Source organism: Microcella sp. (assembly GCF_046293215.1).
Lineage (GTDB): Bacteria > Actinomycetota > Actinomycetes > Actinomycetales > Microbacteriaceae > Microcella.
This window is the reverse complement of sequence record NZ_JBKBPI010000005.1, coordinates 57387-115057: the sequence shown is the minus strand read 5'-3', so window position 1 is coordinate 115057 and position 57671 is coordinate 57387. Positions and strand designations below refer to the sequence as shown.

Genomic DNA, 57671 nt, shown 5'->3' with positions numbered 1-57671 from the left:
GCTGACTAAACGCGCTCGGGAAGGCCTGTTGTGAGATCAGGATGCCGTCGCCCAGCTCGGCGATTCGCCACTCGCCCCCCTCGCGGGTGAAGCGGAACTCGGGGAGGGTCTGCTGGGTGGCTTCCGGTGCGATCCGGTAGCGGCCGACCGCGTCGACCTCGGCGACCACCTGCACCGAGTACTCGAGCGTGGTCTCGTCGATGCGGTCGACCGACCCCTCCTCCGACCGCACGAGGGTCGACTGGTAGGGGTTCCAGGCGGAGGAGATCGTGTCGCTGAGGTACGAGCGAGCAATGCGGTAGTTCTCTTGCGACGCCGTCGTTGCGGCAAAGAAGCCCTGCAGAATCTCCTCCTGGCTGGCCCCCGGGGTCGGGCCCGCCGGCAAAAACTCGAAGTCGGTGTCGACAGCGTCGATCACCGGATCTCCCTGCTCGACCGGACCGGCGATCGGCACGCTCACGCACCCGGCAACGAGGAGCAGCGGCGCGAGCACGAGGGCGGCGCGACGGCGCCAGCGATTACGCATCGTTCCCCCCCTCGGTGAGGACAGCATCCACCGGATCGCTGGGCGGCAGCTCCAGTGGCGAATGTCGAACGATACCGCCGGGTCGTCTGGGCAGCGTCAAACGGAAGCAACTGCCCTGAAGCGGCTCACTCCAGACGTCGAGAACACCGCCGTGCAGGTGCGCGTCCTCCGTCGCGATCGCGAGCCCCAGTCCCGTTCCACCGGTGGTGCGCTGGCGGGAGGGGTCGGCCCGCCAGAAGCGGTCAAAGACGCGCTCGAGCTGGTCGGCGTCCATGCCAATACCGAAGTCGCGCACGGCGATCGCGACGGCGCGCGAGTCGGAGTCGACGTAGGTCACCACTGGCCGGCCTTCCCCGTGGTCGACGGCGTTGCCGAGGAGGTTCTGCAGGATGCGACGAATCCGGCGCGCGTCGACATCGGCCTCGAAGTAGCCGCCCGGCGCCACGAGGCGCAGCTCGGAACCCTTCTGCTCGGCGAGCGGGCGGATGCTCTCGATCGACTCCTCGACGAGGCGCACGAGATTGGTCGGTTCCGTCTCCAACTGCACCGCTCCCGCGTCGAAGCGACTCATCTCGAGCAGGTCGGCCAGCATCGTCTCGAAGCGTTGAACCTGGGTGTGCAAGAGTTCGGCCGTGCGCGCCGTGGTCGGGTCGAACGTCTCGCGCTGGTCGTAGATGACGTCTCCGGCAAGGCGAATGGTGGTGAGCGGCGTGCGTAGCTCGTGGCTCACGTCGCTGACGAAGCGCTGTTGCACGCGGGAGAGGTCGGCGAGCTGGGTGATCTGCCGCTGCAGGCTGTCGGCCATGCGGTTGAAGGAGCGGGCGAGGGTCGCCACCACGTCTTGACCGCGCTCGGGGATACGTTCTTCCAGCTGACCCTCGGCAAGTTTTTCGGCCGTCTGCGCGGCAAGACGCACGGGACGTATCGCGAATCGCACGACGACGAAGGTGACGAGCCCGATCGTCAGCACAAGCAACAGCGAGCCGATCAGCAGCGTTTGCTGAACGAAGTCGAGGGTGCGCTGAACGTCACTGACCCCGAACACCAGGTAGAGCTCGTACTGCCCGGCGGTGGGAACCTCGATGGTCGAGCCGACGATCACTGCTGGCTCCACGGTGGCCCCCGAGTTGAGCCCGATCGGTTGCGAGTACACGGCGTCGCCCCCGGCCGACACGGCGGCCTGCAGTTCGGGGGAGATGACGCCGAGGTCGAAGCCGGGACTCTGGCGCTGCTGCATGATCTGCGACGTCGACTGGCCGGGGGTGCGCAGCAGCGCGAACTGGGTGGGCGTGCTCGTGGACAAGCCGATCGTGCGGCTCGCGGCCTCGGCCGCCGTCTCGACGTCGATCGCGCCGGTCTGCGTCACCGAGGAATCGAACAGCAGTTGTGCGCTCGCGGTCGCCTGACGCGCCTCGGCCAGCACCTGGTCTTTGCGCGACTCGTAGAGGTTCGTGGCGATCGTGACGGCCATGTAGCCGCTAATGACCGTGACCGCGGCGAGGGTGGCGAGCACCGTGATCGCCACCGTGCGCAGCTGCAGGGAGCTTCGCCACAGCCTCAGCAGCCTCAGCAACAGCCGGCGAAGGCTGAACGGGGTCATCGCCTCAACGCGGTGCGCCCGCGCGGTAGCCGACGCCGCGCACGGTCATGACGATGCTGGGGTTGTCGGGGTCGGTCTCGACCTTCGCGCGCAGGCGTTGCACGTGCACGTTCACCAGCCGAGTGTCGGCCTTGTATTGGTAGCCCCACACCTGCTCAAGCAGCATCTCGCGGGTGAACACCTGGTTGGGCTTCATCGCCAGCGCCAACAGCAGGTCAAACTCGAGCGGTGTGAGGTTGATCACCTGGCCGCCGCGACGCACTTCGTGGCCCGTGACGTCGATCGTGATGTCACCGATCTGCAACCGCTCGATCGCGGCCTCGGGGGTAGGTCGCAGGCGCGTCTTGATGCGCGCCACCAGCTCCTTCGGGTTGAAAGGCTTGACGATGTAGTCGTCGGCACCCGACTCGAGACCCTCAACGACGTCGTTCGTGTCACCCTTCGCCGTCAGCATGATGATCGGCGTTCCCGAGGTTTCGCGCAGGCGTCGACAGACCTCGATACCGTCCATTCCGGGAAGCATGACGTCGAGCAGCACGAGGTCGGGCGCGACGGAGGCAAAGGCGTCAACGGCATCGGCACCGTCGTGCACGAGGTGGGGCTCGAAGCCCTCCCCGGTGAGAACGATGCTGATCATCTCGGCGAGCGCCGTGTCGTCGTCGACGACGAGGATGCGCGCGGTCATTACCAGCCTCCGCTCACTGACCCGGGCACCGTCGCCCGAGGATGCGATCATTGTTCGCTCCAGCCTAGACGAGTGTGAAACCATACGGCCTGTGAGCAACGACTCCCCTTGGACCTCGCCCGGCTGGACCCCACCCGGCGGCACGCCCGACGGTGAGCAGCCGACACCGCCGCCCGCCGCGCCGGTGTACGGCCCCGCGGCGACCGGGGGCTGGGCTCCCCCGCCAAAACCCGGGCTCATTCCGCTTCGACCCATCGACTTCGGCACGCTGTTCGGCGCGACCTTCCAGGTGCTGAAGCGCAACCCGCGACCCACCTTCGGCGCCGCGCTGCTCCTCAACGCGCTCGTCACGATTCTCGCCTTCGGACTGGTCTTCGGGCTGTCGATCGCGAGCCTCGACCGGCTCGAACGCGCGGGAGGTAGCGACGCCGACGCGATCGTCGCGGGAACCTTTGGGCTCATCCTGCTCGCCGGTGTGGTCGCCACCGCGGTCGCGCTCGTTGCTCAGGCGCTGCTGCAGGGCCTCATCACGATCGAGGCGTCGCGCCAGATTCTTGGCGAGAAGAACACCCTGAAGCAGCTGTTCGCACGGGGCAAGGGTCGTTGGGGAGCGTTGATCGGCTGGACGGTGTTGCTGTCGACCGCCCTGACCGTCGCGATCGCGGTCCTGGTCGGTCTCATCGCCCTCATGGTCACCCTCGGCGGCCCGGCGGGGGTCGCGGTGGGCGTCACCATTGGCGTTCTCGGCGGTCTGGGCCTCGCGGTGCTCGGCGTCTGGCTGTGGATCAAGCTCGCCCTCGTGCCGGCGGCCCTCATGATTGAGCGCCTCACCCTCGGCGCTGCGATCGCGCGCGCGTGGCGCCTCATCCGCGGCTCGTTCTGGCGCACCCTCGGAATCCTGCTGCTGTTCACCGTGATCGTGCAGGTCGCCGCGAGTGTCGTGTCGGCCCCGTTCAGCATCGCCGCCACCTTCGGCGGCGCGCTGTTCAACCCGGCGAACGACGAGCTATCGGCCGTCATCGTTCTCATCGGAGCGAACCTTCTGAGCATCGCGGTCACCGTCATCGTGGGTGCGATCGGCGCCGTTTTGACGACGTCGGCGGTCGCCCTGATCTACACCGACATCCGGATGCGCACAGAAGGGCTCGACATCGACCTCCAGCAGGCTGTCGAGCAGACCGCCGTGGGCCACACCGTCGACGACCCGTACACGCGCGGCCTCGGCGGCGCCGCCCGTTCCGCCTGACCCCCCGTGATCGCCGCGCAGACGACCGCACCGCGCGACGGTGGTGCGGTCGTGCGCGCTCCCCTGGAGCCCGACGCGCCGGGTGCGCGCGATCTGCTGAGCGACGAGCTATCTGACCCGCGCTACGCCGAAGCGCTGCCCAACTGGTTCGACCTGCTGTCGCAGCGGGTGCTCGACTGGTTTCTGTCGCTGTTCGATCGAGGCGTAGCGGGCCCTCCCGGCCTGGGCCTCGTGGTCGTCCTGCTCATCATTGCGGCCCTCATCGCCGTCGCGGTCGCCGTGTACGGGGTGCCCGCTCGTCGGCGCCGCAGCGAGCTCACGGAGGAGCTGTTCGGAGCCCGCGATCGCCGCACCGCGCGCGAACTGCGTCGCGACGCCGCCAGCGCCGCATCCCGCGGCGACTGGGCTGCCGCCATCGCCGATCGATTCCGCGCCATCGCGCGAGCCCTCGATGAGCGCACTATCGTCAGCGTGCATCCCGGAACAACGGGGCACGGTTTCGCGGTCATGGCAGGGCGGGCATTCCCCGACCAGGCACCCGCACTCGCCGAGGCGGCCACCACCTTCGATGGTGTGCGCTACCTCGGCCGCTCGGGCGACGAAGCGCAGTACCGGGCGGTCGCCGACCTCGATGAGACTCTGGCCGCGTCCCCCTCACCCGTGGGGCGCGCGCGATGACGGCGACGATCGTCACTCCCACCGCCGGCCGCGCCATCAAGCGCAGCCTGTTTTGGGTCGGGGTCGTCGGCGTCGCCCTCACGGTCGCCGTGCTGATGACGGCGCTGAACGGCACCGTGACGGGTAGCGAGCGGTGGGACACGACGGCCGCCGCCCCGACGGGCAGCCGCGCACTCGTGACGGTGCTGAATGAGCAGGGCATCGCCGTCACGGTGGCGTCGTCGCGCGCCGCGGTCGACTCCGCGCTGTCCGATGCGCGAGAGGCCGGCGAGCAGGTCACGCTGCTCGTCGCCGACGGCCGCGGCATTCTCGACGCCGACCGGGTGGCCGGTCTCACCGGGCTCGCCGACCGACTGGTGCTGGTCGAGCCCGGCATCGACACGCTCGACGCGCTCGAGTTTCCTTTCGCGACGTCCCGCACCGTCTCCGGGCCGATCGACAGCAGCGGATGCGCGCTCGCGGCAGCCACGCGGGCCGGCTCCATCGACGGTGACGCGATCGTCGTCTACGACACCGAGGTCGACGATGCGTGCTTCAGCACCGAGGGGGGCGCGGCACTTCTGACGACCACCCTCGACGGCGCCCTCGTCACAGTGCTCGGCGCCGGCGAGGTGCTCGAGAACGGGGCGATCGAGCGCGCCGGAAACGCAGCGCTGGCGCTGGGGCTTGCAGGCGAGCATCCCCGACTCGTCTGGTACTCGCCGGGGCCCGCCGATTCCGACGCGGCGAGCCTTGCCGAGCTCACGCCCGGTTGGGTGAACCCGATCGCGTGGCTCGCCGCGCTGACACTGCTCGTCGCGGCGTTCTGGCGCGGCCGGAGGCTGGGACCCGTCGTCATCGAGAACCTGCCCGTCGTCGTCAAGACCACCGAAACGATGGAGGGCCGCGCCCGGCTGTACGCCCGCGGCGGCGCCCGACTGCGCGCCCTCGACGCGCTGCGCGTCGGAACCCTGCGGCGAATCGCGCGCACCCTCGCGCTCGGCAACGGATCGGGAGTCGACGACATCATCACGCAGGCTGCGGCGACCGTCGACCGCCCCGAGCGCGAACTGCGTGCTCTGCTCGTCGATAGCGAGCCGCGCGACGACGCGGAACTCGTGCGACTCAGCGACCGGCTCACCGAACTTGAGCGCGCAATCGCGCGCCGCGTGGCGCAGGGCGCCGATACAGACAGCACCGGAAGGATGAACGCATGACCGACACGGCACTCCGAGACAAGTTTCTGGCTGTTCGCGGCGAGGTCGGAAAGGCCGTCGTCGGCCAGGACGGCGCCGTCAGCGGACTCATCGTCGCTCTGCTGTCGGGCGGCCACGTGCTGCTCGAGGGGGTGCCCGGCGTTGCCAAGACGCTGCTCGTGCGCACGCTCAGCGCGGCACTCGACCTGCGCACCGCGCGCGTGCAGTTCACGCCCGACCTCATGCCGGGCGACGTGACCGGATCGGTCGTCTACGACGCCAAGGACGGCGACTTCGAGTTTCGCCCGGGGCCGGTGTTCACGAACATCCTGCTCGCCGACGAGATCAACCGCACACCGCCCAAGACGCAGTCGTCACTGCTCGAGGCCATGGAGGAGCGGCAGGTCACCGTCGATGGCGAGACGCACCTGCTGCCGAAGCCGTTCCTGGTCGCCGCGACCCAGAACCCCGTGGAGTACGAAGGCACGTACACCCTGCCCGAGGCGCAGCTCGACCGATTCCTGCTGAAGCTCGTGCTCGACCTGCCGCCCCGCGACAGCGAGATCGAGGTGCTCAACCGGCACGCGGCCGGTTTCGACCCGCGCGACCTCGCCGCCGCCGGGGTGACGGCCGTCGTCGGGGGCGACGACATCGCTGCCGCGCGCACGGCCGTCGGCACGGTCGACGCCTCCAGCGACCTGGTCGCCTACATCGTCGACCTTGCCCGTGCGACGCGCCAAAGCCCCTCCGTGAAGCTCGGCGTCAGCCCCCGAGGCACCACCGCGCTCCTCGCCGCGGCCAAGGCCTGGGCGTGGCTCTCGGGCGCCGACGGCGTCACCCCCGATCACGTGCAGGCCATGCTCTTGCCCGTCTGGCGGCACCGCCTGGCGCTCCGGCCCGAAGCCGAGCTCGAGGGCGTCACCGCCGACACGATCCTGCGGTCGATCGTGCAGCAGGTGCAGGTTCCGCTCTAGTGGCCGCCAGGGTCTAGGCATGGCTGTCACCGGCTGGTTCGTGCTACTCGTCGCCGCAGGCGTCGTGCCCGTCGTGCTGCTTGACGAGAGCATCGGCGCCGGCTGGGCGCTGCTCGGCTGGCTCGTGCTGTGCCTGCTGCTCGCCCTCGTCGACCTCGTACTCGCGGCCTCACCGCGGGCGGCACGGCTCGAACGCTCGACCGCCGAACGCGTGCGGCTCACCGAGAGCGCCGATGCCGTGCTGTACCTCACGAACCCCACCACGAAACGGATGCGCGGCATCGTTCGCGACGCCTGGGAGCCGTCCGCGGGCGCCCGCCCGGCCCGGCAACGCCTCGACGTGCCCGCCGGGGAACGGCGGGCGGTGCGCACGACGCTGACACCCTGGCGCCGGGGGGAACGCCGGGCGGCAATGGTGACGATCCGCGCGATCGGGCCGATGCGGCTTGCGGGGCGCCAGGCGAGCATCCAGTTGCCGGGCGCGATCACCGTGCTGCCCGAATTCGCCGCGCGCAAGCACCTGCCCTCGAGGCTCGCACGCCTACGCGAGCTCGACGGTCGCACGAGCGTCATGGTGCGCGGACAGGGCACCGAGTTCGACAGCCTGCGCGAGTACGTGCGCGGCGACGACGTGCGCTCGATCGACTGGCGAGCCACCGCCCGACGCGGCGGCGACCCCGGCGGAGCGGGCGCGATGGGCCCCGCCCAGACCCTCATGGTGCGCACGTGGCGTCCCGAGCGCGACCGCCGCGTCATCATGGTCGTCGACTCGGGGCGCACCGCCGCGGCCCGCATCGCCAACGAGACGCGCCTCGATACCGCGTTCGAGTCGACCCTGCTGCTCGCCGCCCTCGCCGACCGCGCCGGCGACCGCGTCGACGTGGCCGTGTACGACCGGCGCGTGCGCGGGCGCGTGCAGGGGGCCCGCGGCGCCGACCTGCTGTCGAAACTCACCGAGACGATGGCGCCCATCGACCCCGAACTGCTCGAGACCGACTGGAGTAGCGTGCCCGCACTCGTGCGCTCGATGACGGCGCAGCGGTCGCTCGTCGTGCTGGCGACGCCGCTCGAGTCGCCCGGGGCGACGCGGTCGCTGCTCACGATGCTGCCCCAGCTGACCCGCACCCACCTCGTGCTCGTCGCCGCCGTCACCGACCCCGAGCTCGTGGCGGCCGCCGCCTCGCGGGGAGACCGGCCGGCCGTGTACCGGGCGGCGGCCGCCGAGCGGGCGCTGCTCGACGCCGAGCGGGTCGCCGCCGCCGTGAAGCGCCTCGGCGGTGACGTCGTCTCGGCCCCGCCGCTCGAGCTGCCGCCCGCCGTCGCCGACCGGTACCTCGCCTACAAGGCGGCCGGCCGCCTGTAACGCCGAGAGGGGCCGAGCCCTGCGGCTCAGCCCCTCGTCGGTGGATGCGTGTCCTACTTGGCCGCGGTCGGCTCGGGCACCAGGGTCTCCTGCGCCTCGAGGATCGGGTCGAGCTTCGCCGCGACCGCCTCGCCGAGCCAGGCGTCGACGTTCGTCCAGTACTGGATGACCCGCTCGCGCAGTTCGGGGATCGTCACGTTCGAGACGTGGCCCGCGATGTTCGCGACGAGGCGCTCGCGCTGGGCGTCATCCATCACCTGGTTGACGAGGGTGCGGGCCTGACCGAAGTCGTCATCCTCCGGGTGCAGCGTCGCCGACGCGCGCACGAGCTCCGTGTCGTTCTCCCAGCCACCCTCGTCGCCGTACCGCTCGACGTCGGCGTGCGGGCCGCCGAACGAGTTCGGCGCGTACACCGGCTGCGAGGCGGGAGGGAAGGAGTACGCCATCGCGCCCTCCTTCGAGTAGTGGCCCACCGGGCTCTTCGGCGCGTTCACCGGCAGCTGGTTGTGGTTCGTGCCCACGCGGTAGCGGTGCGCGTCGGCGTAGCTGAAGATGCGGGCCTGCAGCATCTTGTCGGGGCTCGCCGCGATGCCCGGCACGAAGTTCGACGGCGCGAAAGCGGCCTGCTCGATCTCGGCGAAGAAGTTCTCGGGGTTGCGGGTGAGCGTCAGGCGACCCACGGGGATCAGCGGGTAGTCGCTCTTCGGCCACACCTTCGTCAGGTCAAACGGGTTGAAGCGGTAGCTCTTCGCGTCGTCGTAGGGCATGACCTGCACCGAGAGATCCCAGCTGGGGTGGTCGCCGCGCTCGATCGCGTCAAACAGGTCGCGGCGGTGGAAGTCGGCGTCCTCGCCGGCGATCTGGTCGGCCTGCGCCTGCGTGAGCGTCTCGTGGCCCTGGTTCGTGCGGAAGTGGTACTTCACCCAGAAGCGCTCTCCTGCCGCGTTGATCCACTGGAAGGTGTGCGAGCCGAAGCCGTCCATGTGGCGCCACGAGCTCGGAACGCCCCGGTCACCCATGAGCCACGTCACCTGGTGGGCACTCTCGGGCTTCAGGGTCCAGAAGTCCCACTGCATGTTGTGGTCGCGCAGCCCCGAGCCGGGCAGGCGCTTCTGCGAGCGGATGAAGTCGGGGAACGAGATGCCGTCGCGGATGAAGAAGACAGGCGTGTTGTTGCCGACGAGGTCGTAGTTTCCTTGCGAGGTGTAGAACTTGATCGCGAAACCGCGGGGGTCGCGCCACGTGTCGGGGCTGCCCTGCTCGCCGGCGACCGAGCTGAAGCGCACGAGCGTCTCGGTGGTCACGCCGGGCTGGAAGAGCGCCGCCTTCGTGTACTGCGAAACGTCGTGCGTGGTCTCGAAGACGCCGAACGCGCCTCCGCCCTTCGCGTGCACGACGCGCTCGGGCACCCGCTCGCGGTTGAACTGGGCGAGCTTCTCGACCAGGTAGTGGTCGGTCAGGGCGATGGCTCCGTCGCGACCGGCGCTACGCGACTGCTGGTCGCTCGGGGCCGGGGCACCACTCGTGGTGGTCGTGTGATTCGCGGTCATGCGGATGCTCTCCTTCAGGTGATCGGTGACGTTCGGCATTCGGGGCACAGGCCCCAGAACGTGACCTCGGCCGTCTGGATCGCGTAGCCGCCCGTCTCGGACGGCATCAGGCACGGCGCGTGCCCCACAACGCAGTCGATGTCGGTGACCGCCCCACACCGTGTGCACACGGCGTGGTGGTGGTTGTCACCGATGCGCGTCTCGTAGCGCGCGGGACTGCGGGCCGGCTCGATGCGCCGAACGAGCCCCGCCTCGGTGAGGTCGGTCAGCACGTTGTGCACGGCCTGCAGCGTGAGGTGCCCGCCCGCGGCCGACACCATGCGGTGCACGGTGTCGGCGTCGGAGTGGGGCGCCTCGGCGAGCCGGTCGAGCACCTGGATGCGTCCGGCGGTGACGCGCAGTCCGGCCGCGCGGAGGCGGCCTTCGGCGGTCAAGGTCATGCTGATCACCCTACCCTCTTTATTTGATTGATTCAAAAAAGCGAGCGATTCGCGTAAGGGGATGCGTGCATCCCGTTCGCGGCGGACAATCAGTCGGCGACGACCACCCGCGCTCCCCTGCTAATCGGGTCGAGGTCGCCCGTTTCACCCGCGAGCGCGGCGCGGCGGCCGAGCCCCCACTGCACCCACAGGAACCACGCGAGCGCCACCGTGCCGATGCCGATGCGGATCACGTCGGGCCACTCCTGCCGGGTGACCACGCCCTCGATCACGCCGCTCACGAGCAGCGCCACGACGAGGCCGCCGACCGTCGCGAACAGCGCGCGGCCATCCTCGGCGAGCGCCTGGATGCGCGTGCGGGCCCCCGGCGCCACCCACGCCCAGAAGATGCGCAGCCCCGCGGCACACGCGACGAACACCGCATACAGCTCAAGCTGTCCGTGCGGCAGGATCGAGAGGAAGAACACGTCGAGGCGGTCGAACTCGGCCATGATGCCGGCCGAGATGCCGACGCCCTGCGCGTTCTGGAACAGCACGAACGCGGGCCACAGGCCCGTGATGCCGAACGCCACGCACTGCGCGGCGATCCACGCGTTGTTCGTGAAGACCTGGGTGGCGAAGACGCCCTCGCTCGACTCGCGGTAGTAGTCGACGAACTCTTGCTCGGCGTACACCCGCAGCTGCTCGTAATCGCCGAGCGCCGCAACCACATCGGGGTTCGTCGCGACCCAGATCGCGTACGCGGTGCTGATGGCGATGAAGATCGCCATCACGGCCAGCGTCAGGTAGCGGATGCCGTACAGCGCCGCCGGCACGGCTCGCGTCGCGTAGTGCGACAGCTGGGCGACCGGGTCGGCGGTCGCCCCCGTGAACCGCAGGCGGGCGCGCGAGAGCAGAACGCTGAGGCGCGCTGCCTGCGGCGCCTGACCGGCGGCGGTCGTGATCTGCGACAGCTGGGTGGCGCCCGCCTGGTAGCCGTCGATGAGCTCGTCGGCCTCGCGCCCGTCGAAGCGGCGCTGGCGCGACAACTCGTCGAGCCGGCGCCATTCGGCGTCGTGGGCGTGTGAGTAGGCGTCGAGATCCATCTGTTTAGATGATGGCATGTCGACCGCGGCGGGAACCCAGAGTCTCAGCCGACACGACGACGAGCGCGAGCTGCTGACCGGCGAGGCCGTCGCGCTCGAGCTGCGGGCGACGAACGTGATCCTGCGGGCCGCCGGCGCCATCATCGACTACCTCGTGTACGTGCTCGCCACCGTGGGGCTCGTCTGGGCTGCTCTCGTGCTGGCCGCCGGGGCCGGCCTGCCGGACGCCCTGTACCCCGCACTCGGAATCGCCTGCGCGTTCGTCGGCCTTGTGCTCGCGCCCGCCGTCGTCGAAAGCGCGACGCAGGGCAAATCGCTCGGGCGCTGGGCGCTCGGCTCCCGGATTGTGCGCGATGACGGCGGGGCTATCGGGTTCCGGCACGCGTTCATCCGGTCGTTTGTGGGGTTGTTCGAGATCGTGTTCACCGGCGGCGGGCTCGCCATCGTCGTGGGGCTGTTAAACGCGCGCGCCAAGCGGCTGGGCGACCTCGTCGCGGGCACGTACAGCCAGTACGAGCGGGTGCCAAAGCATGAGCCTGCGGAGTTCGGCGTGCCGGTCGAACTCAGCGAGTGGGCGATCACGGCCGACGTGGCGCGCATCCCCGACTCGCTGTCGCGGCGGATCGCCCAGTTCTTGCGCCAGGCCGACGGGCACACGCCGCTTACGCGGCAGCGGCTGGCCGCGGCACTTGCGACGGAGGTGGCGCCGTTCGTGTCGCCGCTGCCGAGCGTCGAGCCCGAGCTGCTGCTGGCGGGAGTCGCGGTGCTGCGGCGCGAGCGGGAGGCTCGGGCGCTCGAGCTGGAGCGCGCCCGCCTCGCCGACCTCGCCCCGACGCTCGGCGCGCTGCCGCACGGGTTCCCCGACCGCGGCTAGCGCGATCGCGAATCAGCGATCGCGCCGCAGGACGGGCCGACTAGTAGCGGTAGTGGTCGACTTTGTAGGCGCGATCGCGAATCAGCGATCGCGCCACAGGACGGGCCGACTAGTAGCGGTAGTGGTCGACTTTGTAGGGGCCATCGACGCTGACGCCGATGTACTGCGCCTGGCGGTCGCTCAACCGGGTCAACTTCACGCCCAGCGCGTCGAGGTGCAGGCGCGCGACCTTCTCGTCGAGCAGCTTCGGCAGCACGTACACGCCCACGGGGTACTCGGCGATCTTGGTGTGCAGCTCGAGCTGCGCGAGCACCTGGTTCGTGAACGACGCGCTCATCACGAACGACGGATGCCCGGTGGCGTTTCCGAGGTTCATGAGGCGCCCCTCGCTCAGCACGAGGATCGAGCGGCCGTTCGGCAGGCGCCACTCGTGCACCTGCGGCTTGATCTCGATCCGCTCCGCACCGGGGAGCGACTCGAGGCCCGCCATGTCGATCTCGTTGTCGAAGTGGCCGACGTTGGCAACGATCGCGAGGTGCTTGAGGCTCTGCAGGTGCTCGACCGTCACGACGCCCTCGTTGCCCGTCGCGGTGACGAGAATGTCGATCTCGCCGATCACATCGTCGAGCCTTGCCACCTGGTAGCCGTCCATCGCGGCCTGGAGGGCCGTGATCGGGTCGATCTCGGAGACGATGACGCGCGCGCCCTGGCCGCGGAGAGCATCCGCGCTGCCCTTTCCGACGTCGCCGTAGCCGCAGACGAAGACGGTCTTGCCGCCGATGAGCACATCGGTGGCGCGGTTGAGGCCGTCGGGCAGCGAGTGGCGGATGCCGTACTTGTTGTCGAACTTCGACTTCGTGACCGAGTCGTTCACGTTGATCGCGGGGAAGAGCAGCTGGCCGTCGCGGTGCAGCTCATACAGCCGGTGCACGCCGGTCGTCGTCTCTTCGGTGACGCCGATGATCGACTCGGCGGTGCGGGTCCAGCGGGTCGGGTCGACGGCGAGGGATGCGCGCAGCGCCTCCAGGATCACCCGCCACTCAGCGCTGTCGCCCGGCTGGTCAGCGGGCACGGCGCCCGCGAGCTCAAACTCGCGGCCCTTGTGGACGAGCAGGGTCGCGTCGCCGCCGTCGTCGAGGATGAGGGTCGGCCCGACGGGGTTGCCGTCGGCGTCGACGCCGAAGTCGAAGATCTGCTGGGCGGCCCACCAGTACTCGGTCAGCGTCTCGCCCTTCCAGGCGAAGACGGGCGTGCCCTCGGGCGCGTCGACCGTGCCGTGCGGCCCGACCACGACGGCGGCGGCGGCCTCGTCCTGCGTCGAGAAGATGTTGCAGCTCGCCCAGCGCACGTCGGCGCCGAGGGCGACGAGGGTTTCGATGAGCACGGCGGTCTGCACGGTCATGTGCAGGGATCCGGCGATGCGGGCACCGGCCAGCGGCTGGGTGGGGCCGAACTCGTCGCGCAGGGCCATGAGGCCGGGCATCTCGTGCTCAGCGAGGCGGATCTGGTGGCGGCCCGCCTCAGCGAGGGCGAGGTCGCGCACGGCGAAGTCGAGGCCGTTGCGAGTGGTGACGGTGGCGAGCGGGCCGAGGTCGGCGGGGCGCGCGGGCGCGGCAGTGTCGGAAGCCATGCCCACATTCTCGCAGGAGATTTCCGCGGGTGCGCTGGGCGTGCATCCGCGCGTGAGGGCGAGCGCGGGCGGGCACGTGCTGCCGCGCTCGCACGCGCACCTGCCCCACGTGATCGTGCGGGTTTGCGCAGTTCGTGCACGCGCAAACCCGCACGAGTTGCGCACAGCCGCACGGCCGTGGGCACTGGCGTGCGGCGCGAACCCCCGTGCGCCAGGCGCAGCCCGGAACCCCGGGCGCGCCACCTACGCGCGAATGAGCGCGAGCACCTCGTCGCGGACCGCCTCCATGACGGGCTGCGTCGATCCCTCGGCGTTGAGGCGCAGCAGCGGCTCGGTGTTCGAGGGGCGCACGTTGAACCAGTACCACTCGTCGCCGACCACGCCCGTAAAGGTGAGCCCGTCGAGATCGTCGATCTCGGCTCGACCCGTGAACGCCTCGACCACGCGCGTGTAGGCCGCCGGAACATCGTCGACGACCGAGTTGATTTCTCCGCTGGCCGCATACGGCGTGTATTCCGCCGCCAGACGCGACAGCGGCCCGTCGTATGAGCCGAACTGCGCGATGAGGTGCAGCGCGGCGAGCATGCCGTTGTCGGCACCCCAGAAGTCGCGGAAGTAGTAGTGGGCCGAGTGTTCGCCACCGAAGATTGCCCCGGTGTCATGCATGACGTCTTTGATGAGCGAGTGCCCGACGCGCGTGCGCACCGGCTCGGCTCCGACGGCCTCGATCGTCTCGGGCACGATGCGCGACGTGATGAGGTTGTGCACGACGGAGATCGCACCGGTCTCACCGGCGGCACGCACCCTCTCGACCTCGCGGCGCGCAACGATGGCCGCAACTGCGCTCGGAGTCACCGGCTGGCCGAGCTCGTCGACGACGAAGCAGCGGTCGGCGTCGCCGTCGAACGCGAGCCCCAGGTCGGCACCGTGCGCGACGACGGCCTTTTGCAGGTCGACGAGGTTTGCCGGTTCGAGCGGGTTCGCCTCGTGGTTCGGGAAGGTTCCGTCGAGCTCGAAATACAACGGGATGATCGTGAGCGGCAGCGCGGGGAGCCCGGCTGCGGTGCCGAGCACCGCGGGAACGGTCATTCCGCCCATGCCGTTTCCGGCATCGACGACGATCGTCAAGGGGCGCAGTGCGGTCAGGTCGACGAGGTCCCGCAGGTAGGCGGCGTAGTCGGCGAGGACGTCGCGCGTGCTGACCGAGCCCACACGGTCGGCGGGAAGCGTTTCGACGCCGCCCGCATCGAGGTAGGCCTGAGCCCGGTCGCGGATGCCCGCGAGCCCCGTGTCGAGGCTGATGCCTTGGGCGCCGGGTCGGCAGAACTTGATGCCGTTGTAGGTGGCGGGGTTGTGGCTGGCGGTGAACATCGCGGCGGCGACGCCGTCGCGGCCCGAGACGAAGTAGGTCTCGTCGGTCGAGCAGAGCCCCAGATTCTCGACGTGCGCGCCACGCGCGGTCGCCCCGCGGGCGAAGGCCTCGACGAACCGGGGCGACGAGTCGCGCATGTCGTGACCGACCGCGATGCGCGTGCCGGCGGCGCTCAGCTCGTCGACGAAGGCGGCCCCGAGCGCCTCCACCACCTCGTCGGTGAGTTGCGAGCCGACGAGCCCGCGCACGTCGTATGCCTTGATGAATGCAGAGAGGTCGGGGGTGGTGTGCACGGCGTCTACCGTACCGGTGCCACGACCCGTCGACGCGCCTCGCTCAGCCGACCTCGCCGAGCGCCGAGTAGCGCACAATGTGCCAACCCTGCGGCGCCGACAACCGCTGCGAGTGCTTTTCGCACAGGTCGTAGGTGTGCGGCTCGCGCCGTTGCGCGAGCGGCCCGAGCACGGCCATGGAGTCGGCGTAGTCGTACGTCAGCGTCGAGATGGCCGCGTTGTTACACGCCACTTTGCTGCACTGCCGGGAGGTCATCGGGTTCAGCATACGACTGGCCCGCGACTTCCGCGGGTACGCTGACGGCATGCCCTCACCGCGCGCCGGTGGCCCCTCGCCGGGCCGCACTTCGCAGGGGCGTCGTCGCGCCCGCCACGGTCGCGCCGGCCGCTCGCAGCTGCCGGGTGTGCACCTGCGGCCGGTGCACACGCGCCGCGACCTGTTCGAGCAGACCGTGCAGGCGACCGCCGAGTATCTGGTCGACGAGTGGCCCACTGAGTTGTCTGGCCTGCGCATCGACGTCATGCCCATGCCGGAGCAGCCGCCCGGCGTGACCGGTGTTGCCCGCTGGCGCACGATCCCCGCGCAGCAGCGCGTGATCCTGTTCCGCATCCCGATCGAGCGCATGAGTCGCTTGCACCGCGATGACGACTGGCACCGGCGCATGATGATCGAGAACTGTGTGTTCCGCGCGGTCGGTGAGTTGATCGGGAAGGATCCGTGGGATCTCGCCCCCGACCGCTTCCGCCACTGGTGACTACTGCGGCAGGATGACGAGCGGCGGCTGCGCCGCCCGCGGAGCGAGGATGCGCGCGGTCGCGATCGCCGCATCCCCCCGATAGCTGACGGATGCGCTCACGTCTCCCCCGTCGACGGCGATGCGCAGCGGCGTGCTGCCCGCGACGGGCAGCACCACAGAGCCCCCGGCCGGCACGTCGATGAGACGGCCGTCGAGGTCGACCGTCGCGGCCTCGGACGGTGCCGCGAGGTGCAACCGCGCCGTGGTGCCGGCCAGGTCACCGACGACTCCGAGCGCGGTGACGCCCGCGGGGATGATCGGCGATGCGGCGATCCACTGCTGGTCGATGGAGGGCGCGAATCCGCCGACCGGTCCGGGCAGGCTGTCGGGGTCGCCGTCGACGACGCTGACCCGCACACCGGCGACGACGGGTGCGGTGGCGTCCACGAGGAAGGCCCAGTCGCCCGCGGGAAGCTCGGGCAGCGGCAGGTCGAGCACGGTGCCCCCGTCGAGCGAGGCGATAATCGGCGGAAGGGGGGAGGCGTCGGGCTCGGTGTCGCCGGAGCCGGCGCGAACGATGCGCACCGTCACGTCGGCGCCCCCGTCGAGGGGGGCGAGCATCCGCAGGGTCGGCAGCAGGTCGGGTCCGGCCGAGGCGGCCCGCTGTTGGACCGTCTCGGGGTCGATGACCGGCACCGCGGGAAGCACGAGCCGCGTCGTCGCCGTCTCGGCCGCGCTCACGATCGTGAGCCCTCCCGGCTCGAGCCCGCGCACGACGCTCATCTGCAGGGTTGCCGTGACGGAGCCGGCGCGCGCCGTCACACCGACGACCGGCGAGGCCTGGTCGACGGCGAGCCCGTCGAGGGCGACGACGCGCTGGTAGCCACTCGGCACGATGATCCCCGTGCTGCCGGGCGCGGCGATGGGGCCGTCCGCGCCGAACAGCGCGAGGTCGACGGTCGCATCGACCGGGCCCGGGTTCGCCAGCGACACCCAGCTGGTTCGGCCGACCGTGGTGTCCCCACCGACCAGCCATGCGGTGCGGCTCGCGGGCGCGCACTCGGCGGCGGCGAAGCCGAAGACGTCGGCGCTGCGCACGCGGGCGCTGTCGACCGCCGCGACGAGGTCGTCGGGGGCGGTGACCGGCAGGGTGACGACGGCGGGCGGATCGGCGGCCACGACGGGGGTCTCGGCGGGTAGCTCGTCGGGCAGCGCGTCGCTGCCCTCGAGGGTCGCGATCGCTGCGCCCGTGCCGGCCGTGACGAGGCGCGGCATCGCGGCGACCGTGAGTTGCGGATTCTGCCCGGGGGTCAGCCCGAACACGCCGCCGGGGCAGGCGATCGACTGGTCGGCACGGTCGGGGGTGACCGTCACCGCGGCGACCTCCGGGGTGATGCGTGGGCCGGGAACGAGCAGTGCCGCTGCTCCCAGCGCGACGGCCGCCGCCGCGGCGAGCAGGCTGAGGCCTGCTCGGCCGGAGATGAGGGCAATGGAGCGCGCGTTAGTCATCGGTGTCCTCGTCGAAGGTGACGGCGGGGTCGTCGATGGTGCCATCGGCGCTGCGCTCCCGCCGCGGGCGAATGCTCGTCGGCACCGCCAGCAGCAGGGTCAACGCCAGCACACCGAGTTGCACGGCGAGCACGGTGCCAGAGAGGGGGTGCCGCTCGGGCCCCGCCGATCGGTCGTCGTCCTCTGCCGCGACGCGCCACAGTCGACCGGCGTCGGTGTCTCCGACGGGCACGAGCAGGGGCGTGGCGTCGAGCGCCGCCGCCACGTCTCCGAGCCGGTACGCGGCCTCGTCGGTGCCGTCGTCGCTCTCGATCGTCGCGCCGGATGCTCGCAGCAGCACGTAGCGCACGTCGCGGTTGTCGAGGTCGCGCTCGAGGGCACGGCCACTCGGCGCCGCGAGGTTCGCGGCGAGGGTTGCACGGGCGCGCAGTTCGGTGTCGTCGGCGCGGCGGATCGTGCGTTGGTCAATCAGCGTGGGACCCGCCCCGCGGTCGATGCGGGCGGCGAGCCCGTCCGCGCGCGGCGTCAATACGAGCGTGCCGAGACGCGGGTCGTCGCTCGCGTCGGCGGCGACGAGGGCCGGCAGAGTCCGCGGTTCGGTCAGCGGCACCACCGTCGCCGACCCGAGCAGGATGCTCGCAAGTGCCGGCACGGCGATGGCCGTCGCTCCCGTCACGGCAACGATGCCGGGCAGCACGCCAGCCTTGCCCAGTCGGTCGAGCCCGATTCCGGCGGCCAGCACGAGCCCGAACCAGTAGAGGCTGACGGCGGGGCCGACGTCGAGACCAACCGCGCGGCCGTCAGCGGTGGTGAGGGCGATGCCCGACGCGGCGACCGCGGTGACGAGCCCGAGCGCGGCGAGGGCGAGGGGCGCGAGGGCGCGCATCCCGTTCGGAAGTGCCGGGGCGAGCAGCCCGAGAGCGGGGATGGCGACGACGGGCAGACCGACCACGAGCGCGATGAGGATGGGTGAGGGGTCGGCGGGCAGGAAGGTCGTGATCGGCCCCAGCACCGGGGCGAGGTCAGGCCAGCCCAGCAGTATGCCCGTCGGCGATGCAGGGCCGGGGGCGGCCGCGAGCCCAGGGTCGGTGAGCAGCTCGAGAAGCTCTCCGCGCACGAGGCGGTCGGCGACGAGGGGCGCGGCGAGCACCCCGACGGGAACGACGAGGGTGAGCAAGCGGCCGATGGTGCGGGGCCGCAGCACCATCGAGGCGATCCAGACGACCGCGAGCGCGGGCGCGAGACTGGGCGCGGTAGCGACGAGCACCGCGGCGAGCAGGCCGGTGACGGCGGTAGCGCTCCACGACGTCGGCAGTCGCACGGCGGCCGCGACCAGCCACGGCAGCGTCACGTGCGCGATCAGGGCCGTCAGGCGCGCTTCGGTGAGGGCCACGGCGAGGGCGGGGGCGGCGGCCCACATGACGGCGACCGCTGCTGCGGGGCCCGGCCGCTGCACGAGCGGAGCGACGGCCCACCAGGCACCCAGCGCCGCCAACGGGAGGGCCAGCGCCCACACCACGACGAGAGCGAGCGAGGGCTGCCACGCGGTCAGCGACCCGAGCGCGGCCAGCACGAAGGCGAACGGATCGGCGGCGCCGTCCGTTGTGACGCGCAGGCCCTCGCCGATTGCCGCGATGTCGGAGGCGAGCGGCGCGAGCGTGCCACCACCGAGCGCGGCCGCGCCGAGTAGCGGCGCGACGACGAGCAGGCCGATGAGACCAGAACCGGCGACCGCCGCAAGGCCGGCGGGGGCGAAATCGGGACGATCGACGCGCGCGAGCTCTGCCTGGCCGAGCCGAGCATCCCGAGCAATGGCGCGCCGGCGGCGCACCTCCCGCGGGTCGAGGCGCAGCGGTTCGAGCGCGGCCCAGCCGACCTGCCGAGCGCGGGCGAGTCGACGGCGCGCGCGGGGCACGGCTGGCCCGGAGAACGCAACGGTGAACGCCGCCATAATCTCACCCAGCACGAGCGTGGGTCGCTTCGCGATCAGGTGGCCAATCGAGCGCGCAAGCGCGAGCGGAACCAGGCTGAGCCAGTGCAGCGGTACAGCCACCAGAGGGGCGTACACCAGCCGGCGGTGCAACTGCGCTGTCCGGCGCCATCGCGCGATCGTGCGGGTGCTGACGCGTGGCGCGGGGCCTGGCTTGCTGAATTCGGCGCTCGACTCGTGTGCAAACACGCGCGCCAGGGGAACGCCGACGACTCGATGCCCCGCGAGACGGATGCGCACGCACAGGTCGAGGGCCGTGTCGGCGTGCGCGAGCGCCGGGTCGAAGCCGCCCACATCGCGCCACACGCTGCGACGCACCAGCAGGCCCGCCTCGCCGACGGCGAGCACGTCGCTCGTCCGGTCGTGCTGCGCCTGATCGAGTTCACGCTCGGCCAGCGCCACCGCGCCGCCCGTGCGGGTGAGCGTCTCGCCAAACTCACGAATCGTCGTCGGATGCTCGCCGTCCATCACCTTGGGACCGGCGACGGCCACCGACGGGGCCACCTCGACGGCGGCCAGCAGCCGCTCGAGCGCCCGCAGGTCGGGCGCGGTGTCGTGGCGGAGCATCCAGAACCACTCTTCGACGCCGCCATACGGCGACGAGGTCTGTTCGGCGAGGGGAACCTGGTCGGTTCCGGCCATCACGAGCTGGCCGAAGCCCGCTCCCGGGTGGGCGGGAGTGACGTAGTGGGTGGGGGTCGCCGCGGCGAGTTGCGCGGTGACGGCCGCGTCGTCAGCAGCGTCGACGATGACGAGCTGATCGGGGCGCCGCGATTGATGGGTGAGCGCCGTGAGGGTTTGCTCAAGCGCGTCGCCGCCGCGGCGGACGACGAGCACGGCTGTTACGCGGGGCTGCACAGAAGGAGCCTAGGCGCGGACCACGCCGCGCACGCTCAGGCGCGGCGGCGAAGCTTTCGCCGCTCGCGCTCGCTGAGGCCGCCCCAGATGCCGAAGCGCTCGTCGTTCTTCAGGGCGTACTCGAGGCACTCGGTGCGCACTTCGCATGACGTGCAGATCTTCTTGGCGTCGCGCGTTGACCCTCCCTTTTCGGGAAAGAACGCCTCGGGGTCGGTCTGGGCGCACAGTGCGTCGGTCTGCCACGCGAGTTCGGCATCATCGTCGATGTCGGTCGTGCGGCGAACTCCGGGCACTCCCAGTCGAACCGGGTCTACGTACCAATCGGCCGGTACGGTGTTGCGGTATTCGCTCATTAGTGGTGCTCCCCTCCCCCGTCACGACCCCCGGTGCGGCGGGATGCCCCTAATTACACTCGTGTAGTTCACTCGCGTCAAGTCGCGAATCGTAAAAGGGTGAACCCACTCTGGAGGGTTGCGACGCGCCGCGAAGTGTGCGTTACTGCGCCGCCTGGCGGGCCGCCCACGCCGAGGCGACCATCTCGTCGAGCGTGTGGCGCATCCGCCAGTCAAGGTCGCGGGCCGCGCGCTCGCCGCTCGCGACGATGCGCGCGGGGTCGCCGGGGCGGCGCGGGGCGATCTCGGGGTCGAATGCGATGCCGGTGACGCGCGCCATCGCATCCATGATTTGGCGCACCGAGACGCCGTCGCCCGAGCCGAGGTTGTAGGCCGGCTCGATGCTCTCGCCGCGTTCGAGCCGGCGGGCCGCGGCCACGTGGGCGAGCGCGAGATCAGACACGTGAATGTAGTCGCGCACACACGTGCCGTCGGGCGTCGGGTAGTCGTCGCCATTGATGCGCGGGGTGCGGCCGTCAACGAGGGCGTCGAAGACGAGCGGGAAGAGATTGTGCGGGCTCGTGTCGCGCAGGCTCACATCACCCGAGCCGACCACGTTGAAGTAGCGCAGGCTGGTGTGCCGTAGGCCCGCCGCCACGCTCTGGTCGGCAAGCAGCCACTCACCGATGAGCTTCGACTCGCCGTAGGGCGACGCGGGAGCTTTCGGGGTCTCTTCGACGACCAGCTCGACGTCGACATCGCCGTAGACGGCCGCCGATGACGAGAACACGCAGGCATCAACCCCGTGCGCCTGCATCGACTCGAGCAGCGTGACCATGCCCGTCACGTTCTGCTCGTAGGTGTGCAGCGGCCGCTCGACGCTCACGCCGGCGTACTTGAACCCGGCGACGTGGATGACCCCGGTCACCCCGTTCTCGCCGATCGCGCGATCGACGGCGGCGCGGTCCAGGATGCTCGCCTCAATAAACGGAACACCCTCCGGCACGAAGGCGGCATGCCCGCTCGACAGGTCGTCGAGGACGACGGCTCCGAGGCCATCGTCGATGAGCGCGCGGACGACGTGGGCGCCGATATAGCCGGCGCCTCCGGTGACGAGCCAGGTCATGGGGTCAACGCTACCGGTGTGTGTGGGAGGTGACGGCGCCGTCACCATCGTCTGGGGTAGCTCACCCAGTTCGCCAGGTTCGACGAGTGGATGTACACGACTGTGGTGCCGCCGAGGATGACGCGATACCAAAGCCGCGACGAGTAGTCGGCGTGAACTCGGGTGCCCGATGCAACGGTGCGCGTGGTGCCGGAACCCGGGCCGCTATAGGCGGTGACCGTCGCGGTCGTCACGAGGTTGAGCTTCGTGTAGTTGGCGGCCGCGCCGAACGCGCCGTTGAAGTGCTCGTACACGACGCGCGCGATGGCGGCGATCCCCGCCGCGGTCGCGTTGCGGCTGCCGATGACCGCGATCGTGTGGGTGTGCCGGGATCCGATGACGATTCCGGCGTCCGCTTCGATCATGCCCGTGGACACGTGTAGCTGGCCGGTCTTGTTCGCGATGGGAATGCCGGCGGGGGCTCCGTGCGGTATGCGGTCGCGCCAGAGCTGAGTCTCGAGTTGGTCAATGAAGAAGCGGGTCGACGCCGCACTCAGCAGGCTGCCGTTGTGCAGGCGCGCCAGCAGGAGTGCTACGTCACCGGTCGTCGTGTGCTTGCTCGACCACTGCCGCCCATCCGCGCCGCGACCGGCGTACACGGTGCGCGAGAAGCCTTCGGCGGCGAAGAAGTTGTTCAGATTCTGTTCGCCGATGAGGGCCACGAGATCCCAGTGGCAGAGGTTGTCCGAAATGTGGATGGTGACGCGGATGCAGTCACGCACATTCACGCCGGAACGTGTCGGTGTGGTCATCGAGAGTCGACCCTGGTCGACGCGCTTCAGGACGGCGTAGACGGCAAACAACTTCATCACGCTCGCCGGTTCCTGCATGGTGGCTCCGCGCACGTTGACCACGGCCTGCACGCCCGTCGTCTGGCGCACGCTCACCGAATAGTCGCCCGGAAGGCTCGCGAGCCGATTCGTGATCTTGTTCGTGAGCTCTGTTTGCGACGCGGCGCGAGCATCCGCGTTCGAGGTGCACGCCCCGAGTGAGCCGACTGAGCCGCCGAGCACGGCAGATCCGCCAAGTAGGGTCACCCGCGAGGCACCGAGTCGACTGACGATGTCGTCACGAACCGCGGGCGGCAAACACGTCGGCACTGACGAATAGAGCGGGGCGCCGACGCTGCCCGCAAATGCCGCCCCGGCCAATGCGTCGGGGAAGTCGATGCCAGTGGCGATAAACGCGCGCTCGGCCGCCGGAAAGGCATATTGGTTGATCGCGACGGCTGTTCCGTAGCGGTCATCGCCGGCGAGCCGCTGAACGTCTCCTCCGCGAGCACGCAATCCGTCTTCGATACCGACGCTGACGACACCTACGCCCCCGGCGATGAGCACTGAAGAAGCACCGATGCGATTCAGCGTGGTGCGCGATGCCGAGTTGAGCGATCCCGCTAGTCCGTTTACGAGCAAGACGGGACCCCCGACCAACCCTGCCGCGGCCGACGCCGCCAGTGCATCGGGAAAGTTCGCCCCGGTCGCTACCCAGGCCGTTTCGGCGCCTGAGAAGTACCGCTCAACGATCGCGCGCGAGGTCTCATAGCGGTCTGCACCAGAGACGCGTTCGACGCTGACACCCAGAGACCGCAGGGCGGTGACGACGGCCCCGGTGACAACTCCAGTTCCGCCCACAATCACGACCCGCTGGGGCTTCAGCCTGCGGATCTCGTTCGCCGTGGCGGCGGGCAGTGTGCGTGTCGCCGTCAGCAGGAGGGGTCCACCCTGCGCTGCGGCGGCGGGTGCTGCGGACAGGGCGTCCGCGAAGCCGGCGCCCGTCGCCAGAAACACGATCGGCGCTCCTGACGGGTAGGCCTGCTGCGATATCGCAACGGCGGTCGCGTAGCGGTCTGCTCCGTGCAGACGGTCAACATTCGCCGCTGCTGCGGGGGTCGCCGGGCTCACCGCAATCACCGCAGTGAGCGCGATGACGAGCGCGACCGCCATGACGGCCCAACGTGGTCGTGCCGGTTGCTGCATCGCCACCCCCTCCGGCGCGCTCAGGCTAGCGCTCGGAACGCGGTTTGAGGGGATCTCCCCACAGCCGCGCGTGGCATCAATCGTTCGCGCTCGCGACCACAACCCTGCCCGTACCGCCGAGCTCATACGGCCCCGACGACAGGTAGAGAGCGTCGCCCCGGGTCACCGTCTGCCTACCGTCGACACTGACCTGGCCCTCGAGACACAGGAGAACGCTCGGCCCCTCTGCCCCGATCAGGGCCCCGTCGGCGAGCGCCTCCCCCTCGACGACGGTGAGAGCAAAGTCGGGCACGTCGGGCCGGAAAACGCTGAGACCCTGCTGGGGCACCTCAGGCTCGAGGCGCGGGGCTGGCAGCGGCCGCGCGTCGAGCACGGTGAGCAGCTCGTCGACGTCGACGTTCTTCGGGGTGAGCCCGCCGCGGATCACATTGTCGCTCGCTGCCATCACCTCAATGCCGAGGCCCTCTTGGTAGGAGTGCAGATTGCCGGCGGGGAGGTACAGCGCCTCGCCGGGTCGCAGCACCACCGTGTGCAACAGCGTCGAGATGGCGACGCCGGGGTCACCCGGGTAGCGGGCGGCCAGGCGGCGAATCGTCGCCCAGGTGCCGTGCGGGTCGGCGACCTCGTCGACGGAGGCCGCGTGAGCGGTGAGCGCGTCGACGATGGAACGGACCTCTGGGTCGTCGGCGAGCATCCAGGCGACTGTCGCTGCGAGCGCGTCGTCACTCGAGAGGCGATCGCGAAGCGGAGCGACGCGCGGATCGTCGACCGCAGCAAGCTCGGTGCGTGCGTCGGCCGCCGTACGGAAACCGCTGAGGGCGATGAAGGGGTCGCTGAGGGCGTACAGCAGTTCTGGCTTGTGCAGGTCGTCTTTGTAGGAGCGCCGCGGGTCATCGAGCGCAATGCCGGCCGCGTTCTCGCGGGCAAACCCCTCGGCGGCCTGGCCGAGCGTGGGATGAACCTGCAGGCTCAAAGGCTCAGCGGCGGCGAGCACCTTCATGAGGAAGGGAAGGCGGCCGCCGGGAAGGGTCGCCGTGACGTCGGCGAGCGTTCGTCCCACCGCGGGCCGATCGACAACGACAGCCGGGGACGCCGGGTGGTCGCCCAGCCAATACTCGGCCTCGGGCCCCCCGGACGGCTCGGTGCCAAGCAGCTCAGCGATCGCCGTCGTCGAGCCCCAGGCGTAGTCGCGCGGGGTGTTGGCGATGCGGAGGATCACATGCCAGAGCCTATCCATCGTGGACAGCCAACAACGACGGATGCTCGCGCTCGCGCTCCAGGTGCGCTCCGACCACAAAACCTTGGGGCCCGAGGCCGGTAGCGCGCCATAGTGGGGCCATGACCCTCGAGCCCCTCATCAGCGACTTCTACGGATTCGAAGCGCAACTGCGCGATCACGAAAAGGAGGCGCTGGCACGCCTGCGGGCCGATCTCGAACAACACCTGAAGCCGCTCGTCAACGACGCGTGGGAAAAGGCGGAGTTCCCTCGACAGATCATTGAGGTCCTGCACCAGCATCCGACCTTTGGGGAACTGTGGGATGAGACGCGCACCGGCGACTACTCGGCGCTCTACGGCGGCTGGACCGCCCTCGAGCTGGCGCGCATCGACGCGAGCGTTGCGACCTATGTCGGCGTGCAGAACGGCCTCGCGATGGGGTCAATCGGAGTCTGCGGCTCGGCCGAGCAACGCGCCGAGTGGCTGCCGCGCCTGCGCAGCGGCGAGATCATCGGTGCGTTCGGCCTGACCGAGCCTCTGTCGGGCAGCGACAGCGCGCAGGGACTGCGCACGACGGCGACTCCCGACGGCGATGGCTGGGTGATCAACGGTCAGAAGCGCTGGATCGGCAACGCCACCTTCAGCGACATCACCATCATCTGGGCGAAGAGCACGGAAGACGGCCAGGTCAAAGGCTTCATCGTGCCCACCGAGACCCCGGGCTACCTGGCCACAAAGATCGAGCGTAAGCAGGCCCTGCGCATTGTGCAGAACGCCGACATCACCCTGACGGACGTGCGCGTCCCGAACAGCCTCAAACTCGAGAAGGCTGAGTCGTTCAAGAACACCGCGAGCGTCTTGCGACTCACCCGCGCCGAGGTGGCCTGGGCCGCCGTCGGCACCGCGATCGGTGCCTACGAGGCGGCGGTCGCCTACACGAAGGAGCGACACCAGTTCGGCAAGCCGATCGCCCACCACCAGCTGGTGCAAGACCTCCTCGCCCGCTGCCTGGGCAAAATCACCGCGTCAATCGCCCTGTGCACGCGCGTATCGCAGATGCTCGACAACGGAGAACAGCGCGACGAGCACGCGTCGATGGCGAAGGCCTTCGCGACGACGTCAATGCGCGAGGTCGTCGGGCTCTGCCGCGAGGTGCTCGGAGGGAACGGCATCGTTCTCGATTACGACGTGGCACGGTTCTTCGCGGACGCCGAGGCGCTGTACAGCTACGAGGGCACACGCGAGATGAACAGCCTGATCGTCGGTCGCGCCATCACGGGGGTCAGCGCGTTCGTCTGAACCCCTGTGAGCCCGGCTCGGTTCACCCGTGACCCGCGCCAGTAGTCTTGACCGCATGCGGTGGCTGCGAGAGCGTCGCGTCGCGCTCGCGGCGCTGAGTCTTTTCGTGCTTCTCGCGGGCGACGCGGTTCGCTATTCGCTGAGCTGGTGGGGATGGGGCGCCGTCGTCGGTGCGTTGCTCGTCGGGTGGATCGCCGTGGCTGTGCGCCATCGCGTCGACCTCAGAACCCTTCCGTCCGGTGTCGTCTTATTTCTGGCGATCTGCACGGCATCACTGGCCTGGTCGCACTACCCATCGGCCACGATCGCGGGAGTCACCGCAACCGTGTCGACGGCGTTCGCCGCCGCCGTTATGGCAAAGACCATCACGTTCGAGCAGTTCGTTCGCGCACTCGGCGTTGCGGTTCGCTGGATCCTCGGACTTTCACTGCTGTTTGAAGCCGCCGTCGCCCTCATCGTTCGGGGCCCCGTGCTCCCTCTCTGGGTGTCTTACGACGAGCCAATTCCGAACGCGTACTACTGGTCTCAAGGGCACTTGTTCTCCGGAGAGCGCATCCAAGGCATTGTGGGAAATGCCAACCTGCTGGGCGTCGTGGCGCTCATTGGGATGATGGTGTTCGCCGTGCAGGCGCTGGACCACACGGTGACCGCTGTTGCCGGCTGGGGTTGGTTTGCCGCTGCCTCGCTCTGCTTCGTGTTGGCACGCTCCGCCACCATGGTCGTCGCTCTTGGCGTCGTCATCTTTGCGCTCGCCGTCATCCTCATCGCTCGCCGCGTTTCCTCGCGCGTACGGCGCGAAGTGTACGCCGCGGCATTCGTGATCGGCGCCGCTCTCGTCACCCTGTTCTGGACGTTCCGAGGTCAAGCTCTCGGGCTCCTCGAGCGCAGCGATGATCTGACGGGTCGCCTCAGCATTTGGGATGCTGTGTGGCAGTTGGCGTCAGAGCGTCCGGTTCTTGGCTGGGGCTGGGTGAGTTATTGGGCACCCTGGGTGGAGCCGTTCAACGACCTCGTCATCATCGACGGCGTGACCTACCTCCAGGCGCACAACGCCTTCATCGATGTGTGGTTTCAGGTTGGAATCCTGGGTCTCGCCGCGTTCGTGGCTCTGGTGGCGGTGACCTCCCTGCGGTGTGTCTCCTGGTCGATCGACCCTCCGCTAGGCGACGCACCGAGTTCGAGCGCGGCTCGAACGCTACCCACACTATTGATGGTGATGTTGCTCGTTCAATCCCTTGCCGAGTCCCGAATCCTGGTCGAGGCCGGGCTACTGCTTCTTGTGTACTTGGCCACGGCATCCAAGTCACGGAATCAACCGCCGCCCTTCACCGCCTCAATTCCCCTTCCACCGCGACGCTCACGAAGCGTCTCCTAGGACGCTCGATCTCAATGCTCGCGTTGCTTCGTTCGGCCATGGGCTCGAGGCGTATCTCGCAAGCACTCGCCGAGCTCATCATCATCACGGCGCTTATCTTTCCGTCCCTGCGAGCAGCAATCCCCGAAGCCACTCGGGTCGCGATGCTCGTAACCCTTATCGCCGTCACCATTGCCGTGTTTGCGGTCCAGTACGAAGAGGCGAAGTGGTTCGGAGTGCTCCCCCTGTCGCTCGGCGGATTCTTCGCCGCTGTCACCGCCAGTCTCACTTGGACGGCAACGCCCAGCGCTACCCTCCACGGAATCGCCGGAACGCTGAGCTTCGTGGTGATGGGCTTGTACCTTGCGCTGCTCCGTGACGCAGTGCAAGTGGTTCGGGCGATCGGAAACGCATCCCGGGTGGTGCTGGCAGCATCCGCGGGTCTCGAAGTTGTGAACGGGGCAATTCTCCCTGAACCCATCACACTCTTCGGTAATGCAGGGTCGCTCATCGACGGTGGTCCAGCGACCGGGATCATGGGTTCGCCTGAAGGACTCGCCTTCGCATGTCTTCTTGCCCTGATCTCTTGGTGGGTCGAATGGCGCGGGCATATGGCCCCGCATGAGAATCTCGCGGCGTGGGTCGCTCTGAGTCTCGGTCTGCTCAGCCTCACCGGACTCCTCATGGCTGGAGGGGCACTCGCTGTGCTCATCGCTGTGCTCGTCATCACATCACGGTTGCGGCGGCTCGACCCGCGTGCGCGTCTCGTCGGTCAATCCCTGGTATCGATCGGCGTGGGCGCAACCATCGCTGTCGGGCTATCGGCCCCCACATCATGGTTCGCGGGCGGTGCCACGTCGCGTCGCGACACACTGTGGGATGCCGTGCGTGATCTCGGTGAGTCCCGTCTCACGCTGGGGTGGGGTTGGGTGGGGATCTGGCCGACCGATGACGCGACGTACCCATACTCGTACCTGGCGGTCGTCAGCCCCACTGGTGGCGTCCGTTCCGCCGAGTCGTCGTACCTCGATGTTCAGCTGCAACTCGGTATCGCCGGGCTGATCCTCCTTTTGATCGCGCTGGGATTAGCGTTCATGCGCGGCTGGCTGGTCGCCTCCGCGCGTCGAAGCGCGGTACACCACTGGCCCGTCTTGACGATTGCGTTGCTCGCGTGGTGGTCACTCACGTCGAGCATCATGACGAGTGAGCTCGGTGTTCTTCTGCTTGTCGCCGCGGCGATGTCTGCGGCACGAAACCGCTCGTGGCGCAAACTCATATCTGCACCACGCAAGGCGCCGAAGGTCAGGTAACGTCGGCGGCGCAGACGGAGTCGAGGATGTCCCGAAGCGAATGCTTCGCCTGCCACCCCACTTCGTTGAGTATGCGGTCGACGCGAGCGACGACCCGAGGCGGGTCTCCCTCGCGGCGCCCGACGACAATGGGCGGCACTGACAAACCCTGGCGGGACTGTAACCCGTTGACGATCGCGCGCACACTTGTTCCCACCCCAGTACCCACATTGAAAACACGGTGATGAGTCCGTTGCCGGGGAAGCGCATCCAACACCGCTAGGTGTGCGTCTGCGACGTCCGCCACATGGACGAAATCGCGAATACACGTTCCGTCGGGCGTGTCGTAATCGTCGCCGAAGATCTGGGGTGGTTGACCGTCGCGCAGTCGCCCGAGGGCGATCGGAATCAAGTTGAGCCGTGCTGTGTCTGCTAAGTCTGCCCATTGGGCACCAGCGACGTTGAAGTAGCGCAAGCTCACCGTTGTCAATCCGTAGGCCCGCGCCGTCGCCGCGACTAGCCACTCCCCAAGGAGCTTCGTGCGCCCGTACGGATTCGCAGGCATGAGCGCAGAATCCTCGTCCACATCGTCTGTCGCATCGCCGTACACCGCAGCCGACGAGGAGAAAACGATGTGAGCGACCCCCGCGTCGCGTGCCGCTTGCAGCACGGTGACGAGGCCGCGGGTGTTGTCGCGGTAGTACTCGAGCGGGTGCTGTACGGAAGCGCCCGCTTGCTTCCGAGCAGCGAGATGAATGATTGCGGTCACACCGTGATCAACCATGACATTTCGAAGTACGCGACGCGCATCGGGCTGAGCCAGGTCGGTCTCGACTTGCGGGATCCCTGCTATGCGGTCTCGATGCCCGGTGACAAAGTCGTCGACAACCACAGGCGTGTCTCCTCGATCACGGAGCTGACGCACAATGTGCGCCCCGATGTACCCGGAACCGCCGGTGACGAGAACACTCACTCGAAAAGCCTAAGCGCAGGGACGCAGGCGCCCCACATCACTCGAGAGCACTCCGGTGCCCCCGAGCAGGATGACGCGTCCGACACCGAGCGAGCGCATGTGGGTCACCATCTCGCCTGGTACGCAGTTGCTGGGCGCGATGTACATGGGAGCGCCGCGCACCCCGGCCAAGACGCTGCCGGCGAGAGCATCGGGGAAGTTCAACCCGTAGGTGATCAACGCGTCGATCGCGGTCCCGCGAACCGCTTGCTGGTTGATTGCCAGAGAGGTCGCGAAGCGATCAGGGCCCGCGAGGCGGGTAACCGGCGCGACTGTGCGCAGCGATGTCACGACTCCGCTGGATACCACCCCCGTACCGCCGGTCACATAGATTTGCTTGACACGCATGCGGGTGAGCAGGCTGCGCGTCGCGGAGTCGACGCTCGAAGCGGCACCCGGGACGAGCACGACCGGCGCGTCTCGATTCGCACCCGCAGCGCCGGCAGAGAGCGCATCAGCGAACCCGGAACCGGTCGCAATGTACGCCTCGGATGCTCGCGGGAACGCGAATTCAGCGATGGCCCTTGACGTCGCGTAGCGGTCCGCTCCGCCCAGCCGCGTGACCGACCGTGATGAAGCGAATGAGCGCAACTCGCTGGCAACGGCCCCGGAAACGACGCCGGTACCGCCAACCACGATGATGCGCTGAGGTCGCAGACGATTCAGTTCAGCGCGAACAACGGACGGGATACTCGTCGGCCCGACCAGCAGAACTGGGCCACCCAGCTGCACCGCAGCGGGCCCGGCACTCAGTGCGTCGGGAAAGCTCAGTCCGTTCGCGACGACAACCACCGGCGCCCCTGACGGGAAGGCCGCGCGCGAGATCTCTACGGCGGTCGCGAAGCGATCTGGGCCGGCCAGTCGAGCAGCGCTTACGTTCCACCAGCTTCCGGTACGCGCCGCGGAAATCGAGCGCTCCCCCCACCGGGCGCGCACACTGTAGGAGGTTACGCCGTTCGGTAACGTCGGAACGGGCACCTCCCAGGATCCGTCAGACGCCACCGATCCCGTCCGGGTTACTGAGCCATTGAATGTCACCTCGATGCGGTGCCTGAGACCGCCGTGCCGGAGAGTTCCTCGCATCGTAGAGCCGGTGAAGCTGCCTGTCGTAGACGGAGTTGTGACAAGCGGAGTCGAGATGGCGATGGACGGTTCCCACGCACCCTGATACAGAGTCTCTGCGCTTGCCCCATTGGACGCGTAGAGCGGCACAAACACACCAAGGCTTCCTGCGGTGCATCCCTCTGTCGAAGTGCTCGCAGACGTCACCCCGACCGCTGTCGTGCCCGTTAACGCTGCTCCTCCGCTGTCTCCGCCGAGAACACATATCGACGCGACAATTCCGTTCACCCGATATGCCGTCGGATCGCTCGGCAGACCAACGAGAAGGTTTTGATTCACGGCGGTGATCGTGCCGCACGTCCACCCCGTCGTGCCGCCGGACTTGCAAATCGGCGCGCCAACAATGGCCCGCGTCGCATCGCGGACGATCACCGGGGTCGACGACAGCGGGCCTCCCTGGCCCCCGCCCCAGGTGACCACCTCCGGTCGCGAAGTCCAACCCGAGCGAGTCACCGCGACGAGCCCATGGTCCCATCCTCCTGCATCGCCGTTACCGCCGGTCACGTGAGTGCCGGGAACAGGCTCGCCGATAGGGACTGCGGGCGCGACGAAGTTGCCAGGGGAGACAGCCGTGAGGATCGAGCGGGTCCCCGCCAGATCGCCATCGCAATGCCCGGCGGTGAGAAACTGCGGCGCACCAGTGGCCGTTGCAACGCCAGGAAACCCGACAGAACAGCGAAAGTTCCCTCCCTCCCCGGTAGGGAAGACATAAGGCAATCCACCACGGAGGTCATCGGCCGCCAAGAAAATTTCGTCTGAGTAGTCCGGGACATTCGGCTCACCGACGATGCCAACGTAGCCCAGCTCCTCAACGGCTCGCGTGTCGCTCTCACCCCCGACATAAACTACGACGTCCCCACCGCGCAGTTCGACGCCTCGCACATCGATCACCTCATCGATGCTGTCCAGCGCATCCACAGCGAGCCTCGCGTTTTCCGACACCTCGAGGTACTCGTCCAGACTCATCCCGAGGTCTCGCTCCACCGCCTCCGCAAGCTCAGCGGGTGTTTCCTCCACGGCGGCCGCAATCGTGGTCGCTGCGCCGTGGGCGGGAGTGAGTGGAGCGCCAGAGATCACCAGCGCGAGGCTTGCGAGCAGTGCGAACGCCGCGATCACCGACGATGGTTGGCGCGGAACCGAGTGCCGACCCATGGGTGAAACCTAACGACAGGGTTGGAGCGACTGGGGCGGGCTGCCGATGACCGCGGTACCGCCCAACAGCGTTACCTGCACGACCCCGGCTGAGGCGAGGTGGGCGGCCGACCCGACGGGCAGGCATCGTCCGGGACTGAGGTGCAGTGCCGCACCGCGGGCTCCCGCCGCCGCAGCGCCCGACAGAGCGTCTGGAAAGTTCGTACCGCTGGCGATGTAGGCGGTCGTCGTGGTGGGGAATGCATAAGCGTTGATCGCGGCTGCCGTCGCGTACCGATCAGGACCTGACTGCCGGGAAACGGACGTTACCGTGCTAATCGAGCGGATCGAATCGACGAAGGATCCGCCCGGAAGAACCCCGGTCCCGCCGACCAGTACAACCGTGCGCACGCCCAAGTCGCGCAGCAGTTCGCGCGTCGGCTGGGGCATGCTTCCCGAGCCCGGAGGAACAAGCACGACGGGCCCGCCGAGTGCTCCAGCTGCCGCAGATGCCGACAACGCATCCGGGAAATCTCCGCCGCTCGCAACGAAAGCGATGGACGCTCCGCTGGGGAATCCCGCTCGGGCAATCGCATTTGCGGTCGCATAACGGTCGGCTCCCGAATCGCGCCGAATGCCGGGCGCAAGCGAGCGCAATTGGTCGTACACGGCATTGGAGATAACGCCGGGACCGCCGACAACGACGATCTGCTGCGGTTTGAGCCGCTGAATCTCCGATCGAACAATTGACGGCAGCGTCGTGGAGGGGGTCAGGAGTAGTGGCCCACCGGCGCGAGCAGCGGCAGGCGCAGCTGCAAGACCGTCGGGGAAAGACGTCCCGACAGCCACATACACGGTGCTTGCACCATTCGGGTAGGTGTCTTTCGAGATCTCAATGCTCGTCGCGTACCGGTCAGAGCCCGACAAGCGGGTCGTCGTGGCAGTCGGCGACACCGTGCCCGTTGGCGACCCGAACCACTCGCTGTAGATGCGCCAGAAGTTCCGGTTGCCATAGGCCGAGCAGGCATCGCCGACTCCGAAAAGGTTGTTTAGTGCCGCTTGGTTGGGGGTGTACGGCGTGTAGTTGTACAAGCCAGCAGTCGCGGCGTTCTTGATCGTGACGGTCCTGCTGCCGCACGCTGTGTTCGGGTGGTAGCGCACTTGCTGCGTGCCGATTCGGTGCCCAAATGAGTTCGGGTGCAACCGGTAACGCTGAAATTGCGCAGAGGCGTTAATTACCTGATTGAAGAAGCCCTCGAAGGCGGGATCACACCACCCTGGCCGGTCCGGAATGTCAGGGCAGCCATAGCCCATCGCCCGGCTCACCGTAAAGGCTGTGGGCCGGCGGCTAGTGACGAGGCTCTGCTCCTTCTGAAGAGTAACGAGGATGACCTTCGCGCTGATCTTGCATGACTGCTGAACCTTGAAAATAATGCGGGAAGCGCGCTCGTTTTCCGCTCCCTGATAGCCCAGTGTGCAGCGCTCGGTCACTGGCATATCGCGCGTTGTTTGGCGGTAGATGTTCAGGCAGTTTGTGTTCTCGCACGTTCCGATCATCCGATCCAGGAACTGCTGAATCTGGGATTCGGTCATCGCTGCGCCGTCGTAGAAAAGGTCGTCACTGATGATGAAACCCGGGTCGAAGTCGGCCGCGTTCACCGCGTGGGCGGGCCTCGAGTCACCGACTGCCGCGATAAGTGTTCCGACCAGCAGCGCGCTGGCAACGCCAGCACCGATGCGCCGTAGCGAGCCCATAGTGATTCCCCCCGGTTGTCGCGTGCCCCAATGCGCGACTCCGTCAGAGTAACCCCAAAAAGTGGCTCGTGGGGCGAAAGTTGGCGGAGTGGCGTTCGTTGTTCGAACAGCGCTAGCTTGGCGAGGCCAGGAACGCGTCGGCGACAATCCGCGCCGACAGCGCCCCGTCGTGCACTCGGCGCACGAACTCAGGGCCGGCGGCGGCCTCCTGACGGGCGTTGTCGCGGTCGGCGAGTACGTCCTCAAGACAAACCTCGAGCTCGTCTGCCCAGCACGAAACGATCGGTGGTCGCGTGCCGGTCGCTGCCGCGACGTGCTCCACCACGTCGTCATGGAGGTGAGCGATCACGATCCGGCCCGCTGCCATGGCCTCGACCGCGGCGACCGAGTAGATACCCAGCCGCACCTGGTCGATTACGATGTCGGCCGCGCGCACGAGGTCTGGCATCTGGGAAGCGGGCACGCCGGAAACGGGTCGGTAGTCGATGAGCCCTGCCGCGTGCATCCGCCGAAGAGTTGGTTCGATGAGGGCCGTGCCCTTGATGTGGGAATTTGTGGGCGCGTGCAACACCACGGGGCGCGTTCGGCTGAGCGGGGGCTCGGGCGCGGCCCAGCGTTCGGGGTCGACGATGACGGGCATCCAATGCGCCGTCGGCTGATCGCGCAAGAGGTCGGGGGTCGTCACGAAGACCGGCCCCCCCGACTCGGCGATGAGGCGGGCGTAACGGTCAGAACCGTCTTGCAATGCGTCACGCGCGTCCCAGTCGTCATCGTGGAACGGAGAAAAACGACTGAACTGGCGATGGATGCGCGGGCTGCGCAAGTCACTGCCGTGCGCCAAATGCGCCACACGAACTCCGCGGGCGCGGAGCGCGTCGATCTCTCGGGCAACATCGAGATCGAACAGGGTGCCGAAGATCGGTCTGCCCGATTCGATGATGGCGTGGCTGTATCGTCCCGCGATCGCGGCGAATTGCCGGCGGCGCCAGTGGCTCGACAATCGCACGATGTCACCGCTGACCGAGATGTCGGCCGGGAAACCAAAAGTGCTACCCGCGGGCCGCTGATGCACGTTGATCGCCGCGACTCCGTCGAGTCGCTCGAGTGCGCGGGCCAGGAGGTACCCCTGGGCGGCGTAATTCGTTGCCCCGATAACGACGCGCGTGAGTGCAGCGAGCTGCGGAGGCGCGGACGGCACCTCTGCGAGGTCGTAGCGATAGCGGCGAGGCCGCAGGCGCACGGCAAGGGGTTCGGGCAGTCGGTCGATAGCGCGCCGCACCACCTCGCGCAGTCGCGTAGTCATGCTCACGACGCAGTCCGTTTTCGACGCGCCCACTGGTCACGGCTCGCGGTCATCCACGCCGCGACCATCATGCGGACCGGAGCCTCACGATCGAGCGCGAAACGCAGGCGACGTGGGGTGAGGGTCAGGGGCGCGCCGTAGCGACGCCGGCGGGCGGCGAGTTGAGCGAGGCGCTGTGCCGAGACACCGACCGCGGGATCGAGCGCGTCGAGGAGGTCCCGGTCAGCACAGGAGAGCCGGTCGAGCGCACCGGGCGCTGATGTCTCGAGCGCTGCCACAATGTCCCGCAAAGCCCGACGTTCGGTGTCGGGCCACTGATCAGCGCGCGGGCGAACCGCGAACTGTCCGAGCACGTTGACTCGCAGAGTCTTGATAGCGATCGCCCTCCTCACCTCGAGCGTTTGGGATCGAAACCACCGGCTGTCGACGACATCGGCTACGAAGCCAAGCGCGGCATCTACGGTGCTCGGCGCGAGTGTCACACGATCGCCGGCATCGTCGTGGACGAGGTACGCCGCACCCCGGTGCCGCGCCACGTGCAGGTCAGAAAAGAACAGGCGGGCGCTGACGAGTACGTCTTCACCGGTGGGGATACCTAAGCCGAATCGCACTCCCTCGAGCGACGCTCGGCGCAGGAGGCCCAGCGGCGCGCTGCGATATGCGAGTCGGTCAGCGACCGCATCGAGGCGATCATCCCGCCCCATGCGACTCGGCGGAGTCGCGACGACCCGATTGGTCGTTCCCGTTCGAACGATAGTGGGCAAAACGATATCGGCCTCGGTCGCAATGGCTCGAGCCAACCAGTCGTCGACCGCTCCGGGCTCGAGTTCGTCATCGCTTCCCATTATCGAAATCCAGGGGGCGGTGGCCGAATCGATTCCGGCGTTGAAGGGACCGGAGGGACTGCGCAGACCATCGCGGTGTGAAAGCAAACGAACGCGCGGATGATCGGACAGCTCACCGAGCACCGCCGCGATCTCTGCAGGCTCAATGTCGTGGCACACGACGGTAACGCGTGCCGCTTCGGACGCGGCGAGTGCTGAGCCAACCGCACGGTGGATGGGCCGAGCCGTCGTGTGCACGGCGACGATCAGGTCGACCGTGGGGTTAGCCTCTGCACCGTTCATGAACGCCTGGCTCCGACGATGTCGGCAATCGCCGAGGCCCACTTCTCGATCTCGAATGACGCCGAGAGGGATGCGGCAGCGCGGTGGGCCGCGGACTTCATTTGCCAGACCCGCCCCGGTTCAAGGCCGTCAAGCGCGCGCCGTAGCGATTCGGCAGTGAAGTCTCCGCAGACGACCCCCAGCCCGTGTTGCTCAACAATCCCCGCCATCTCGGGCGACGGGCCGACGACGACACCCAGGCGCGCCTGCACGTAGTCGAAGAGCTTGTTGGGTAATGCCCAGCGGTAGTTGAACGTTGTCGGTGGCAGCACGAAGACACCCAGGTCGTATCGCGCCAGCGTGTCGATGAGCTGCGAGTACGGCACGGGGTCGTTGAGCCGGGACCTCTTCGACGTCGCGCAGCGCTGACGGAGGACTTCACGGTATGCCGGATCGTTTGCGGTGAGATAGAGATCGAGGGACACGCTTGTGGATGTTGTTTCCACCGCGTCGATCATGAGTTCGAGCGCGCGGTTCGGTAGCGCCGCCCCACTGTGCACGAGTCGGATGGGGTCATTGACCGGCGTCGGCTCCGCCTCACGGTACGGCGTCGCGTTTGTCACGACCGTCGGCGCGAGTCCGAACTCGACTTTGTACGCGCGAGCGAGACCGCTCGACACAGTGCTTGTCGAGGCGGCACGGGTGACAAAGGTGCGCAGTATCCAGCTCAGAAACGGTGAGACAAATATGCGCCAGCGCGGGAGTTCCTCGCGCTGCCGCGGTGCATATTCGTGGAGGTCAACATGCACCATGCACGGATCGACGACGCTCATGACGAGCGGAACGGTGTCCACATCATTCGCAAGCGCCAGATCGATGGATGCACGGGGCCGGGCCAACATCATCCTCGCCGCCGCCACGGCGGGGTTCCCCCAGTACGCACGGCGATAGTGCCGCATGATGAGCGCAGCGCGCGGCCACTGCCACGCGGGCGCATCGTCGGGGATGCGCAGGTGCTCGACCACGCCGTCCGGAGCTTCGCCGTAGCCCACCGTCACAATGTCGAATTCGTCGCGGAATCGTTCGATCTGTTTGAGCACGCGAGCATCACTGGTTAAGGGTGAGAATGACGCGATAAGGAGGCGCAGTCGAGTCATCGGCCGCGTCCGATCCGTATCTCGAGAGCCCGCGCCCACGGGCCTTCGGCCGCTTCGGCAGAGAGATCGCGCGCTGCCCGGTTGGCTGCAGCTTTCCATTTCACGACGGCATCGGGCGTGAGCGCATCCAGCGCGTCGACCAGTGCGTCGGCCGTCGCAGCAGCGGTGACTGCTCCGAATTCGTAGCCGTTCACGTAGTGTGCCATTTGGCTCGAGGGGCCGATGATTACCCCGAGCCGGGCTTGCACGAAGTCAAACAGTTTGTTGGGAAGAGACCATTCGAAGTTGGGATTCGTGTTCGGTAGCACGTAGACACCGACGTCAGCGGCGGCGAGCGTTTCGTTGAGTTGAGCGTATGGAACCGGGGGGTGAAGGCGCACTCCGGTCACATCCTGAGCACGCGACCGTAGCTCCTCGAGATAGTCCGGGTTATTGGGCATGAGATACAGGTCAAGCGTGACTGGCGTGGTTGTGCGCTCAACCGCTTCGATCATGATCTCGAGGCTTCGCCCGCGCTGAGCGGCGCCGCTGTGTACGAGGCGAATAGGAGACGACACCGCGGTCGGGCTCCGGTCGACATGCGGCGCGGCGTTGATGACGACATCGATGTCGTCGCGTCTACTGAGCACTGCGTATGCGTCGCGGATCACCGGCGCAACGGTCGTCACCGAGCCGACGCGAGTAAGCTCGCGCCGTGCGATGCTGCGATAAAGCGGGCGAAGGTAACGACGCCAGCCGGCGTCATGGGCGAGCATTTCGGGCGTGTACTCGTGAAGGTCGGCGTGGATGCGGTCGGCGGGAAAAACGGTAAGCGCGAGGGGAACCGCGTCGAGGTCGTTGACGATGACAGCATCGGCGCGCTGACCGAGCAGCGCCGCACGGGCCCAGCGCATTGCCGGTGCTGTGCGCAGCGCGCGTCGCCTCTGACGCACAGCAAGAAGACGCGGATTGAGCGGATACAGTGTCAGCTCGTCCGGGATCCGGTGGTGTGCGACGACCCCGTCGGGAGCTGGGCCGTAGCCGCATGTCACAACGTCGCCGATGCGGGTCGCGAGGCCCACTTGTTTCAACACTCGGGCGTCAGCGGCGATCGGCGAGAACGCGATGATGACGATCTGCGGGCGGCTCACACGTCCATCCTGGTCGATGTGGGCCCGAGCTCGAACACGGTCGACAGCGTGGCGGCCGCACGTCGACCGTCGTGCACGTGAGACACGAACGCGGGACCCATTACGGCACGCTCGCGCGCGGGGTGTGGGTTCGCACACAATGACCGAATGGTGTCCTCGAGTTGCGCCGGGCTGGTATCGATGACCGGCAACTCATGCCCTGTTTCCCGCCGTACGACCGCGCGCACGAACTCGCTGGGGTCGGCAATGACCACGCGACCTCGGGCCATGGCCTCGCAGGCGAGGACACCGTAGGTGCCCAGGCCGAGCTGATCGACGATGATGTCCGCATCGGCGACGGTTTTCAGCATCTCGCGGTGACGTAGGCCAGAGACACGGAGATAGTCAATGACGCCCTCATCGGCAAGCCGGCTCAGCACATGATCGATCACAGCCGACCCCTTGAGAGCGGCACGGCTCGGCGCGTGAAGGACAACAGGATTCCTGTCGCGAGAGAACGGGACATAGCCGGCTGGCTCGGTCACATCATCGACGACGAGCGGCAACCAATGCGCATCTGGCACATCGAGCAGCAGGTCAGGCGTCGACACGAATGACCGCGCGGGAACCATTCGCAGCAAGCGCCGTGACGCAGCGGCTCGGGCGCGGAGCGCTTGGCCCAGCGCGGGACTGACCGCACCGGTGGCAAACGGTGAGTGCGAGCTTCGAGACGCGTGCGTGTCGGGATCGCGAATGTCGCTGCCGTGCCACAGGTATGCCAGGTGTACACCCGAACGGCGCACGCGACGCGCGTCACCGATGACGTCGCCGCGTAGTCCACCGGCGAAAATGGGCCGACCTCCCTCCAGGAGCACGTGAGTCGCCTCCGTGAGCACTTGCCGGCGGTGGCGCCGCTGCCAGGTGGTCGACCAGGTGAACACGGGGCCCGGGATGGCAACGTCAACTGCGTGACCGAACGGGTTGCCTCTCTCGACAGCAAATGAGCAGGCGGAGGTTTCTAGCGCGTATCTCCGCACGCTTGCGGCCCACGCGCGTCCCTGGCCCGCGGAGTTCTCCGCACCAACGACGAGGCGGATCCGCGCGGCGAGGTCGAGTGTGAGGGGTGGGGGAAGGGCCCGAGGGTCGAAACGACGGCCCATGGGAAGCAGCCGGGCGAGTACTCGGTCGGGTATGGCCGTCGTCGCCCTGCCCAACCGACTCACAACCGCTCTCCCGGTTCGAGGCGATAGCGGATGTAGCGTCTCAGCACTGCGTCGGTGCGCAGACTGTCGGCCACGCGCGTCGACAGCGTACGGTCACGCCATGGACCACAATGGCGGGCACGGTTGAGATCGGCGACGGTTCGCCATGGTTCTCCGGCAGCCAGAGCGGCGAACACTCTCGCCTCGGCCCTAGCCAGGGGCGCGGCGAAACCCGGCGCGAATGCGTCGAGCTCGTGCGCCAATCGTGACAACTCCTCCAGCTCCCCTGCCAGCAGTTCTGCGTCACGGCGTCGATCAACAGCGCCGATCAGGTGAACGCGCGCGAGCTTTGCGGCAAGCGCCCGACGAACCGCTATTGAGTATGCGCCTACACTGCGGTCGGCGATGAGGAGTCTGACGGCCCGCAACTCTTCGCCCAACGGCCGCAGTGCAGTGGTTACCCGGTCCGAAGCGTCGGCGCCGATTACGTACGCCGGAGCAGTGCTGTCGTAGTCGATGCGCGCCCCTGAGGCCCACAGTCGTGTACTGATGGCGAGATCCTCGCCGCTCGCGAGCCCCTCGGTGAAGGGCGCACCGGCAGCGAGCATGAGCCCACGATTAACGATGGCGAGCGGGGCCGTACGCGTGAAGAGGCGATCGCGCACGGGATCGAGTCGCTGCATGCGGCCGTACCGTGGTAGTGGCGTCAGGACGCGGGCACCACCGGCATGCCGGATCGGGAGTATGGCAATGTCGGCACCTCCCTGCGCTCGTTCCAACGCAGCGCCGAGTGCGCCGTACTCGTAGTAGTCGTCAGACCCAATGACCGATACGAACGGCGCGGTTGCCGCGAGCATCCCCGCGTTCATGGGGCCGGCAGGGCTGGCGATGCCGTCGTGATGCTCCATCACGCGCAGGCGCGGGTCAGCCGTTGTGGCGAGGCGGGGTTTCAAATCGCCGGCGTCGAGGCCGTGCGCGACCACGGTCACGCGAACCGGGAGCTCAGGGTCAGCGAGAGCCGAACCAACGGTCCGCTCGACGGGCCGTTGCGCGGTGTGAACGGCAACAACGACGTCGAGCAGGGGCGCCTCGGTCATTCGGCGTTGAACCCCGCGAGCTGAGCTTGCACGGCAAAATCGGGAACGACGGCAATGAGTTCGGCGAATGTTCCTCGCGCCTCGATGCGTCCATCCGCCATAAAGACGACCTGATCGCTGTCGCGAATTGTGCTGAGCCGATGCGCGACCGCGACGACGGTCACATCGCCCCGAAGTGCGCGAATGGCCTGCGCGACATCGGATTCGGTTTTGGTGTCGAGCGCACTGGTTGCTTCGTCCATCACCAGCACAAGCGGGTTCTCATACAGCGCCCGAGCGATACCAAGACGCTGGCGCTGACCGCCGGACAGCGCCATACCCCGATCTCCGACGCGGGCGTGTATACCGCCCGGCCGGGCCTCGACAGTGGCCCATAGCTGCGCACGACGCAGGGCTGCTTCGATGCGCCCTTCGTCAAGCTCTCCCGACCAGGTCAGCGCGACGTTCTGAGCAATCGTCCCATCGAAGAGCGCGACGTCTTGTGGCACATAACCCACTCGTGAGCGCCAGGCGGCCATCACGTCGCGAAGGTTTTGCTCACCCACCTGGGCCTCGCCGCTCGAGGGCACGAGCAGGCCGAGTATCAGATCAACGAGAGTCGACTTGCCAGCGCCAGACGCCCCCACGATGCCGACAGTGGAACCCATCGGGATGGTAAGGCTCACCTCGCGCAGAGCCGGGGTGTCGGATCCGGGGTAGGTGAATGAGACATTGGTCAGGCGTAGTTCGGTCGGCTCGGTCACGAGCGGCTCGCGACCGATCGTCTCTGCCTTCAGTACGTACCCGCGAGCCTCCGTGATGTCATTGACGACCGCGTCCACCTGCGGCACGTTGGCGTGCGTGGTTGACACAATCGACTGGAAGCCCGTCAGTGACGGGATCATGCGGAAGCCCGCGACGCCGAACAGAGCCACCGCCGCGAAGGCATCGGCCGCTCCGCCGGTGGCGTAGGCCACTCCCCCGACCAGCAGGAAACCGCCAACGAGCGCAGCATCCAGGACAAAGCGGGGGACCATGCCCAGGAAGCTGATGTTTGCTCGGGCACGTGTTGTGTGGATGCGGTTGTCGTGCACGACGTGCGCGACTTCAGGGGCTTTGCCCGCCAGAGTGATCTCTTTCAGCGCGGAGACCATGTCGGTCATGAGGGTGGCAACCCTGAAAGAGAAATCACGGTTGACGCGACCCGCCTGAACGGCACGTCGTGACACGACGAAGTAAAGCAAAGCGGCAATCAGCCCAAGGTACGCGATCGTAATCGCCGCCGTCACCGGTTGAGCGATGATGAGCACGACGAGGACGGCCACAAACGTTGTCATGAGGCTCGGCAGTGTCGAGATGGGAATAAGAAAACCCGCGGTGACATTCGCGATGCCGACGTCGGCAAGTCTGACGAGTTGAGCGGTATTGCGCTTAAGCCGCTCGGTCCACGGAGCCCTGATGTACGCGTCGAAAAGGCGATCCCCGATTTCGAGTTCGAAGGCGGCAAACCGCCTCGTCGCTTGCCACTGCAGCGCAATGGACAAGATCGACTTGAGGATGATGAGTCCGGATACAACGAGCAGTATCCACACGTAGCCGCTCGGTGGCACCTCCCCGATGACCGGCAAAGGAACCGGCTCTCCCGCAACCATCGAGGTGAGCGACAACGCCAGCAGTGCGAGCGCGCCAATGTCAAGCACGGCGAGGCCTGAGGTCACCGTCGTGTAGGTGATGAGGAACGCGCGCGCCCGATCGGGCAGCAGCGGCATGATGCGCCGCAGCGTCGTGTACATCAGCTTCACGGCTGGTCAGCTTTCTCGTTATCGGTGCGGTGTCTCATCGTCCCACAGCACCGCGCGGGCCCCTGCTGACGACTTCCGCGAGCACAGTGGCGATCCGGCCGGTGATTGCGGTCATGGACACGGTGCGGGCCGCCCACTGGGCAAGGTGAATGCGTTCGGTGCGTGGTGCTGGCTGGGCGAAGGACGCGCGCAGGTGGCGTGCCACCGCATCAACCTCGTAAGGAACGCTTGCCCCGAGCGGTGTGGAGTCCGCGAAGGCGGCGCCTGGTCCGTTCCCCGTGAACAGCACGGGGGTCCCGCAGGCGACTGCTGCATACAGTTTCGTCGGGAAGGCGAACTCGTAGCCACCCGTGGGCTTCACGCTCGCGACAGCCAACGCCGCGCCCCGGAACCAGGCGGCTACCTCTTCGGGGGAAACCGCGTCAATGAAATGCACGCGACCCGGCGCAATATCGTCAGCGCGGCGACGCAGGGCAACCCTGTCCGTTCCGGAACCGACGAAAACCAGCTGCCCGTTGTCGACACTCGCCATCGCCTCGACGAAGATGCCCGCACCGTGAACGTCGGACGCAGTGCCGGCGTACAGCGCGTACGGCTCATTGCGCACCACCGCCGGCCCCGTGACCCCATAGGCACTCGTGTCGATACCGTTGCCTACCAAACGCACCTGTTCGGGCGGCACTTGAAGCTCGCGCAAACGCTCGACAACCGGCTCGGACACAGCAATCAGTGCCGCGCACCCACGCCAAACGTAGAGTTCAAGCCGGCGCACGGCACGGACAATCCATTGGGTAACTCCCGCACTGGACGCCGCGTCGGCGAGGATGTCGGCCACGTAGTAGACCGCGGGGATGCGACGCAGTCGCGCGACTGTGCGAACAGCAGCGCCCGTGGTGGGCGGTGGTTCGACGACGATGACATCCGGTCGCCGGGTAGTGAGTAGACGCCACACCAGCGGGATATCAAAGCTGAGATAGGGAAGGTAGCCGCGCACGAATCCCTCCCTGTCGCGGAGAACAGGAGCCCGGCGCACATGCACCCCGGGGTACTCCCGCTCGTTCCCACGAAGGGCGCGCGGCGCACGTGCAGTTACGACCTCGACATCGTGACCCTCGTCAGCGAGGTACGCCGCGAGCGCCGCCAGCCGTTGCGGAGCCGCACCGGGCTCGGGCGCGTAGATCCGCGAAGCAATGAGAACCCGCATGGGAATAGTCTTCACGAACTCACAGGGTGCATCGTTCCGGGGCGACGGCATGCGCTTTCCGCGCCGGGCCAGCGTAACGTGCGGCGCGATGACCCTGCCACGCCGGGGCCGCATCGACGCTGCGGTTCGTCGTCTCGAGATAGCGTGACGTCATGCGAATTCTGAGCGTCGTCGGTGCACGGCCCCAGTTCGTGAAACTCGCCCCCGTGAGCCGCGCCTTGTCTGGCGTGGCCGAGCACCTGGTGGTTCACACCGGGCAACACTACGACGAGTTGATGAGCGACGTGTTTTTCGCCGATCTGGGAATCCCTGAGCCGAATGTCAACCTCGCTGTCGGATCGGGTTCTCATGGCGCACAAACCGGAGCGATGATCTCGGCTCTCGAGTCAGTCTTGCAGGCCCACCAGCCCGATTGGGTATTGGTTTACGGGGACACCAATTCAACATTGGCTGCGGCCATCGCTGCGGTGAAGCTCGGTCTTCCGCTCGCACACCTCGAGGCGGGGTTGCGATCGTTCAATCGAGCGATGCCGGAGGAACACAACCGTGTGCTGACGGACCACGCAGCCGACCTGTGCCTCGCACCCACCGAGCTCGCCATACGCCACCTGTCCCGCGAGGGGCTAGCAGCACGCAGTGTGCTCGTCGGCGACGTGATGACGGACGTGCTCTACATAGTTCGCGATCGAGTGCTGGCTGAGCCGCCACCGCTGCCGTGGAACGACTCTGACTCGGTTGTTGCGACAATCCATAGGGCCGAGAACACCGACGACCCCGCACAGCTCGCCGCCGTGATCGACGCGATCGCGGGCGTTGACCGGCCGGTGCGGCTGCTCGCTCACCCACGGCTGCGGGCCGCGGCGCACCGAGCGGGAGTCGTTCTCGAGCGGGAAGGGATCACCCTTCACGACCCGCTGCCCTACCCTCAGCTGATTGCGGCAGTTATGCGAAGTGTGGGCGTCGTGACAGATTCGGGCGGCCTGCAAAAGGAGGCATTTCTCCTCCGGCGTCTCTGCACGACCGTGCGGGCGGAAACCGAATGGGTGGAGACTGTTGAATCTGGGTGGAACACACTCGTCGGCTCCCGCCTCCGAGACCTCCCGGCGGAAGTCAGTCGCGCAATGCCGCCCGAACCCGTCGACAACCCGTACGGTGACGGCCACGCAGCCGAACGCGTCGCGGCTGCACTGCGTGACGCACAGTCTCGCCGCTAGAGAGTCACGGCCTCGCCGCGACGTGCCGAGTCGAGCATGCTTTCGACGACGGCGAGGGTGCGCAGCCCCTGGCGCATTGTGACGACGTCAGTGTCGTGACCGAAGACGGCGTCGCGGAAATTCTCGAGTTCGACCCGAAGCGGCTCTCGCTTGGCGAAGGCGTAGCGAATCATGTCTCCTTCGCTGACACCCCGGAATGCGGTGACCGACTCCCATTCAAGTGGGATCGTACCGTTCGCGTAGAAGGTGAGATCCCCGGTGGACGTATCGGCAACGAGCGCACCGAGTTCGCCGGTAACGATCGTGACGCGCTCCTTCATCGGGCTCAACCAGTTGACGAGGTGGTTCACGACAACGCCGCTCTCAAGCCTTCCCGTAACCGCGATCATGTCTTCGTGGTCGCGGCCGCTCTTGTGCGCGGTCTGCGCAAACACGGTGGCGTAGTCGCTCTGCACGACCCAGGCCGTCAGGTCGACGTCGTGCGAGGCGAGGTCTTTGGCGACCCCCACGTCGGCGATGCGGGACGGGAAAGGGCCCTGGCGCCGGGTCGCGATCTGGTACACCTCACCGAGCTCACCGGCCGCAAGTCGGCGGCGCAACTCTTGCAGGGCGGGATTGAACCGCTCGATGTGGCCCACGGCGCCGACAAGGCCCGCCGACTCGAAAGCATCGACCATTCGCTGGCCCGACTCAACGGTGTCGGCGATGGGCTTCTCGACGAGGGTGTGCACTCCGGCGTCGGCCAGGCGCAGCGCAGCCGCCTCGTGAAATGCCGTCGGCACGGCCACCACGGCGATTTCGATGCCCGCGGCGATCAGCGCGTCGATGTCGGGCAGGATCGGCAGCGCACCGGCCACCCCGTGCGGGTCTCCCCGGGGGTCGGCGATCGCTACGAGGTCGACGCCGTCGAGTTCGCGCAGCACCCGCGCGTGGTGACGGCCCATCATTCCCACCCCGAGCAGACCCGCCCGCAACACATCAGTCATCAGGCGCCCGCCTTCGCGACGGTGTTGACGGCGGTCACGATGCGCTCGAGCTGCTTCGTCGACAGCGCCGGATGCACGGGCAATGACACAACTTCGGCTGCGGCCCGCTCGGTCTCGGGCAGATCGAGCCCGGGCGCGTAGGGCGCAAGCGACGGCAGCCGGTGGTTCGGAATCGGGTAGTAGATTCCGCTGCCGATGCCGTGCTCGTCTCGCAGCGCTTTCACGAAGCCGTCACGATCATCCGCCACCCGAATCGTGTACTGGTGGTAGACGTGCACGGCGCCCTGCGCGACCGGGGGCGTGACGACGCCGCGCAGTTCGCGGTCGAACAGTGCGGCGTTCTGTTGCCGCTTCGCCGTCCAGCCTGTGAGGCGGGTGAGCTGCACCCGCCCGATGGCGGCGTGAATGTCGGTCATGCGCGCGTTGAAGCCGACGACCTCGTTCTCGTATTGCTTCTCCATTCCCTGGTTGCGCAGGAGTTTCGCCGCGCGCACGAGTTCCGGCGTGTCGCAGGCGATCATGCCGCCCTCGCCGGATGTCATGTTCTTCGTTGGGTACAGGCTGAACATGGCGAACCGGCCCCAGGTTCCGACGAGCCGGCCGTCGAGGGAGGCGCCGTGGGCCTGTGCCGCATCCTCGTACAGCTCGACGCCGTGCTTCTCGGCGATCGCCGACAGCTCGCGCAAACGGGCGGGATGCCCGTACAGGTGCACGGGCATGATCGCCTTCGTGCGGGGGGTGATCGCCGCTTCGACGGCGGCCGGGTCGAGGCCAAAGGTCTCGGGCTCAATGTCAACGAAGACGGGCGTTGCGCCCGTCAACGCCACCGAGTTACCGGTCGCCGCGAAAGTGAACGAGGGCACGATGACCTCGTCACCGGGGCCGACGCCAGCGGCGAGCTGGCCGAGGTGCTGGCCCGCGGTGCCGCTGTTGACCGCGACACAGGCGCGCCCCGCGACGAGCTGCTCGCCGAATTCTTTCTCGAAGGCGGCAACCTCGGGCCCCTGGGCGATCATGCCGGAGCGCAGCACACGGTCGACGGCACGGCGTTCGCGCCAGCCAATCTGCGGCTTCGCTGCGGGAATCAGGGGTGCGGTCACGCCGACTCCTCCTCAGTGAGAGCGCCATCGCGCTCGATGTAGCGGTCACCCGTCTGCGGGCACACCCACGCCTCGCCGTCGTCGACCAAGCGAACGCCGGCGCGACCCACCCAGCCGAGCCGCTTTGCCGGAACACCGGCGACCAGGGCGAAGTCGGCCACGTCGCGGGTGACGACGCTGCCGGCGGCGACCGTTGCCCAGCGGCCGATCGTGACCGGCGCGACGCACACCGCGCGCGCGCCGATGGAGGCGCCCTCTCGGATGCTCACCCCGACCGGCTGCCAATCGCTTGCGCTCTTGAGGCTGCCATCGGGGTTCACCGCTCGCGGGTAGGTGTCGTTCGTCAGCACAACGGCCGGGCCGATGAACACGCCGTGTCCGAGTTCGGCGGGCTCGTAGACGAGCGCGTAGTTCTGCACCTTGCAGTTATCGCCGAGCGTCACCCCGGTGCCGATGTAGGCACCGCGACCGATCACGCAGTTCTCGCCCAGCACGGCCCCTTCGCGCACCTGGGCCAGGTGCCAGACCGACGAACCGGCGCCGATGGTGGCGGTGTCCGCAACGTCGGCAGTGTCGACGATGCGCACGTCTGCAGGTGTGCTCACGGGGGCGGTGCTCCGAGGGTCGGGGACAGCGCGATCAGCGCCTCGCCAGCGTAACGCGCTCTGACAGAATGACCGGCATGTCCGTAACACCGTCGATGCCTGCATCCGCTGAGGCGCTCGACGCGACCTGGGTCGTGATGCCGCTCTACAACGAGGCTGCGGTCGTCGGTGACGTCATTCGAGAATTGCGCGCGAGCATCCCGAAGGTCGTCTGTGTCGACGACGGTTCGCGTGACCGCTCGGCAACGATCGCAGAGGAAGCGGGCGCCCGCGTACTTCGTCACCCGCACAACATGGGACAGGGCGCGGCGCTTCAGACCGGCATCGCCTACGCCCGCTCGCAACCGGGTTGCGAGTACATCCTGACCTTCGACGCCGACGGGCAGCACCGGGTCGAGGACGCCATCGCGATGGTCGGTCTCAGCGAGCGTGACGGTTACGCCATCGTGTTGGGCTCACGATTTCTCGACGATCGCACGCAGCCTGGCTGGGCAAAGAAGGCCGTCTTGAAACTCGCGGCCGCGGTAACTAACGCCGCAACCGGCATGACGCTCACCGACGCTCACAACGGGCTGCGCGTACTGCGGGTGGACGCGGCTCGGGTAGTGAACCTGCAGCAAGACCGCATGGCGCACGCCAGCGAAATCGTGGCGCAGCTGGGCCGCAGCGGGCTGCCGTGGACCGAGTTTCCGGTCCACATCCGCTACACCGACTACTCGAAGGCGAAGGGGCAGTCAATGCTCAACTCGATCAATATCGTCGTCGATCTGGTGATCCGCTAGCCGAGGAGGCCCACCGTGTGGTTTCAGCTCGTTCTCGTCGTCGCGCTCGTCCTCATTGGCGCGTACTTGCTGCTTTCGAAACCGGGGCCTCGGCACCTGGCGGTGCGGCGTGTCGTCATGCTTGTCTCGCTCATGGCCGGGGTGACGGTGATCATCTGGCCGGGTCTGTTGACCCAGCTTGCCCGTCTGGTCGGCGTCGGCCGTGGTGTTGATCTGCTGTTCTATCTCGCACTCGTGGCGGGATTGCTCTACGTCGTCAACGAGTACAAGCGCTCGGTCATGCTTGCGCGGGCGAACACGCACCTTGCCCGCGAGCTGGTGCTCACCGAAGCACGATTGACCGACCGAATCACTGAGCTCGAGGCGAAGCTGAACGACCGGCCTCTCTAAACTCGACACGCGCCCCGCTCGCCCCGCTGCCGCACTGCAAAGGACTTCCGTGAAGATCGCTGTCATCGCCCTCGGCAAGATTGGTCTGCCGCTTGCTGTGCAGTTCGCGTCGAAGGGGCACGAGGTCATCGGCGTCGACGTCAACGCTGACACGGTCGCCGCCGTGAACGCGGCGCGCGAGCCGTTCCCCGGCGAGGCAGGCCTGCAACGGGGCCTCGAGCTGACGGTCGGTGCCGGACGCTTGCGGGCGACAACCGACTACGCGGAGGCGATTCCCGGTGCCGACGCCGTGGTGCTCGTCGTACCGCTTTTCGTCGATCAGGATGCGCGCCCCGATTTCGGATGGATGGATTCCGCCACCCGCTCCCTCGCCGAACACCTCACCCCGGGCACGCTCGTCAGTTACGAGACCACCTTGCCGGTCGGTACGACGCGTACGCGCTGGAAGCCAATGCTGGAGGAGGCCTCCGGCCTCACCGAGGGGCGCGACTTCCACCTCGTGTTCTCGCCCGAACGCGTGCTGACGGGCCGCGTCTTCGCCGATCTGCGGAAGTACCCGAAGCTCGTCGGCGGTCTCTCGGCCGAGGGCGCCGAGACGGCGGTGCGGTTCTATGAGCAGGTGCTCGATTTTGATGATCGCCCCGACCTGGCCCGCGGCAACGGGGTGTGGAATCTCGGCAGTGCCGAGGCGGCCGAGATGGCGAAGCTCGCCGAGACGACGTACCGCGACGTCAACATCGGGCTCGCCAATCAGTTCGCCCAGTACGCGGCGACCGCGGGCATCGACATCTATCAGGTGATCGAGGCGTCGAACTCGCAGCCCTACAGCCACATTCACCGCCCCGGCATCGCCGTCGGGGGCCACTGCATTCCCGTGTACCCGAGGCTCTATCTCTGGAACGACCCGGCGGCGACGATCGTGCGCGCGGCTCGCGAAGCGAACGCGGGCATGCCCGACTACACAGTCGGGCTGCTCGAGGGGGTGCACGGCGAGCTCGCCGGCCAGCGGGTCGTCGTGCTCGGCGCCGCGTACCGCGGAGGAGTTAAAGAGACGGCGTTCTCGGGCGTCTTCGGCACGGTCGCGTCGCTGACCCGCCGCGGGGCCGAGGTGCGGGTGCACGACCCGCTCTACTCCAACGACGAACTCACCCGCCTCGGCTTCACCCCGTACACCCTGGGCGACGAGGCAGACGCTGTCGTGATCCAAGCCGACCACGCCGAGTACCGCACTATCGGCGCGGCTGACGTGCCGGGCATCCGCACCGTCGTCGACGGCCGCCGTATCTCGAGTGCCGATGCGTGGCCGGACGCCACCTACCGCGTCATCGGAATCGCGTAGGCGACAGACGCATGCGCATCGCGGTGACGACGGGGCTGCTGCGCATCCCCCCGACCTACTTCGTCACACAGCACGCCGAACGCCTGATTGCGTCGGGCAATCATGACGCACGCGCGTTCGCCCGGGCGAGCGACGTTCAGGATGCTCGTCTCGGCATCGACGTCGTCAGCGCCGTCCCCGAAACGGCCGGCTCGTGGCGCGCCCGTGCACTGCGCGCCGTTACCGCAGCGCGACCGCAACGCCGGGCCATCGTGGCGTACAAGCCTGATCTGGTGCACCAGCATTTCGCCACCTGGGCGCACGGCGCGCTCGACGCGGCACGGCGCCTCGACGTTCCGTTCCTGACCACCGTGCACGGCTACGACGTCTTCGCCGCGGGTGCACCATCGCTTGCGCCGGTCGGGCTCTTTCACCGCTCGAGCATTGACCGAGTGAAGCGCGAGGCGACCCGCGTACTCGCGGTGAGCGACTTCCTGCGCGAGCGCGCCGAGCGGGCGGGGTTTCCCCCCGATCGCCTCTTTCGGCACTATCAGGGCGTCGACACCGACTTCTTCACGCCGGGTGACGACACCGACCGCACCGACGAGCCGATCGTATTGTTCGTCGGGGCGCTGGAGCCACGCAAGGGCATTCTCGACCTCGTCACCGCGTCTCTTGCTCTGCGGGCTCGGGGGGTGACCCATCGCCTCGTGATTGTGGGCGACGGGTCGCAACGCATGCTGGTCGATGCGGCTGCAGCCGAACACGACCACATCGTGGTCACCGGCCCCCTCGACCGGCACGGGGTGCGCGACCTCATGCGCTCGGCAGAGGTGTTCGTGCTGCCGACGCAGCGCGACGGCTCGTGGCGCGAAGCGGCCGGCCTGGTGCTGCTCGAGGCGCAGGCCTGCGGCACCCCCGCAGTCACCTACGCCAGTGGCGGCGCCCCCGAGATGGTGCGCGACGCATCCACGGGGTTCGTTGTGCCGGAACGCAACGAGACACGGCTTGGCGACGTGATCGAGACCGTGCTTGCCCTACCGGTCGCCGAACGACTCACGTGGCGTGAGCGTGCCCGTGCGTGGGTCGTCGGCGAGCGCAGCCTCGCGTCGAGCACGGCCGAGCTGCTCGAGCATTACCGAACGGTGACGGGCTGAGCCAGTGTGAATGCACGGGTTGCCACCACGGCGACACCCACAAACGCAAGCGACCCCACGAGCCAGATGACAGACGGCCCCACCGGCATCCACGCCCACCACCATTCGAGCCCGGCGTCGAGGTAGGGGCCCGGTTCGTCGGTTCCAGTGACGTAGCGGCGCAGATTCATGTGCAGGGCGACGAAGTGCGCTCCCGCGACGGCCGCGACGAGCACCCAGCGCTGTGAGCGAGTGAGCGTGAGGGGGCTATTTTCTCGCCGCACGAGCAGCAGCACCCCGAGCAGCACGATCAGAGGCAGCAGGTAGCGCGGCTGAACCTGGTCGGGCACCATGGTGCCGCCAGCCTGCAAGACGTAGACGGGCACCGCCCACAAAGCGGCCACGACGACGGCGACTGCGCCGATCACCCGGGCCCCGGCGCCCCGGAGGGCAACGAAGCCGAGGGCCACGAAGGCCGCGATCCCCGCGAGCGGCACGACCGCGGGCATTGAGGTATCAAGCCAGCCAAGGCCCCACTCGCCCCACGCACCCGACCAGATGAAGGGCACGTTGAGCACGTTGTAGAACAGCAGCCCGACACCGCCGAGAGTCGGCTCAGCAGCCTCGTGAATGGCCGCGGAGACGTCGCCACCCTCAGAGCCGGTTGCGTCGCGAATCGGTCCTCCGAACCCTCCCGTGCCGCTGGACGCTTGACCCGCAGCAAGGAAGAACCCGAGCGCCACGAGACCCGTGATGGCGGGGAGGATCGCGTCGAGAACGAAACGTTTGGTGGGAGCCGCGGCGAGCATCCCCATGACGGCGATGCCGAACCCGGCGAAGACGGCGGCGTCGGCGCGCGAGCCCGCCGCCATGATCACGCCGACGACGAAGACGGCCGCGAGCCCCAGCTTCCGCCTGCCCGACGTCTCGAAGTAGCCCAGCAGGGCGATGGCACTCGTCGCGACCCCGATCACGGCCCAGGCGCTGGGGTTGTTGGTGCCGAACAGGAACACCCCAAGCGGCACCATCGTCACGAGCAAGCCCCCGTGCAGCGCTGGCACCAACCGGGCGGGCAGGAGCAGGTGGAGGGCGGTCGCCAGCACCAAGAACAGCGCGATCGTGACGGCACGCATCGCGAGCGCGGCCGCCTCCGCGTTCGCTCCCGAGAGGATCCCGTTCACCGCGTAATACAGCGGCGGATACTCCCCACCGAAGTTGCCTCGGGATGTCTCGACAATCTCGACGGCCCCGCCCGGCCCAACACCCGACCAGTCGAGGGTGCCCAGCTGGCACGCCGCACTTTCCTCCGGATCGTAGGCGAAGCAAGGCGCTTCGAGCAGGGGCCGCGGCACTTGGCGTGTCTGCGGGGTTGATCCGTCGGCGCACAGCTCGTCGACCGCGGGCCCCGCACACCAGGTGCTGATCAGGTGGAAGTCGTCGTCGGGCCCGGCGCCGATCGGCGAGGCGAGCGCCCACGAGCCGAGCGTGAGGGCGGTGAGGAGGGCGAGCATCCCGCCGGCGACGCCGGGCCGACGCCAAGCTGCCCGCAGGCGGTCGCGCAGACCGTTCACGACGAGCGCCCGAGCCGTCGACGGATGCGCGCGGTCACGTCACGGAGGCCCGAATGCTTCAGGTGGTGAGCCGCCATGCGCAGGTCGTGGCCGAGCCCGGCGGTACGCCGCGGTCGGCTCGACCCCGCGCCCATCGCGGAGCGCCCCGGCGCGTAGTCGGCGGCGTGCCACGGCTCGGCGCAGTACGCGACGAGTGGCGCGAGCACCACCGGCCACGTGAACTGTTCGCGCACGCGGGCGACATTTTCCCGCCAGGCGGTCACCTCGTCGGAGTCAACGGCGAGCACGCGCGCGATCGCGTCGGCGAGCGCCGCCTCGTCATTCGACGGCACGACGACGCCGAGAGCTTCGTCGCGCACGAGATCGGCGAATCCGTCGCCGTCGGTGACGACCATCGGCAGCCCCGCCCACAGGTAGTCGAGGATCCGCGTGCGGAAGGCGAAGGTCGTCTCAACGTGGCGGTGATGGGTGCTGACCCCCGCGTCGGCGTCGAGCAGGTACGCGCCGCGCTCGTCGTATGGCACCCAGGTGTCGTTGAAGACGACCTCGCGCCCCTCGACACCGAGCTCGACCGCGAGGTCGTACGCCTCGCGCACGATGCCCATCTCGTCGACGCCCGGATGCTTCGTGCCGAGAAAGACCAGGCGTACGTCCGGCACGCGGTCGCGCACGGCAGCGACGGCGCGAATCAGGGTGAGCGGGTCAAACCAGCTGTAGACGCCGCCGCCCCAGATGAGGACGCGGTCGTCCGCGCCTATGCCGGCGATACGGCCGCGCAGCCCGTCGCCCGGAGCGGGCGGCGTCGTCGACAGCCCAAACGGCGCGAGGTCGATGAGCCGGCGCAGGTCGCCATCGCCGTCGTAGGTGGCAGGGCTGATGCGGCCGAGCGAGGCGAGGTGACCGAGGTAAAACAGGCGCTGCCGTTCGCTCGCGCACAGCAGATAGTCGGCGCGTCGCAGCTGATCGTTGAGGGCGTCGCGGGCGCCAGCCACTCGGAGATTCCAGGTAGCGGCGGGCAGCTCGCGACCCTGCTCGAGCATCTCGAGGTGCATCGGGTCGTAGACGTCGGCCACGAGGTACCGGTCGGTGCTCGCCAGCGTGCGGAACTGCCCGAGCGCGTGCCCCTGGAAGAACACGACGTCGGCCCACCGCTCGTGCCCCCGGATACCCGCCTCATCGCCGGGAGCGACATGACCGAGGGGCACCTCGGTGTCGGTGCGGTCGGCGCGCGTGGTGCTGACGAGGCGCACTTCGTGCCCGTGGCGCTGCAGTTCACCCGCGATGTTCCACGCCCGAATCGCGGGCCCCGCCATACGGTCACCGACGGGGTCGCCCGTCACAATCAGGATGCGCGTCACCGCTTCTGTCCTCCACTCGCCGGCTGCACGAGGTCGCGCACGATGTCGATGCCTCCGCGACTGTAGCGCCCGTAGCGCCCACGAAGGGCGCCACTGAATATCGCCGGGATCCGCAGCAGGCGCGCGGCGGGGTACCCGGCGCGGGCCGCTTCGTGCGCGTGCTTTGCTTCGGCCCGCGCGAGCCGCGCGGCGGGTGCACCCCGCTCGCGCAGACGGTCGGCCAGCTGTCGGGTGCGTATGGCGAGCCGGGGCTGACGCTCGTCGCGCGGTTCGGTGAGCTTCGCCCAGCGGTCACTGAGGGTCGGTCGGCGAGCGCCGATCTGATTAGTGTCGTGCTGGCGGTAGTCGATCAGCGGGCGGGGAACTAACCGGACGGCGCCTGGCTGCTCGCTCATACCGGCGGCTACAGCAGCGAGCCACTCGTCGTGCACCCACTCCCCCGGGATCGGCAATGCGTGCTCGAGTAGCTCTCGCCGGAGAACCAGCGTCGCGCCGGTCACCAGGTTGCGGCGCAGCAGAGCCGCCTGCGCATCACCGGCGACGAGGTCGACCTTCTCCTGCGTCGTGATTCCGAGGGCGTCGAGCAGGGTTCCGCCGAGCGGTGTCCCATCTCTGTCGACGAGGCGCGCGTCCGTGTGCACGAGCCGCAGTCGCGGGTCGTGGGCGAAACGATCAACGATGACGGCGAGCTTGTCGGGCATCCAGACGTCGTCTTGGTCACTCAGTGCAATGAGGTCGCCACGGGCATGGGCGAGGGCGTCAGCAAAGTTGGCCGTGACGCCGAGCGGTGGAGAGTGACGCAGCACCGTGAGCTCGGTTGTGACGGCGGGATCGGCGGCGCGCGCCTCAGCGACCAGGCGCTCGATGATCGCGACGGTGTCATCGCGCGAATCGTCGTCGCCAAGCACGATCTCGATCGGCGCGGGCCGCTGGGCGAGGATGCTTGTCACCTGTTCCGCAATGAAGGCCGCCCCGTTGTGCGTGCACATGACGACCGACACGGTCAGCGGTGCGGTGGGGGCGGCGGTCACCCCGCCAGCCTAGGTGAGGGCCCGGGCTAGGATCAGGAGCACTATGGCCGAGTCGACCGACGCTCCACAAACGGTGCGGGAGCCCACCGTAGGACTCGTCACCGTCGCCTTTCGCTCGAATGACGTCTTGCCGACACTTCTCGGGTCGGTCGGCACGGTTGCGGGTGCGGCGGTGCCGATCGTCGTGGTCGACAATTTCCCGGGCGAAATCGATTCGGCAGCGCAGATAACCCATCAGCACCACGGCGCGTACGTCGCGATGCCGGAAAACCCTGGATACGGCGCGGCCATCAACGCCGGTATTCGCTTTCTGCCGAAGAGCGTCGAATGGGTCGTCATATGCAACCCCGACCTCGAGTTTTCTCCCGGAGCTATCGAGGAGTTACTCGCGGTCGCCGCGACGGATCCATCGATAGGCAGCGTTGGCCCCCTGATTCGCAACCCCGACGGCTCTGCCTACCCCTCGGCCCGGCGCATCCCGTCACTCCGCACAGGAATCGGTCACGCCTTGTTCGCGAATGTGTGGCCGGCGAACCCGTGGACTCGGTCGTACCGTCACGACGACGATCATGGGTCCGGTGTGCGCGACGCCGGCTGGCTGTCCGGTGCCTGCCTTCTCGTACGCCGGTCAGCGTTCGATGCGGTCGGCGGCTTCGACGACGGGTACTTCATGTACTTCGAGGACGTTGATCTGGGCTTCCGGCTGAAGAAAGCCGGGTGGCGCAATGTCTATGTGCCGAGCGCGGAGGCGATGCACATCGGGGGCCACTCCACGAGCGGCAGCTCCGCGCGCATGGTTCGCGCGCACCACGACAGTGCCAAGCGCTTTCTCGACCGAAAGTATCCGGGCCCTGCCCTTTGGCCGGTGCGGGCGGTTCTCAACATCGGGCTCAGCGTTCGTTCGCGGTGGCTCGAACGTTCGGTGATGCGATCCCAGACCCCCCATCCCTAGCCCCCGAAGAAGCGTCATGCACAGTAGACCGCGGACTGGATCGAAAGGTCTCTCATGAATCGACTCCGCCGAGCGCGCCAGTTCATCAGCGATGTGGTGCTGGTCGTGCGCCAGTATTCAAGGTCGCCCACCTTCCGACGGGCAGTGATGCAGCACTTGGCCTTGCCGTCGAACCCTCTGGAGCTGAGTGTTGCGAGCGCTCGCGAGTTAGCGGCGGCGCCTCCCTCCGCACGCCCGTACGCCGGTTTGAGCGGCGCAGCTCTCGCGCTCAGTTGTGTTTCTTCCAGAACGACTAGTCAGCCCACTGTGAATCTTGTGCTTTCTGAGTTCGATCCCGAGCGTGTTTTTGCGGGAGTGCAAACAGCCTTGAACGTCGCAGAGCAACTGTCGAAGGCCCTAGGAATGGGTCTGCGGATCGTCATCCTGAGCGAGACGGTTGGTCCGCACGACCGGGAGCGGCTTCGCAGTGAACTCCGGCTCCGATTGAGCAAAGACTCTGCCGATCCCAGCCTTGCGGTCAGAGATGATCTCATCGGGCTGGAGTGCCATACGAACGATGTGTGGATCGTTACCCACTGGACGACGGCTCATTCAGCAATAGTCGCGTCGAGAAGCGGATCGTTAAGTTCCTCCCGTGTTGTCTATCTTGTGCAAGATTACGAGCCCAGTTTCGTTCCCGCGTCGACCGAATCAGTTACTTCTCAGTTGACCTACCACGGAGGATTCCACCTCTTGGTTAACTCCACCCCCGTGGCGGAGATCTTGAATCGTCGGGAGGGCATCGAAGTCGACCCTGCCCGCGTGTTCAGCCCGGACCTTGACCTGCGCTCAGGAGAACTCGGCGCGAAGGATCATGGGTCGAGGACACGACAACGAGTGTTCTTTTACGGTCGTCCGTCAAAGCCGAGAAACCTATTCTCATTGGGAGTGGCCGCCTTGCGGGTGGCAGCGGCGTCGTGCGGGCCAGACGTTGATTGGATTTCCGCCGGAGAGTCACACCCCGACGTGCCGCTAGGTAACGGACACACCCT

Annotated in this window: 49 protein-coding genes (2 of these 49 cut by a window edge); 17 read left to right on the top strand and 32 right to left on the bottom strand. The window is 67.9% G+C overall.

Going from position 1 to position 57671, the window contains the following annotated elements; translation table 11 throughout:
- The 3 genes in view from ACK4SC_RS06415 to mtrA are tightly spaced (at most 4 nt apart) and all read right to left on the bottom strand, a layout consistent with a single transcriptional unit that may run on beyond the window.
- Positions 1 to 526 carry the 5' end (the start) of an LpqB family beta-propeller domain-containing protein gene (locus ACK4SC_RS06415; protein WP_409616179.1) on the bottom strand. The gene continues 1178 nt to the left of window position 1, outside the view, so 526 of the gene's 1704 nt are visible here — the first part of the coding sequence; it begins with the start codon at positions 524 to 526; its stop codon lies beyond the left edge, outside the window.
- Positions 519 to 2126 carry an MtrAB system histidine kinase MtrB gene (gene mtrB / locus ACK4SC_RS06410; RefSeq protein WP_409616176.1) on the bottom strand — a complete coding sequence of 536 codons (1608 nt, stop codon included), beginning with the start codon at positions 2124 to 2126 and terminating at the stop codon, positions 519 to 521. The genes ACK4SC_RS06415 and mtrB overlap by 8 nt, the downstream gene beginning before the upstream one ends.
- A gap of 4 nt (positions 2127 to 2130) precedes the next feature.
- Positions 2131 to 2811: an MtrAB system response regulator MtrA gene (gene mtrA / locus ACK4SC_RS06405; protein WP_409616173.1), complete on the bottom strand. Its 681-nt coding sequence runs from the start codon at positions 2809 to 2811 to the stop codon at positions 2131 to 2133.
- A gap of 91 nt (positions 2812 to 2902) precedes the next feature.
- On the opposite strand from mtrA, the gene ACK4SC_RS06400 reads away from it, so the two are divergent.
- Genes ACK4SC_RS06400 through ACK4SC_RS06380 form a run of 5 tightly spaced genes read left to right on the top strand, consistent with a single transcriptional unit; the run spans position 2903 to position 8247 of the window.
- On the top strand, positions 2903 to 4057 hold the full coding sequence (locus tag ACK4SC_RS06400; protein ID WP_409616170.1) for a hypothetical protein: 1155 nt from the start codon (positions 2903 to 2905) through the stop codon (positions 4055 to 4057).
- A gap of 6 nt (positions 4058 to 4063) precedes the next feature.
- The gene (locus tag ACK4SC_RS06395; RefSeq protein ID WP_409616168.1) at positions 4064 to 4735 is read left to right on the top strand and encodes a DUF4129 domain-containing protein; all 672 of its coding nucleotides are present in this window, start codon (positions 4064 to 4066) and stop codon (positions 4733 to 4735) included.
- Positions 4732 to 5931, top strand: a complete 1200-nt coding sequence (locus ACK4SC_RS06390) for a DUF4350 domain-containing protein (RefSeq protein ID WP_409616166.1) — start codon at positions 4732 to 4734, stop codon at positions 5929 to 5931. Before ACK4SC_RS06395 ends, ACK4SC_RS06390 begins: the two co-directional genes overlap by 4 nt.
- Positions 5928 to 6884: an AAA family ATPase gene (locus tag ACK4SC_RS06385; protein ID WP_409616163.1), complete on the top strand. Its 957-nt coding sequence runs from the start codon at positions 5928 to 5930 to the stop codon at positions 6882 to 6884. Before ACK4SC_RS06390 ends, ACK4SC_RS06385 begins: the two co-directional genes overlap by 4 nt.
- A 19-nt stretch (positions 6885 to 6903) precedes the next feature.
- A complete protein-coding gene (locus ACK4SC_RS06380; RefSeq protein WP_409616161.1) occupies positions 6904 to 8247 on the top strand; it encodes a DUF58 domain-containing protein in 1344 nt (447 codons plus the stop codon).
- A gap of 53 nt (positions 8248 to 8300) precedes the next feature.
- Here ACK4SC_RS06380 and ACK4SC_RS06375 read toward each other — a convergent pair whose 3' ends face one another.
- From ACK4SC_RS06375 to ACK4SC_RS06365, 3 genes are all read right to left on the bottom strand, one after another.
- Entirely contained in the window at positions 8301 to 9797 is a 1497-nt protein-coding gene (locus ACK4SC_RS06375; protein ID WP_409616158.1) for a catalase, read from the bottom strand.
- 14 nt (positions 9798 to 9811) lie between these two features.
- Positions 9812 to 10237: a Fur family transcriptional regulator gene (locus tag ACK4SC_RS06370; protein ID WP_409616156.1), complete on the bottom strand. Its 426-nt coding sequence runs from the start codon at positions 10235 to 10237 to the stop codon at positions 9812 to 9814.
- 89 nt (positions 10238 to 10326) lie between these two features.
- A complete protein-coding gene (locus tag ACK4SC_RS06365; protein ID WP_409616153.1) occupies positions 10327 to 11322 on the bottom strand; it encodes a stage II sporulation protein M in 996 nt (331 codons plus the stop codon).
- A 16-nt stretch (positions 11323 to 11338) separates the two neighbouring features.
- On the opposite strand from ACK4SC_RS06365, the gene ACK4SC_RS06360 reads away from it, so the two are divergent.
- A complete protein-coding gene (locus ACK4SC_RS06360) occupies positions 11339 to 12196 on the top strand; it encodes an RDD family protein (protein ID WP_409616150.1) in 858 nt (285 codons plus the stop codon).
- A gap of 109 nt (positions 12197 to 12305) precedes the next feature.
- Here the strand turns inward: ACK4SC_RS06360 and ahcY are convergent, their stop codons facing one another.
- The 3 genes from ahcY to ACK4SC_RS06345 all read right to left on the bottom strand — a co-directional run bounded on the left by ahcY (position 12306) and on the right by ACK4SC_RS06345 (position 15747).
- The gene (gene ahcY, locus ACK4SC_RS06355) at positions 12306 to 13826 is read right to left on the bottom strand and encodes an adenosylhomocysteinase (protein ID WP_409616148.1); all 1521 of its coding nucleotides are present in this window, start codon (positions 13824 to 13826) and stop codon (positions 12306 to 12308) included.
- Positions 13827 to 14069: 243 nt separating this feature from the next.
- A complete protein-coding gene (locus ACK4SC_RS06350) occupies positions 14070 to 15491 on the bottom strand; it encodes a phosphomannomutase/phosphoglucomutase (RefSeq protein WP_409616145.1) in 1422 nt (473 codons plus the stop codon).
- A 43-nt stretch (positions 15492 to 15534) separates the two neighbouring features.
- Positions 15535 to 15747, bottom strand: coding sequence for a DUF3499 family protein (locus ACK4SC_RS06345; RefSeq protein WP_096423627.1), 213 nt, complete (start codon positions 15745 to 15747; stop codon positions 15535 to 15537).
- 49 nt (positions 15748 to 15796) lie between these two features.
- Here ACK4SC_RS06345 and ACK4SC_RS06340 point away from each other — a divergent pair, with 49 nt between their 5' ends.
- Positions 15797 to 16246 (top strand): metallopeptidase family protein, encoded by a 450-nt coding sequence (locus ACK4SC_RS06340; RefSeq protein ID WP_409616142.1) that lies wholly within the window; start codon positions 15797 to 15799, stop codon positions 16244 to 16246.
- Here ACK4SC_RS06340 and ACK4SC_RS06335 read toward each other — a convergent pair whose 3' ends face one another.
- The 6 genes from ACK4SC_RS06335 to manA all read right to left on the bottom strand — a co-directional run bounded on the left by ACK4SC_RS06335 (position 16247) and on the right by manA (position 25277).
- Positions 16247 to 17737, bottom strand: coding sequence for a DUF5719 family protein (locus ACK4SC_RS06335; RefSeq protein ID WP_409616140.1), 1491 nt, complete (start codon positions 17735 to 17737; stop codon positions 16247 to 16249).
- Positions 17730 to 20585 carry a glycosyltransferase gene (locus tag ACK4SC_RS06330; RefSeq protein WP_409616137.1) on the bottom strand — a complete coding sequence of 952 codons (2856 nt, stop codon included), beginning with the start codon at positions 20583 to 20585 and terminating at the stop codon, positions 17730 to 17732. Before ACK4SC_RS06330 ends, ACK4SC_RS06335 begins: the two co-directional genes overlap by 8 nt.
- A gap of 35 nt (positions 20586 to 20620) precedes the next feature.
- Positions 20621 to 20938: a WhiB family transcriptional regulator gene (locus tag ACK4SC_RS06325; RefSeq protein ID WP_409616134.1), complete on the bottom strand. Its 318-nt coding sequence runs from the start codon at positions 20936 to 20938 to the stop codon at positions 20621 to 20623.
- Positions 20939 to 21080: 142 nt separating this feature from the next.
- On the bottom strand, positions 21081 to 22043 hold the full coding sequence (gene galE, locus ACK4SC_RS06320) for a UDP-glucose 4-epimerase GalE (RefSeq protein WP_409616131.1): 963 nt from the start codon (positions 22041 to 22043) through the stop codon (positions 21081 to 21083).
- Positions 22044 to 22084: 41 nt separating this feature from the next.
- Entirely contained in the window at positions 22085 to 24058 is a 1974-nt protein-coding gene (locus ACK4SC_RS06315; protein ID WP_409616128.1) for a cell wall-binding repeat-containing protein, read from the bottom strand.
- Positions 24059 to 24134: 76 nt separating this feature from the next.
- Positions 24135 to 25277 carry a mannose-6-phosphate isomerase, class I gene (manA, locus tag ACK4SC_RS06310; RefSeq protein WP_409616125.1) on the bottom strand — a complete coding sequence of 381 codons (1143 nt, stop codon included), beginning with the start codon at positions 25275 to 25277 and terminating at the stop codon, positions 24135 to 24137.
- Between the two features lie 119 nt (positions 25278 to 25396).
- Between manA and ACK4SC_RS06305 the strand changes: the two genes are divergently transcribed.
- The 3 genes from ACK4SC_RS06305 to ACK4SC_RS06295 are packed head-to-tail and all read left to right on the top strand — an operon-like array spanning position 25397 to position 29239.
- Entirely contained in the window at positions 25397 to 26575 is a 1179-nt protein-coding gene (locus ACK4SC_RS06305) for an acyl-CoA dehydrogenase family protein (protein ID WP_409616122.1), read from the top strand.
- 55 nt (positions 26576 to 26630) lie between these two features.
- Positions 26631 to 27950: an O-antigen ligase family protein gene (locus tag ACK4SC_RS06300; RefSeq protein ID WP_409616119.1), complete on the top strand. Its 1320-nt coding sequence runs from the start codon at positions 26631 to 26633 to the stop codon at positions 27948 to 27950.
- 14 nt (positions 27951 to 27964) lie between these two features.
- Complete coding sequence (locus ACK4SC_RS06295) at positions 27965 to 29239, top strand: hypothetical protein (RefSeq protein WP_409616116.1); 1275 nt, start codon at positions 27965 to 27967, stop codon at positions 29237 to 29239.
- On the opposite strand, the gene galE (ACK4SC_RS06290) is transcribed toward ACK4SC_RS06295, so the two are convergent.
- The 11 genes from galE (ACK4SC_RS06290) to ACK4SC_RS06240 form a co-directional block, all read right to left on the bottom strand.
- Positions 29232 to 30191, bottom strand: a complete 960-nt coding sequence (gene galE, locus ACK4SC_RS06290; RefSeq protein ID WP_409616114.1) for a UDP-glucose 4-epimerase GalE — start codon at positions 30189 to 30191, stop codon at positions 29232 to 29234. The genes ACK4SC_RS06295 and galE (ACK4SC_RS06290) overlap by 8 nt on opposite strands.
- A gap of 9 nt (positions 30192 to 30200) precedes the next feature.
- Positions 30201 to 32468 (bottom strand): cell wall-binding repeat-containing protein, encoded by a 2268-nt coding sequence (locus ACK4SC_RS06285; protein WP_409616111.1) that lies wholly within the window; start codon positions 32466 to 32468, stop codon positions 30201 to 30203.
- Between the two features lie 45 nt (positions 32469 to 32513).
- On the bottom strand, positions 32514 to 34238 hold the full coding sequence (locus ACK4SC_RS06280; RefSeq protein ID WP_409616110.1) for a cell wall-binding repeat-containing protein: 1725 nt from the start codon (positions 34236 to 34238) through the stop codon (positions 32514 to 32516).
- Positions 34239 to 34350: 112 nt separating this feature from the next.
- On the bottom strand, positions 34351 to 35547 hold the full coding sequence (locus tag ACK4SC_RS06275) for a glycosyltransferase (RefSeq protein ID WP_409616107.1): 1197 nt from the start codon (positions 35545 to 35547) through the stop codon (positions 34351 to 34353).
- Complete coding sequence (locus ACK4SC_RS06270) at positions 35544 to 36668, bottom strand: glycosyltransferase (RefSeq protein WP_409616105.1); 1125 nt, start codon at positions 36666 to 36668, stop codon at positions 35544 to 35546. Before ACK4SC_RS06270 ends, ACK4SC_RS06275 begins: the two co-directional genes overlap by 4 nt.
- Positions 36665 to 37747, bottom strand: coding sequence for a glycosyltransferase family 1 protein (locus ACK4SC_RS06265; protein WP_409616103.1), 1083 nt, complete (start codon positions 37745 to 37747; stop codon positions 36665 to 36667). The genes ACK4SC_RS06270 and ACK4SC_RS06265 overlap by 4 nt, the downstream gene beginning before the upstream one ends.
- 53 nt (positions 37748 to 37800) lie before the next feature.
- Positions 37801 to 38865, bottom strand: a complete 1065-nt coding sequence (locus ACK4SC_RS06260; RefSeq protein WP_409616101.1) for a glycosyltransferase family 1 protein — start codon at positions 38863 to 38865, stop codon at positions 37801 to 37803.
- A gap of 65 nt (positions 38866 to 38930) precedes the next feature.
- Positions 38931 to 39524 carry a glycosyltransferase gene (locus ACK4SC_RS06255; RefSeq protein ID WP_409616100.1) on the bottom strand — a complete coding sequence of 198 codons (594 nt, stop codon included), beginning with the start codon at positions 39522 to 39524 and terminating at the stop codon, positions 38931 to 38933.
- Positions 39525 to 40132: 608 nt separating this feature from the next.
- On the bottom strand, positions 40133 to 41212 hold the full coding sequence (locus ACK4SC_RS06250; protein ID WP_409616097.1) for a glycosyltransferase: 1080 nt from the start codon (positions 41210 to 41212) through the stop codon (positions 40133 to 40135).
- On the bottom strand, positions 41209 to 42984 hold the full coding sequence (locus ACK4SC_RS06245) for an ABC transporter ATP-binding protein (protein ID WP_409616340.1): 1776 nt from the start codon (positions 42982 to 42984) through the stop codon (positions 41209 to 41211). Before ACK4SC_RS06245 ends, ACK4SC_RS06250 begins: the two co-directional genes overlap by 4 nt.
- Positions 42985 to 43027: 43 nt before the next feature.
- Entirely contained in the window at positions 43028 to 44197 is a 1170-nt protein-coding gene (locus tag ACK4SC_RS06240) for a glycosyltransferase family 4 protein (RefSeq protein WP_409616337.1), read from the bottom strand.
- 152 nt (positions 44198 to 44349) lie between these two features.
- On the opposite strand from ACK4SC_RS06240, the gene wecB reads away from it, so the two are divergent.
- Positions 44350 to 45411 carry a non-hydrolyzing UDP-N-acetylglucosamine 2-epimerase gene (gene wecB, locus ACK4SC_RS06235; protein WP_409616094.1) on the top strand — a complete coding sequence of 354 codons (1062 nt, stop codon included), beginning with the start codon at positions 44350 to 44352 and terminating at the stop codon, positions 45409 to 45411.
- Here wecB and ACK4SC_RS06230 read toward each other — a convergent pair.
- Genes ACK4SC_RS06230 through ACK4SC_RS06220 form a run of 3 tightly spaced genes read right to left on the bottom strand, consistent with a single transcriptional unit; the run spans position 45408 to position 48102 of the window.
- A complete protein-coding gene (locus ACK4SC_RS06230) occupies positions 45408 to 46397 on the bottom strand; it encodes a Gfo/Idh/MocA family oxidoreductase (protein ID WP_409616091.1) in 990 nt (329 codons plus the stop codon). The genes wecB and ACK4SC_RS06230 overlap by 4 nt on opposite strands.
- Positions 46397 to 47497, bottom strand: coding sequence for a DegT/DnrJ/EryC1/StrS family aminotransferase (locus tag ACK4SC_RS06225; protein WP_409616088.1), 1101 nt, complete (start codon positions 47495 to 47497; stop codon positions 46397 to 46399). Before ACK4SC_RS06225 ends, ACK4SC_RS06230 begins: the two co-directional genes overlap by 1 nt.
- Complete coding sequence (locus ACK4SC_RS06220; RefSeq protein WP_409616085.1) at positions 47494 to 48102, bottom strand: acyltransferase; 609 nt, start codon at positions 48100 to 48102, stop codon at positions 47494 to 47496. Before ACK4SC_RS06220 ends, ACK4SC_RS06225 begins: the two co-directional genes overlap by 4 nt.
- Before the next feature lie 77 nt (positions 48103 to 48179).
- On the opposite strand from ACK4SC_RS06220, the gene ACK4SC_RS06215 reads away from it, so the two are divergent.
- Genes ACK4SC_RS06215 through ACK4SC_RS06200 form a run of 4 tightly spaced genes read left to right on the top strand, consistent with a single transcriptional unit; the run spans position 48180 to position 51749 of the window.
- Entirely contained in the window at positions 48180 to 48884 is a 705-nt protein-coding gene (locus ACK4SC_RS06215) for a glycosyltransferase family 2 protein (protein WP_409616082.1), read from the top strand.
- A gap of 15 nt (positions 48885 to 48899) precedes the next feature.
- Positions 48900 to 49274 carry a DUF2304 domain-containing protein gene (locus ACK4SC_RS06210; protein ID WP_409616080.1) on the top strand — a complete coding sequence of 125 codons (375 nt, stop codon included), beginning with the start codon at positions 48900 to 48902 and terminating at the stop codon, positions 49272 to 49274.
- A gap of 49 nt (positions 49275 to 49323) precedes the next feature.
- Positions 49324 to 50613, top strand: a complete 1290-nt coding sequence (locus ACK4SC_RS06205; RefSeq protein ID WP_409616077.1) for a nucleotide sugar dehydrogenase — start codon at positions 49324 to 49326, stop codon at positions 50611 to 50613.
- A gap of 11 nt (positions 50614 to 50624) precedes the next feature.
- Positions 50625 to 51749: a glycosyltransferase gene (locus ACK4SC_RS06200; RefSeq protein WP_409616074.1), complete on the top strand. Its 1125-nt coding sequence runs from the start codon at positions 50625 to 50627 to the stop codon at positions 51747 to 51749.
- On the opposite strand, the gene ACK4SC_RS06195 is transcribed toward ACK4SC_RS06200, so the two are convergent.
- From ACK4SC_RS06195 to ACK4SC_RS06185, 3 genes are read right to left on the bottom strand one after another with little or no spacing between them, the layout of a single operon-like run.
- Positions 51728 to 53299 (bottom strand): DUF2142 domain-containing protein, encoded by a 1572-nt coding sequence (locus tag ACK4SC_RS06195; RefSeq protein ID WP_409616072.1) that lies wholly within the window; start codon positions 53297 to 53299, stop codon positions 51728 to 51730. The genes ACK4SC_RS06200 and ACK4SC_RS06195 overlap by 22 nt on opposite strands.
- Positions 53296 to 54657, bottom strand: a complete 1362-nt coding sequence (locus ACK4SC_RS06190) for a glycosyltransferase family 4 protein (protein ID WP_409616069.1) — start codon at positions 54655 to 54657, stop codon at positions 53296 to 53298. Before ACK4SC_RS06190 ends, ACK4SC_RS06195 begins: the two co-directional genes overlap by 4 nt.
- Positions 54654 to 55688: a glycosyltransferase family 2 protein gene (locus ACK4SC_RS06185; RefSeq protein WP_409616066.1), complete on the bottom strand. Its 1035-nt coding sequence runs from the start codon at positions 55686 to 55688 to the stop codon at positions 54654 to 54656. The genes ACK4SC_RS06190 and ACK4SC_RS06185 overlap by 4 nt, the downstream gene beginning before the upstream one ends.
- A gap of 43 nt (positions 55689 to 55731) precedes the next feature.
- Between ACK4SC_RS06185 and ACK4SC_RS06180 the strand changes: the two genes are divergently transcribed.
- Positions 55732 to 56640, top strand: a complete 909-nt coding sequence (locus ACK4SC_RS06180; protein ID WP_409616063.1) for a glycosyltransferase family 2 protein — start codon at positions 55732 to 55734, stop codon at positions 56638 to 56640.
- A 306-nt stretch (positions 56641 to 56946) separates the two neighbouring features.
- Positions 56947 to 57671, top strand: partial view of a hypothetical protein gene (locus ACK4SC_RS06175; protein ID WP_409616060.1) — the 5' portion only. Its footprint extends 340 nt past the window's final position; only the first 725 of its 1065 coding nucleotides appear in the window; it begins with the start codon at positions 56947 to 56949; its stop codon lies beyond the right edge, outside the window.

What these genes read in the sequence shown, in the direction of transcription:
- mtrB (WP_409616176.1), bottom strand. Translation starts at nt 2,126, where the DNA reads ATGACCCCGTTCAGCCTTCGCCGGCTGTTGCTGAGGCTGCTGAGGCTG.
- mtrA (WP_409616173.1), bottom strand. Translation starts at nt 2,811, where the DNA reads ATGACCGCGCGCATCCTCGTCGTCGACGACGACACGGCGCTCGCCGAG.
- ACK4SC_RS06390 (WP_409616166.1), top strand. Translation starts at nt 4,732, where the DNA reads ATGACGGCGACGATCGTCACTCCCACCGCCGGCCGCGCCATCAAGCGC.
- ACK4SC_RS06385 (WP_409616163.1), top strand. Translation starts at nt 5,928, where the DNA reads ATGACCGACACGGCACTCCGAGACAAGTTTCTGGCTGTTCGCGGCGAG.
- ACK4SC_RS06380 (WP_409616161.1), top strand. Translation starts at nt 6,904, where the DNA reads ATGGCTGTCACCGGCTGGTTCGTGCTACTCGTCGCCGCAGGCGTCGTG.
- ACK4SC_RS06375 (WP_409616158.1), bottom strand. Translation starts at nt 9,797, where the DNA reads ATGACCGCGAATCACACGACCACCACGAGTGGTGCCCCGGCCCCGAGC.
- ACK4SC_RS06370 (WP_409616156.1), bottom strand. Translation starts at nt 10,237, where the DNA reads ATGACCTTGACCGCCGAAGGCCGCCTCCGCGCGGCCGGACTGCGCGTC.
- ACK4SC_RS06365 (WP_409616153.1), bottom strand. Translation starts at nt 11,322, where the DNA reads ATGGATCTCGACGCCTACTCACACGCCCACGACGCCGAATGGCGCCGG.
- ACK4SC_RS06360 (WP_409616150.1), top strand. Translation starts at nt 11,339, where the DNA reads ATGTCGACCGCGGCGGGAACCCAGAGTCTCAGCCGACACGACGACGAG.
- ahcY (WP_409616148.1), bottom strand. Translation starts at nt 13,826, where the DNA reads ATGGCTTCCGACACTGCCGCGCCCGCGCGCCCCGCCGACCTCGGCCCG.
- ACK4SC_RS06345 (WP_096423627.1), bottom strand. Translation starts at nt 15,747, where the DNA reads ATGACCTCCCGGCAGTGCAGCAAAGTGGCGTGTAACAACGCGGCCATC.
- ACK4SC_RS06340 (WP_409616142.1), top strand. Translation starts at nt 15,797, where the DNA reads ATGCCCTCACCGCGCGCCGGTGGCCCCTCGCCGGGCCGCACTTCGCAG.
- ACK4SC_RS06335 (WP_409616140.1), bottom strand. Translation starts at nt 17,737, where the DNA reads ATGACTAACGCGCGCTCCATTGCCCTCATCTCCGGCCGAGCAGGCCTC.
- ACK4SC_RS06325 (WP_409616134.1), bottom strand. Translation starts at nt 20,938, where the DNA reads ATGAGCGAATACCGCAACACCGTACCGGCCGATTGGTACGTAGACCCG.
- galE (WP_409616131.1), bottom strand. Translation starts at nt 22,043, where the DNA reads ATGACCTGGCTCGTCACCGGAGGCGCCGGCTATATCGGCGCCCACGTC.
- ACK4SC_RS06315 (WP_409616128.1), bottom strand. Translation starts at nt 24,058, where the DNA reads ATGCAGCAACCGGCACGACCACGTTGGGCCGTCATGGCGGTCGCGCTC.
- ACK4SC_RS06305 (WP_409616122.1), top strand. Translation starts at nt 25,397, where the DNA reads ATGACCCTCGAGCCCCTCATCAGCGACTTCTACGGATTCGAAGCGCAA.
- ACK4SC_RS06300 (WP_409616119.1), top strand. Translation starts at nt 26,631, where the DNA reads ATGCGGTGGCTGCGAGAGCGTCGCGTCGCGCTCGCGGCGCTGAGTCTT.
- ACK4SC_RS06295 (WP_409616116.1), top strand. Translation starts at nt 27,965, where the DNA reads ATGCTCGCGTTGCTTCGTTCGGCCATGGGCTCGAGGCGTATCTCGCAA.
- ACK4SC_RS06280 (WP_409616110.1), bottom strand. Translation starts at nt 34,238, where the DNA reads ATGGGCTCGCTACGGCGCATCGGTGCTGGCGTTGCCAGCGCGCTGCTG.
- ACK4SC_RS06270 (WP_409616105.1), bottom strand. Translation starts at nt 36,668, where the DNA reads ATGAACGGTGCAGAGGCTAACCCCACGGTCGACCTGATCGTCGCCGTG.
- ACK4SC_RS06250 (WP_409616097.1), bottom strand. Translation starts at nt 41,212, where the DNA reads ATGACCGAGGCGCCCCTGCTCGACGTCGTTGTTGCCGTTCACACCGCG.
- ACK4SC_RS06245 (WP_409616340.1), bottom strand. Translation starts at nt 42,984, where the DNA reads ATGTACACGACGCTGCGGCGCATCATGCCGCTGCTGCCCGATCGGGCG.
- ACK4SC_RS06240 (WP_409616337.1), bottom strand. Translation starts at nt 44,197, where the DNA reads ATGCGGGTTCTCATTGCTTCGCGGATCTACGCGCCCGAGCCCGGTGCG.
- wecB (WP_409616094.1), top strand. Translation starts at nt 44,350, where the DNA reads ATGCGAATTCTGAGCGTCGTCGGTGCACGGCCCCAGTTCGTGAAACTC.
- ACK4SC_RS06230 (WP_409616091.1), bottom strand. Translation starts at nt 46,397, where the DNA reads ATGACTGATGTGTTGCGGGCGGGTCTGCTCGGGGTGGGAATGATGGGC.
- ACK4SC_RS06215 (WP_409616082.1), top strand. Translation starts at nt 48,180, where the DNA reads ATGTCCGTAACACCGTCGATGCCTGCATCCGCTGAGGCGCTCGACGCG.
- ACK4SC_RS06200 (WP_409616074.1), top strand. Translation starts at nt 50,625, where the DNA reads ATGCGCATCGCGGTGACGACGGGGCTGCTGCGCATCCCCCCGACCTAC.
- ACK4SC_RS06180 (WP_409616063.1), top strand. Translation starts at nt 55,732, where the DNA reads ATGGCCGAGTCGACCGACGCTCCACAAACGGTGCGGGAGCCCACCGTA.